Genomic DNA, 56,811 nt, shown 5'->3' on the forward strand with positions numbered 1-56,811 from the left:
CATCGTGATCCAGCGCTTTTCCTGGCGCTGGTATTTCGACACGGCACGACGCTGCAAGCTGTACGATTTCAAGCGTCGTTGGTGGACTGATTTTGACGGGAAACCGACCAGCGAGCCGGTACTTGTGGTGTGACCGATTGAACGCGCTGCCGGCAAACTGCAAAATGTCGGCATGCAGCGGGCATCAGTTCTGCTTACCGGAGAGACTCAAGTTGAGGCACCTAGAAATTGTTGTAGTTCCAAGGTCTTGGGATGCGCAAAAATTTCCTCCGGCGGGCCAATTTCCTGCACTTTTCCCTGGTGCATAAACACCACGCGATCACAGACTTCACGGGCGAACCGCATTTCATGGGTCACCATCAGCAGCGTCATGCCTTCTTCCGCCAGGCCGCGCACTACGCTCAGTACCTCGTTCACCAGTTCCGGGTCTAGTGCGGAGGTAATTTCATCGCACAACAGCGCGTGCGGCTGCATCGTCAGCGCGCGAGCAATCGCTACCCGCTGTTGCTGACCGCCGGATAACTGATCCGGGTAAGCGTCAAATTTTTCGGACAGACCGACGCGCGCCAGGTTTTCCTGTGCCGACTTGCGGGCTGCGCTCTCTGTTGCGCCCTTGACGATCATCGGCGACAGCATCACGTTGCGGCCGACGGTCAGATGCGGGAACAGGTTGAATTGCTGGAAGATCATGCCGACCTTCAAGCGGAGTGCACGCAATTCGGTCTCCGATTTGCCCAGATGGGTGCCGGCGATGCTGATGTTGCCTTCATCGATGCTTTCAAGGCCGTTGATACAGCGCAGCAAGGTGCTCTTGCCGGAGCCGCTCTTGCCGATGATGGCAATGACTTCACCCGGTTCGACATCCAGCCGGATACCGTTCAGGACCTGATTGTCGCCGAAGCTTTTTTTAACGTTATCAATGGCGATGAGTGGCATTCAATTTCCTTTCCAGAGACTGACTATATTTGGACAGCGGCCAGCACAACGCAAAATACATCAGCGCCACCAGCGCATACACGGTGAACGGCTGAAAAGTGGCGTTGGTGATCATGGTGCCGGCTTTCGACAGTTCTACGAAGCCGATGATCGAGGTGACGGCCGTGCCCTTGACGATTTGCACGCTAAAACCCACGGTAGGCGGAATCGCGATGCGCAAGGCTTGCGGCAGGATAACGTGGCGCATTTGCTGTATGTTGCTCATTGCCAGGCAGGATGATGCCTCCCACTGGCCGCGCGGAATGGCCTCGACGCAGCCACGCCAGATTTCAGCCAGGTAGGCGCTGCTCCAGCCAGTCAACGCCAAACCGGCGGCGAGCCAGGACGGCACTTCCAGGCCAAATAGCGCCAGACCGAAAAAGACCAGGAACAATTGCATCAGCAACGGCGTGCCTTGAAACAACTCGATGTAGATTTTGGTGGCGCGCCGCAGCCAGGCTTGCCTGGAATTTCGCAAAAACAAGACGATCAGCCCCAATACGCCACCAAGTGCGAACGAAGCCAGCGACAGCAATACGGTCCAGCGCAGCGCCAGCAACAGATTGCGGACGATGTCCCACAGCGAGAATGAGATCATGCTGCTCTCCTCGCGGCAGGCCGGCCAAAAAGCCAGTGGCCAATCAGCCGTAACAATTGGCGCAGGCCGATCGCCATCACCAGATAGATCGCGGTAGACAGCAAATACGATTCGAACGAACGGAAGTTGCGGCCCTGGATGAAGTTGGCCGCATAGGCCAGTTCTTCCACGGCAATTTGCGAACAGACGGCGGAACCCAGCATCACGATGACCATCTGGCTGGACAGTGCAGGCCAGATTTTTTGCAAGGCCGGAGGCAGAATCACGTGACGAAATATCTGCATTCTTGTCATCGCCAGACTCAATCCGGCCTCGATCTGGCCGCGCGCGACTGCAGCGATGCCGGCACGAATGATTTCGCTGCTATACGCGCCCAGATTGATCACCATCGCCAGCAGCGCCGCCTGCATCTCGCCGATTTGCAAGCCGATTCCCGGCAATCCGAAAAAGATGAAAAACAGCTGTATCAGAAACGGCGTGTTGCGGATCAGCTCAACATAAGCACTGACCAGAGGCCGCAACCAGCGCGGCCCCTGTGTACGTGCCCAGGCCGCGCAGATGCCGACGGCGACACCCAGCACGCCGCCAATCGCGATCAATTCGAGCGTGACCAGCACGCCCTTGATCAGCACGCCGGTGTAGTCAAACGGCGCCAGAAAATCGAAGTGGTAAGTCATGTGTTTGTTTTGGACTGCCGTTACAGACTGGCCGGCAACGGCAGGCCCAGCCACTTCACGCTCAGCGCGTTCAATTCACCGTCTTTCTTGGTTTCCGCCAGGATCGCATTGACTTTGTCGAGCAGCTTTTGCTCATCCTTGTTGAGGCCGATCGAGCATGGTGAATTCTTGATCAGGAATTTTGTTTCCGGCTTTTTCGGCGGATTCCTGGCGATGATCGCAGCGGCAACGACATTGCCAGTCGCCACCAGTTGCACCTGTCCCGACAGGAAAGCGCTGATGGTGCCGTTGTTGTCTTCGTAGCGCTTGATGGTGGCGCTGGCGGGCGCGATCCTGGTCAGTTCCAGATCTTCGACTGCACCACGGGTGACGCCCACGGTCTTGCCCGCCAGATCGGCGGCACTGCTGACTTTTTCCTCGGCACTGCCAAATACGCCGTTGTAGAACGGCGCGTAAGGCGCGCTGAAGGCGATGACTTTTTCACGTTCCGGATTTTTACCGAGGCTGGAAATAATCAGATCGACTTTCCTGGTTTGCAGGTAGGGCACCCGATTGGCGCTGGTGACCGGGACCAGCGCAATCCTGACCCCCATCTTCTTGGCAATCAACGTCGCGACATCGATGTCCAGGCCTTGTGGCTTGAGGTCGCTGGTGACCGAACCGAATGGTGGAAAGTCCTGCGGCACTGCGACTTTCAGCACGCCGCTTTTGACAATGTCATCGAGCGCATCGGCACGCACAGTGCTGCCAAGCAGTGTGCCGGCGGCGAACAGGGCGAGCAGAATTTTGGGAAATTTCATGTTAAGACTCCTTTAGCTGGGGGAATGTTGAAAATGGCGCCAGTGCCTGTTGTAGCGGCGACAGCCGATCGCTGCGCACAGATTGATTCAGACCTGCCTCGACATTGCATAAATGGGCATGCATCAGTTGTTCGGCCTGCACCAGATTGCCGCTTTCCAGTGCCGCGACGATGCCGACATGTTCGGCGCAGGACTGCCTGGCATGATGCGATGATTGATACAGCATCGCTGTCAGCGTCGTCCGCGTAGTGAGATCGCGCAGGGTGTCCGCCAACAAAGTATTGCCGAACGACTCACACAGACAGACATGGAAATCGCCAAGCAGAAAGCTTCGTGTCGCGGCATCGTCGCCGTCAACCGCGGCCTGTTCACGTTCGACATGCCGGCGCAACTGCCGAATTGCGTCTTTGCTGAGTGGCCGTGCATAACGCAGCAGTCCGGTCTCAAGTACCCGGCGCGCTTCGAACGCAGCGCGTGCATCGTCCGCTGTCGGCTCAATGACATACCATCCGCGACGTGCGCTGACGGTAACGAGGCCGCGTGTCACCAGTCGTGTGAGCCCTTCGCGAATCTGAGTCCGGCTGACGCCAAACAACTCAGCCAGTTGCTGCTCGCCCAGCCGTGTGCCCGGAGCGAGTTTCTGCGCCAGTATCGCTTCAGTAATCCGCTGGGCAATGTGGGTCGATGATTTGGTCGGCGTGTCGGCTGTCATGCAGCGGTATGAGCAAGTCGTGTGCCAGGTGTCGTCTGAGACTGGTGGATCAGTCTGATATGCAAGATTGATGTACAAAATTCACCAAATTGGCATGGCTGCCGGGAAAATTGTCACTAAAAGGGGGGGGGCGGACGCACTGTTTTGGTATGTGTGAAAACGTGTCGATTCGGCGGTATCGACTATAGCTTCAGCGCAAGCCGGAGGCAGGATTTTTCGAAGCGCAGCTCAGATTGATTCCCAGTTCTGAGAAGTCCTTGGCGCCAGGACTCAGTCCAGCACGAGCAGAATCGGTTGGTGGTCAGACGCGTCACTGGTCGGGTCCTGTCGCATTTCTTTGGCCCGGGGCGCCAGGTCCTCGCTTACGAAGATAAAGTCGTAGGTGAAGGGCGGACCTGGCCATTGTGTCTTGTCGTAAATGCCTACCGTCGGTGCATGCGGCTCGCCGGGATGGGTGATTTCCCATGCGTCCAGGTAAGGCGGAGTGGCAGCGTCCAGCGCGGCTAGCAACCGCTTGCGTTCGGACGACTCCGGCAGACAGTTGAAGTCACCGGTCAGGATCGATGCCGCAGCGCGGGGCACAAAGAAGAATGGCCCTTCGGATAAGTCGCCTGGCCGCTGGCTCACCGCGTGGGAGACGGCTTCCCGATGCAAGTCGCGCAACCGTTCTACCTGGGCCGCACGCTGTCGGCTGGAATAGTATTCGAGGTGAGTGGTGGTCACGCGCAGCAAGCCAAATGCCGTGTCCAGAGTCGCTTCCAAGGCGATTCGTTGCATGCTGGCAACGCCGGGGTCAGCCGGCCACGGCAACAAATGGCGGAACACCTGTAGCACCGGGAGGCGTGAAAAAATCATGTTGCCGAAGGTGCGGCGACCGCCGCCGGGATGCGGTGTGTCGGTGGCCACGCCGGCGATCGCGGTATAGCCCGGAAGACGGTCGGCGAGTCCCTGGAACTGATCACACCCGTCGCAACCTGGCAGCTCGGCGTAACCGGCGGAGACTTCCTGAAGGCACAACACATCGAAGTCCGCCAATCGGCTTGCGTGCGCCACAATCCGGTCGAGATCGACCCTGCCATCGGCCCCGCGCCCCCATTGGATATTCCAGGTAATGAGTTTCATATGTCGTCAGAAATGTCTGGCCCGGATTGCAACACGCGGCGTCGTCCTTTTAAGCGCATGCTCGACCGCGCCCAAGATAACTTAATGAAGACCGGCTTCGCTTTTTTTTTGATGCAAATATTGCCACAAAGTTTCGATGGATTTGGCGTTCACTCCACCGAAGGCGGCGCAATGCAATGGCAAGTTATAGCTGATGTGCGTTAGCCATGCGTGCTGATCGGCCGCACCCGGAAACCAATTTGCGTCAAATGAAGGCGTAAAAAAATGCCCTGTTCTGAGAAGAATCAGGGCATTTCTTATTATTCGACGCAGATAACAGGAACTGGGGGCGACTTAGTCATCACGGCCATGACGTCCATCGCGATCACCATGACGTCCGTCACGATCATCATGCCGCTCTTCGCGCCATTGACGTGCACGCATTCTGCGCTCATGCCATTCCTGTTCCCGATCCCGCTCTACGTAGACCGGACGCTGTTCAACGTAGACAGGAGCTGGTTGCACGTATACCGGCCGTGGCTGAACGTAGACGGGTGCTGGCGCTACAAAGACGCCTGGGACGCCTATATTGATACCGACATCAACGTGGGCCAGTGCCGGTGTTGCCGCCATCATCATGGTTGCGCTTGCGATCAATCCTGCTGCAATTGCGAAATATTTTTTCACGATTTTTCCTGTTGGGATGTTTGTACGAATGTTGGTATTAAACGCCGAATTCTTAGGCCGCATTACCTATATACGGTAACAGCAGTAACAGAATGTTTTAATCGCTGAAAAATTGACGTAAAAATCACTTTAGTCAGCTTTCAAAAAGTTGCCGGAGCAACTTGCGCTGGCAAAACATATTTGCTGTTTAGCTATTCTTGTACATCAAGCATGCTGACGTAGTCGGTATGAGGGTGTCGAAGAGTAGCGCCATAACGCATCAGGCGCAAGTTCGGTTGACAGGAGGCAGTCCGGGACACTGCGATTGGCACAAATTATCCTTGCCGCATCGAATAAATTAGTGCTTTGTCAAGCGATCGAAAATACTGCCAAGCCAAAGCCATGCGGCATCCAGGATCCGCGCGAAAAAGTTGGCTTGCTCGACATTTTCCAGTGCCACAATCGGCCTTGCAAGCACAACCGCATTGTCGACCATCACCTTTACTTGACCAAGCTTGTTTCCCACGACAATCGGTGCAAGAAGCGGGTTATTCATTTCAACCACCTGTTTTATTTTTTTAGATTGTCCTTTCGGCACTGTTACATAGAGGTCTTCGGTGAATCCGGCTTTTACCCGTTTTTGTTTGCCTTTCCAGACCGCCGGTGTTGCCAGGGTATCGCCGTGCCCATACAACTTGATGGTGTCATAGTTCTGATAACCCCAATGTAATAGCTTTTGACTTTCTTGCGTGCGTGCGTTCCCGGACGTGGCCCCCAGCACGACGGCGATAAGCCGTCGGCTGCCAGTTCCATTGGGCCTGTTAGCGGAAGCAATCAGGCTATACCCGGATGCGTTGGTGTGTCCGGTCTTTATGCCGTCAATGCTTGCATCCAGGGATAGCAATTGATTGCGATTGGGTTGCGTAATTTTGTTGTAGGTGAATGTTTTGGTGGCGTAGATCTTGTAGCACTCGGGATAATCTTCGACCACATGCGTGGCTAAAGTAGCCAGATCGCTCGCGGTAGAATAGTTGCCCGCATCCGGTAGTCCATGCGAGTTGGCAAAGTGCGTATTTTTCAAACCGAAGATGCCTGCCATGCCATTCATCTGGGTGACAAAGGATTCTTCTGAACCGGAAACTGCTTCAGCCATTGCGACCGCCGCATCGTTGCCGGATTGGACGATAAGGCCGTATAACAGGTCTTGAATGCTCACCGGTTTGCCCGGTTCTATGAACATCTTTGAACCATCGCGATCGACTTTCCAGGCCCGCGTCGACACATTCACCATTTGATTCAGGGTGATTTTCTTTTCCTGGATGGCGGCACACGCCAGGTAGCCGGTCATCAACTTAACCATCGATGCAGGTTCGACCCGAACGTCGGCGTCATGTGAAGCGAGCACGTGATTGCTGCTGGTATCGAGCAACAGCCAGGATTTCGCGGTCAAAACGGGCGCTGTCGGAGTTTGCGCGCAAGCCGTTGAGAATACAAAACAATTCAGGATATGGATCGCTGAAATTCTTTTCATGTGTTCCTCCGGGCCTGCTGCTTAGATAAAACCAGGTGCTGGGTTCGCGGCAAGAAACATTTTTTCGCTGAATACTGAAATAGTGCCCGAAAACGCCGGCAGCAGCCAGCGTGACGAGGCTTTTAGCGCCACTTCTTTTCGGCGGGCGTTGAACAACTTGCAGGCTGAGCTTGCAGAATGGCGAGCTTATAGCGGCGGCGAATCCGTGGATGGCCTGCTCGGCATAAGCCATCGCGGAAAGCTGGCGAGCGTCTTGACCAGGCAATGCCGATAACTCATCTCGCCGCTGATCAACCCGGCGAAATTATCGTTGATACGCTGATTGAGGACGAGATGAGAGAACGTCAACTTCGGAAACCGATAGGTGAGCCGGGCCATCCATCGCGCCGCACGAAGTTCGGGTAGCAATTCTCGGTGCAAGAGTTGGGCGTAGCGCTTCGAATCGGCGCGCAGTCCGTCTTTCTCGATGGCGCGGGCTGCCAGCGTCGCGCTCTTTAACGCGAAATAAATGCCTTCGCCGAAGAGTGCTTCGGCCAGGCCGGCGGCGTCGCCGAGCAGCCAGATCCGACCTCGCTGGAACAGATTGCGCTGGTTGTGGAGCGGAATGATGTAGCCCTGGTATGCGACGTTTGCAGGTCGCTGCAGGCAGGCATATTCCGCGATAAAACGGTCCAGATGATTGCGCAGCGAGGTACCGCCGAACGGCGAGTACACGCCGACGTTGAAGTGGTCATGCTTGGGAAATATCCATCCATAACCGCGCGGCATAGCGCCGAAATCGAATACCGCACGATGGCCGAAGCGTGCCAGCGCATCGTCGCCGGGGCGCACCAGGGCTTCGAGTGCGGGAACGTAACCGACCACGTCCTTGCCGAAAATCTTGCTGCGTACCGTGCTGGCAGCACCGTCGGCGGCGAGCAGCAGGCGGCAGCGCAGGACCCCGCCGCTGGTTCTGACGCTGAGCGAATCGGTGGTTTCGCTGGCATCGATAAACGCCGTTTCGGCCAGGAAACGGACCCCATATGCGCAGGCCCGGTCAAGCAACAACTGGTCGAATTCGCTGCGCACTACGGTGCAGGCCGCTGGCGCATCCATATCCTTAATCAGCGCGTCGCGATTCCCGTAGGTGAGGATGGCGCCGTCGATGGACTGGTGGAGCACTGATCCGAGGTCGAAACCGAGCAGCGCGATGGATTTTCCCGACAGCCCGCCGCCACACACTTTTTCGCGCGGGAACGATGCTTTGTCGATGATGGCCACCTGCAAGCCCTGTGCGGCCAGCAAATAAGCGAGATGCGAACCAGCCGGTCCGGCGCCGACAATCAGCGCATCGTAAATGCGGTCGGCTGGATTGACTAATGACTTCATAAGTAAGGTTAGGCACGCAGTTTGGCGTCGATCGCCACCATCAAACGGTCCATGCCGAAAGTCACGTCCTGCAATTCGGCATTCACAAAAAATGCCGGCATTGATCGAATATGATTTTTTAGCGCGCCGTCCCGATGTTCGCGTACCCGTTGCAGATAAACATGATCGCTGATGTCGTAGTCGTAACGGGCCAGGTCAAGTTCGAGCATGGCAGCGTATTGCCTCAGCGCGTTGATCTTCAGCTTGTGCTGGTGTTCAAACAGCAAATCGTGCATGAGCCAGAATTTATTCTGAGCACCCGCAGCTTCAGACGCCTCGGCGGCAAGTTCTGCATTCGGGTGCAAGGCCACCAGCGGAAAATGCCGGAACACAAACCTGATCCTATTCCTGTAAGTGTTCAGCATGATCTTCACGGCCCCTTGTGCCAGATGACAGTATGGGCATTCGAAATCGGCATACTCGATTACCGTTACCTTGGCGCTTGCCGGACCGAGAACATGATCGGTTGGATATACGGGCATCGATAGCATGAAATCCTCCTGTTGAACACTCCAATGTGATCAAGGCAAAGCGCTTCACACGTCATTTTTCGGGGCCGGTAATCGGCTTACTTTACATTAAACCAATAATGAGAATTAACAAGTAAAAACACACAACTACGCTGGTTTGATAAATGTTTTTTGTCTGCTGCCACTTAAAAAAAACACGACGTTAAAACATCCGGCAGCGTCTTATACCGGCAGGGGAGAGTGGGCCTGGATCGATGCAGCATGCCAAGGCGGCGGTGCGCCGCATGCGTCAGGGCAAGGCAAAAAAAAATCGATGCGGCAGAAGTTGCCGCATCGACCTAAAAACCCATCTGCAGGATGGTGGTCACATCATAAATCCACAGGTCAGAAACGGGTACGCATGCCTACCGCGAGCTCGGTCTGGTTCTTGAAACCGTTGGTCGAGGCCACACGATAGTCATCGGTGAGTTTCATGTAATCGGCAGCCACATAGACCTCAGTGCGCTTGGACAAGTGATAGAAGGCCGAGCCGAACAGGGTGGCTTTCTTGCCGCTTCCGGTGGCGGTTGAAAAGCTGGCATTCGAGTACGCGTTCAGGGTACTGGTGCCGGCCACGTTGAAAGCGGCATTCGTGGCCTTCATGACCTGATAGCCGATTTCGTAATCCATCGGACCTTGCGGCGTGAACTTGGCCGATACGGTATAGGCATTGTCCTTACGCTTGCCGAGTGCGCCCTGTTCTGCCGTGTAATGGAAATAGCCGGTGTTCAAGCGCACCAGGCTGTTCAGGAAATAGCTGCCGCCCAGCGAGTAGGACTTGTTCTTTTCGGTCGACTTGTCGAGCGAGTTGCCGACATCGGCTTCGTTATAGAAGCTGGCAACCGTGAAATTGCTGCCGTTGTAGCCGAGCGCGGCAGACTTGGTGGTGTTATTCGAGAACGCACCGGCGACTTCGCCAAACTGATAACCGAGGCCGGCCACGAGACCATTGTCGAATACTTTCTTCCAGACCACGCCATTGTCGTAACGCGTGCCGGTAGCGCTGCCGGCGTAGAAAATCATTTGCTTGAAGTTGTTATTGTTGGTGAAGCCGCCTTCTTCCAGGCCGAGTTTTTCGGTGCCATACGCATCGCCGTAGACTTGCGCAAAATCGCGCGCCAGCGTGTTTTGGCGACCCAGTGTCACTCTGCCCAGGCCGTCGCTTTGCATGCCGACCCAGGCATCGCGGTTAAACAAGACGCCCGGGGTGTCCATTTCACCGGTGCCGACTACGAATTCGGCTTCCAGTTTGAACATGGCCTTGAGTCCGCTGCCGAGATCTTCCTGCCCCTTGAATCCGATGCGGTTGCCGCTGAACCAGGCGACTGGAATGCTGGTCAGGCGGTCGCCGTTGCTGTCGGCATGGTTGACCGTGCTGATGGTGGCGTCGATCAAACCATAGATCGTTACATTCGACTGCGCAAACGCAGTGCCGGTGCATCCTAGTGCGGCCAGACTAGCTAGCGCGAGTACTGTTTTTTTCAAAATTGTCTCCTGGTGGCGAAAGTTATTTTGCTTATTGCGCCGACCGATGTGCCCGATCGACGGTGTGCCGAGTATAGAAGCGCGAAGCTTTCTTCCAGCTTTCATCACCGCAAGTTTTGTGTTGTTTTTGTGCAGTTACGCAACACTTTTAAAGTCGGAGCACTGGGACTGTGTGCGGGTGCGGCCGGGGTCGTGCGGCAAATAAAATTGACCGAAGGAGAGGAGGATATTGATATCGGGAGAGACGGCGCAGCTGATTCTTGGTCGCAACTAATTACACGGACGAGTGCCTGGCAAACCGGTGCTAGGCGGCATCGCAAGCCGGCAATTGCACCAGCACCGTCAGCCCGACATTCTGTGGGCCTGCGCCAAGCGTCACTGTGCCTTGGGCTGCCAGCACTATTTCCTTGACGATTGCCAGCCCCAATCCGGTACCGTGTTGTCCCGGTGCCGCGTTACGGTAAAAGCGCTCGAACACACGGTCGCGTACTTCAGCCGGAATGCCGGGACCATTATCCGTGACCACGATTTCAATTTGGGCAGGATTGACTGCGGCATTGATTGCAGGTTTGATGCTGACGCCGACGGTGACCTTGCCATTCCGCGCTGTATAGCGGATCGCGTTATCCACCAGATTCATGATCATGGCCGTGAACAGTCCTTCGTTGCCGATCACCCAGGCATGCGGAACCCGCCTGTCAATGCCGAGGTCGATATTCTTGCGTTGCGCCAGATCGACGATATCTTCCAGGACTGTTGCAATCACCTCCACCAGATCAACCGGATGACGTAGGAAGGCGCTGCTGTTGGCGGCCTCCGCTTGCGACAGCAACAGCAATTTATTGGTCAGATCGGCCATGCTGCGGCTGCTTTCCTGCATCGCTTCCAGCACCTCGCTGCAGCGGATTGGATCGGACATTTGGCGCGCGAACTGGATTTGCGAATCGATCAATGTCAATGGTGTGCGCAGCTGATGTGCCGCATCCGCAATAAAGCGCTTTTGCGCCGCGACCTGGGTATTGAGGCGCTGAATGTACTGGTTGATGGCGTCGGCAAAGGGTCGCAATTCTCGTTGCAGCCGACCCGCCCTGATTGGCGACAGCGACATTGGATCGCGCATCGCCAGCTCATCTTTCAGGCGCATGATAGGGCGCAGTTCCATCGTCAGGCCAACCACCACCAGGGCGATCGCCAGGACTAACATGGCGATCTGGCGATGCAACGACGGTCGCCACAGATCGGCCACCATCAGATCGTGGCCGCGCATGGTTTGGCCGACCTGTACTGCGACATGCAACTGGGAGCCGGCATTGTACAGGGTCCGCACCTGACTGGCGACACGGATGGTCTGCTGATCGTACTGAACGGTGGCAAATCGCGGCGTGCTCTCAGAAAAGCGCATGAGAGCGGGAAAATCCGGGCGTCCCGCCAGCAACCGGCCATCGCTGGTGATGACCTGATAGTAGACCTGATCCTGCTGCGGCGAGGCAAACAGCTCCAGCGCCGCCGGATCTACGCTGGCTTGCGGCATGCCCTCCAGCCAGCTGATGTCGCCGGCGATCACCTGGGCCGAGGTGAGCAAGGCGCGGTCTTGAATCAGGTCGGCGGTCTGCTGCGCGCTACGGTAGGAGAACGTTGTACTGACGCTGATATACAGCGTCAGCGGGATCAACAGCCATAACAGCAAGCGCAGGCGCAGACTAACTATCATCTCTTTTCTTGAGTAAATACCCGAGTCCGCGCAGGGTCATGATGGCAGCCTGGGAATGCTCCAGCTTTTTGCGCAAGCGATGCACATAGATTTCGATCGCATCGGCGCTGGGCTCATCGCCGAGGCCGAAAATGCCGTTGACCAAGGCGGTCTTGGACACGGTTTTGCCCTGTTTCAACATCAGTATTTCCAGTACGTCGTGTTCGCGCGCCGGCAGGGTCAGGATTTTTCCTTCAGTCGAAAACTGGCGCGTGTTGCTGTTGTATACCAGGTCGGCACAATGCATTTCTGTCGCCTTGTCCGGACTCTGACGCCGGATCAGCGCCTTGATGCGCGCCACCAGTTCTCGTACTTCAAACGGCTTGACCAGATAATCATCGGCACCGCTACCGAGGCAATCGACTTTTTCGTCGATAGAGCCGCTCGCGGTCAAAATCATCACCGGCACGTTGTTGTGGCGCTCGCGCAGTCGGCGCAATACATGTTTGCCATTCATCTTCGGCAGCATCAGATCGAGTAATACGGCATCATAGTTTTCGCTTTGCAGCACTTGATCCGCTGCGGCACCATCGACGGCAACATCAACGGTAAATTTCTCTTCCTTCAGTATCCTGGTCAGCCACAGCGCCAGCGGAGGATTGTCTTCGATCAAAAGCAGTTTCATGAAACCGGTGTCCTGTTTTAATTTTTATGTTGCACTGCAAACTAAAAAACGCAAAATTGGTAAGCTGGATGAAAGATACGCACGCCTAGAATACATCTGCGTTGATAAGTAATAAAGTAGGACTTAAGCGGTAAGTCCTATAAAGAAGGAAGATCGCAGCCATTATATGATTTGCTGCAGATCATAATCCCAAAACAATGGAGACATAAATAATGCGTAAGTTTATCCGCGGTTCAATGAACGCGACTGCACTATCGACCGTCATGCTGGCGGCACTGGCTGCCCCGACGCAGGCCATGGCTGCCGACTCCGCAAAAATCACCATCATGGTGGGCGGCATCACCAAGATGATCTATTTGCCGGCCAAACTGACTGAGCAGCTGGGTTATTTCAAGGACGAAGGACTGGACGTTGAGCTGCAATCGCAGCCGGCCGGGGTGGATGCCGAAAACGAACTGCTGGCGGGTGCGGTGCAGGCCGTGGTCGGGTTCTATGACCATTCGATCGATCTGCAAACCAAGGGCAAGGAAGTGACGGCGATCGTGGTGTTCGGCCAGGTCCCGGGCGAAGTCGAACTGGTGTCGACCAAGGCTGCCGGCACGCTCAAGAGCATGGCCGATGTCAAGGGCAAAACCCTGGGCGTGACCGGCCTCGGTTCGTCGACCAACTTCCTGACGCAGTATCTGGCGGCGAAGCATGGCATCACGTCCAGTCAATATTCGGTGCTGCCGGTCGGCGCCGACAATTCCTTCATCGCGGCGATCAAGCAGGGGCGGATCGACGCCGGCATGACCACCGAACCTACCGTTTCGCAGCTGCTGAAAACCGGTGAGGCGCAGGTGCTGGTCGACATGCGCACGGTCGATGGCACGGTGAAGGCGCTCGGCGGCCTGTATCCGGCCTCCAGCCTGTATGTGCAGCGGGCGTGGCTCGATACCCACAAGGCCGAGGCCGGCAAACTGGCACGCGCATTCGGCAAGACGCTGAAGTTCATCAAGACCCATAGCGCGACCGAGATCGCTGCCAAGATGCCGAAGGATTACCAGGGCAATGACAAGGCCTTGTATGTCCAGGCGCTGCAAAATTCCCTGCCGATGTTTTCACCCGATGGCAGGATGCCTGCCGGCGGTCCGGAAACCGTATTGCAAGTGCTGTCGGGATTTAATCCGAACGTCAAGGGCAAGCACATCGATTTGTCCAAAACCTATACCAATGAGTTCATCGCCCAGGGCAAGTAATGCACTGCTTCAAACGAAAGAAATTTTAATGACACACTCCTCAAACAGCGCCGTCATTTCTGCCACGGCGGCGCCGACTGCACCGATTGCCCGCGATACGCCGGCGATCGAAATGCGCAACGTCTCCCTCCGCTTCATTTCACCGGACGGCACGGCGACGGTGGCATTGCGCGATTTCACGATGAGCGTGGCGCGTGGCGAGTTTTGCGCCATCGTCGGGCCGACCGGCTGCGGCAAGTCGACCACGCTTGGCCTGATTACCGGACTGCTCAAGCCGACGGTCGGCGAAGTCCGGATCATGGGCGAGGTGGTCAACGGCATCGACCCGCGCATCGGTTTCGTATTCCAGAGCGATGCCGTGTTCCCGTGGCGCAGCGTGCTCGACAACGTCGCCGCCGGTCCGCTGTTCCGCGGCAAACCGAAAGACCAGTCCTATGCGCTGGCAGAGCAATGGATACGCCGGGTTGGCCTCAACAAGTTCAGCAATCATTATCCGCACCAACTCTCCGGCGGCATGCGCAAGCGTGTCGCACTCGCGCAAACCTTTATCAACAGCCCGGAAATTCTGTTGATGGACGAGCCCTTCAGCGCGCTGGACATGCAGACCCGGACCTTGATGCAGGACGAGTTGCTGCAGCTATGGTCTGCCCAGTCCGGTTCGGTCGTGTTCGTGACCCATGACCTGGAAGAGGCGATTGCGCTGGCCGACAAGGTCTATGTGCTGACGGCGCGCCCGGCGACAATGAAGAGCGTCTACCACATCGACTTGCCGCGCCCGCGCGTGATGTCCGAGGTGCGCTATGAACCCGGGTTCATCGATATTTCGCGCAAGATATGGGCGGATTTGCGGGAAGAAGTACAAATCAGCTGAAGGCAAGCGTTGAAAACCGGCTGCTCTCGCGCAACACTATTCACACGTGGAAGATACACACAAGGTAATGAAATGAATCAAGCACACTCCCTCGACCAGCTTAACGCCGCCAGCCTGGCCACGGTCGAACAGGCGGCCAAACGGAAAATCAAGCTGCGCTATTGGCTGGTGATGTTCTTGCGCGTCGCGATTCTGGTATTCGTCCTCGGCGGTTGGGAGCTGGGCGCGCGATTGCACTGGATCGATCCGTTTTTCTTTTCCCAGCCGTCCCTGATCGTGATCCAGATCTATGACTGGATCGTCGACGGGACCTCGCAAGGGCCGCTGTGGGTGCAGGTCATGGTCACGCTGGAAGAAACGGTGATCGGCTTTTTGATCGGCGCGGCAGGCGGTGTCATTTGCGGTATTTTGCTGGGCCGCAACAAGCTGTTGTCCGACGTGTTCAGTATTTACATCCAGATCGCCAACTCGATTCCCCGGGTGGTGCTGGGATCGATTTTTGTGATCTCGCTAGGTCTCGGCATGGCATCGAAAGTGGCGCTGGCAGTGGTGATGGTGTTCTTTGTGGTGTTTGCAAATGCCTTCCAGGGGGTACGCGAGGCGGATCGCTACATGATTGCGAATGCGCAAATCCTGGGCGCCTCACGGCGTCAGGTAACGATGTCGGTGGTGATTCCCTCCGCGCTGAGCTGGATTCTGGCCAGCCTGCATGTCAGCTTCGGCTTTGCGCTCGTGGGCGCGGTGGTGGGCGAGTTCCTCGGTTCCAAGCAGGGGATCGGCTTGCTGATCTCGACGGCGCAAGGCGCTTTCAACGCCAGCGGCGTGTTCGCCGCGATGATCGTGCTGGCAGTGGTTGCATTGGCGGCGGATTATCTGCTGCTGAGAGTCGAGAAGCGCTTGCTGAAATGGCGTCCGGCTGCATTCTGAGTTGTTCTGTGCTTTAAGGGTTGCGGCGCATTTCGGTGCGCCGTTTTTTTGTGCGCAGTCTTTGCTGCGGGCTCGCAAGCTAAAAGTACTGATCAGATTGGAAAATTTCAGTTACCTTATTGCCATTCACTGTTGTGGCTATCAATAAAAAACCAATCGCCTCGATGATCAAGCGATACCATTGAATTCTTTTCAATCGTAAACCCAATCAGAGAAAATTAATGGAAGAAGAATACGAAGTGCCCAGCCCGCATGAGCATGCAATTGAAGAGGCCGTTGAAAGAGAACGCGACGGATTGGCCCAAAGAGTCGCGCTGATGACTGCCATTTTGTCGACCATCGGCGCACTGATTAGCTATCAAAGCGGCACTGCTCAAAACGAAGCGATGTTTTTGAAAAATCAAAGCATCCTGAAACAGGCCGAGGCCAGCGACCAATGGGCTTTTTACCAGTCAAAGTCGACCAAAAGTCACCTTGACGAAGCCGTGGCTGCCCTGGCCGAAAAGCCTGAAATGAAAGCGCGTTTCCTTGCTGACCGGGATAAGCAGGAGCTACAGAAGGCGGAAATCAAAACTGAAGCGGAGAAGCTCCAGGCCGAGTCGCGCAAGCTTGGTGAAGATTCCGAGGCGAAACTGAAACCGCATGAGCGGATGGCGCTTGGATTGACTTTCATCCAAATTGCGGTTGCGTTGGCGGCGATTACGGTGTTGACCAGAAAGCGCTGGTTGATATGGGGCTCGCTGCTTTCTGCAGGCATAGGAATTGTCTGCTCGGGCAGCGCCTTTTTTTAGGCTAAAAATGCGCAAAAATATCTTTGATTGTATTTTTGTATTGATCAATACAAGCGCATTTTAATTGCCACGATCATTGGCGCCGTATTTCTGTGCAATGGTTAGCTTAGCCCGCGAACCTTTTGGTGCGGGCTATTTGTATTTGTTGGAAACTCTGTTGATACTTTAAGCAAATCGATTAGGCTCTTGCGGATCCTGAATGAGGAAATAGACGAGCGCGATCCATCCAAGGATAGGAATAAGCAGCAGAAGCTGCAGCCAGCCGCTCCGATCCGAGTCGTGCAGACGCCGACAAGCAGCGGCAAGCGACGGCAATAACGTTGCAAGCGAGAAGATGGCGCTGAGTGTCGGACTGATGTAAGACACGATAAGCGATGCGAGGATCAGAAAAAGGAAGAACCACCAGTATTCAGTTTTGGATGCACGGCCGTTAAAGTCAGCATATTTTGAAAAGCAGACTTTAATCGATTCGGAAAATGTCATGGTTACTCCAGTAAGTTATTGGCCGTTAAACAGAGTAAATATATTGTTGCAGAGACAATAATAGCAAACCTGATAAATTCCATGGCGGAAATGTTGTGTGCGTCATTTCATCAGGGTGGCACTGGCCGGAGCGAAGAAGTTTTGCGATTCGCCGCGTAGGACGACTGGGGAGTGTTTGGAAGGTATCTCAAGGAGGAGTGCCAGATATTTATGTCCGACTTGCTGCCGCAACAAGGTATCTCAGGCGTTAAAAGTGGCAGGATTGAATTGCATTTAATCGGGCAGACCGTACCCGGCTTACGGTGCGGTTTGGTCATATCGCCGTCATATAGCGTGTGTATTCTTCGCATTGTCGATTTGCACACACTCTTATTGTTAACCATACTCAAGTCGAGATATGGTATTTCACTGAGTGTCTTGGGCGTCACAGGTTGGCCGATAGCCTCGATCATCGGCACCATATTCCTTTGATAAATCGATAGGCCCGCAGCGCGGGTCTTGTCTGTTGCTGCCAGCCCGCAGCGAAAGACTTGCGGGCTTTTACTGCGGGTTAGATCCTGAAGATTTCTTCGTTTGTATGGACAATTTCAAACTTTGTGTCTGATAACGGATGCAGTGCGCGTCCGTCCGAAAGCTGGTAAGTTTTGGGGCCGAGCAGTTCATCAACTTCACCGCTAGCTTTTGGCACGGTGACCGGACTCTGGTACACGAGCACGTGATAGCTGCTACCGGATTTGCCTTTGGCGTCGAATTTATCTACCAAATCCATAGGAGTCTCCTGTTGGTTGAGGATGGAATATCCGCAGTAACAATAGCAGATTTGAATAATTTTCTGCGGGTCTTTTGTCCGCCGAGTCTTTTTTATTTTGCGCGGCGTCTGGGCAGAATGCCGCGATTGTTTGCATTATATTTCGCGTCGCGCTTGTGGCGTTACGCACATTTAGCCAGCCGAGAGCATGTGAGCAAACCCAGCATGCTGGCCTGGCCCGGCCAGGCCTATCCATATCACGCTTAGCGCCTGGTCAAAACCCGACTAAGCTTTTTTTGTGTAAGCGCTGCACCAGCCTTTTGCAGAAACCTGTTTCCCGGCAAAGATCGCGCATGGACCCCATGCATCGGAGACTTTCCCCTGGAAAAGCTGGCAATTATTGCATTGTTGCGCCACGGTATGCTTAGGGAACTTGGCCTTGTCGACTTTGGTTGAGTCGTGGGTGTAACCGAGGGCGGTCGCTTGCGGATCTTTCTCGTCGAGTTTTGGTAACTCGGCACGCGCCGTCATGGTGGCGCCCATTGCCGATGCTGCCGCGATCTGGGATAAACTTTTCAAAAACATTCTACGATTGCTCATGCGGGTTCCTTTTTTGGCAAGTTTTACGGTACCTCTACCGTGGACTGGAATCGTAGCACGGGCATATCCGAACGCGCATTTTTTTGAATTTGTTTATTCCTTCGTCGCGACTTATGGCTATCCAGGCGCTGGCATCTGTACTTCGATGGGCTGGCTGACGCCAATCTGAGTCGCCGGCTGTCTGCTTACCTGGATAAATGAGTGGGTACAACACAATAAACACCAAGCAAAAGTGCGTATGCGCTCATCATTTTGCTAAACTTCCGGCTTTATTGATGGAGCTAGCATGACCGACGCAAACACACCGGCCCCAATCCCGGATATGCCGACGGATAGTTTGAATCCGGAGTTCGTGGTGATCTGCCGCGATATTGGCTATGAAGTGGGCCTGTCACTCAAGCCGGAACGCAAGGCACAGCTTTTTACCGCTCTGGCCGACCTGAACGAACTCGCTCTGGAGTTGCGCAGCGGCACCGACAATCCGAGCTTAAATGGCTTTCTGGATGGTGTGATCACCGCGCTTGAGGAGTGAGCTGTTACGATTTTTGTTTTTTGCGGCGAGACATGATGGAAATGTCAGGCCGGCCATGCTCACAGTGTGGAAAATGTGGTCGAGATAACTAAATAATTGGGTGGGGATACAGAGGAATTATGGGTAATACAAGAGTTCATGGGGATGCGGCATCTGACGTCGCAGGATGCGTACATCAGGGAAGCAACGTCGGTAATGCCGCCTACTTGAAGATGCGCGGTGAAAATTCGATGTCAGCAGGCAAAACAACCCCCGCTGCTTTGGACGACAAAGGGTGCAACGCGTGCAGCGCCAAAGATCGCGAGGCGAATCGCCGCAAGTGGATGCTGCAAATGGGGACGATCGTATTGATGGGCGTGAGCGGGTTGTGCCTGCATCTCCTAATCAAGCCATTTGCTACAGCGACGGCAGCAGCATCGGTCAAGCAATATTGCCAGATTGAAGGAAAGCGGTATTCGATTGGTAGTACAGCCAGAATGGCGAATTCAGACACGGGTGTATGCATGGCGAAGAATGGCGTGGCGCGCTGGGATCTCACATCGCCTGCGAAATAACCGGACGTTGGATTGGTTAATCAAAGGAACTTAGAGCGACGTAATGTTTCATATCGGATTCCGGTATTCCGAATCCGTGAAATGAAATGAGAGAATGAAAAAAAATCGCTTGGCAGTTTCAGGAATACTGATAGTGGTGCTTGCCGCATGTAGCACGCCCAACGGCAGCGGCGCTGGCAGTGCAGGAACGCCGGCACCGCCCGGCTACTACTCTGTACAAAAAGGCGATACGCTGTACAGTATTGGGCGCAGGTTTAGACAAAATCATCGCAGTATTGCTGCCTGGAATAAGCTGGAAGATATAAACGGCATCGAGGTAGGCCAGGTGTTGCGCGTGGAGCCGCCGAATGCGTCTGCTGATGTCGGTGGGGTCAAGAGCGCCGAGCGTGTCGACAAGACTACGGCAGCGCTGTCGTCGCCAGGTGAGGAAAGCCGTGTCGACTGGATGTGGCCAACGGAAGGTGCGAAAACCAGCAGTTTTTCTTTAAGTAAAAAGGGTATCGAGATTGCCGGCAAGAGCGGTCAGCCGGTGCTGGCTGCGGCCAGTGGCAAGGTGATGTATGCCGGTGGCGGTGTACGCGGCTATGGTAATTTGGTGATTGTGAAACATACTGGCAGTCTGCTGTCCGTGTACGCGCATAATAAGGTGATTCTTGCAAAAGAAGGACAGATGGTCAGTAAAGGCCAGCAAATTGCCGAAATGGGAAAATCCGATAGTAGTACTGTCAAGCTATACTTTGAAATCCGCCGTGACGGCAAGCCTATTGACCCATCTGGAATATTCCCCGGTCATTAAACGACTATGGATGATGGTGATCGATAGCAGTACTGGACCTGTTGCCAGCCTTGATTTGCGATGAGAATCGCCGCATAACTGATTGAATAGCCATGAAAGTCTACAACTTGTGCTGCGATCAAAATCATGACTTCGAAGGATGGTTTTCTTCGGAGCAGGATTTTCTGTTGCAATCGGATCGACATCAGATCGCGTGTCCGATATGTGACAGCGCAAATATTCGAAGATTGCCATCGGCACCGCATCTGAATCTGTCCCAGACTGCGGCAGGATCAACTCCTGCCGTTGATGTACGCAACGATTTGGTGTCGGAACGCCAGTCGGCCTATCTTGAAATGGCGCGTTATGTTCTTCAAAACACCGAAGATGTCGGTGAGCGCTTTACCGAAGAGGCACGGCGGATTCATTACAACGAGGTCCCGAGTCATGGGATACGCGGCATCGCCACTCCCAGTCAGCGTGATGCGCTGCTAGAGGAGGGGATTGATGTGGTGGAGATGGCATTGCCGGCGCTGCTGAAGCAATCGATGCAATAGTGTTGGGGATGAACTAATCGGGTGGCTACTCGGCTCTGGTTAAACGGAAAGCGGATGGCGACCTATCCACATTAGATGCTTGAATTGGTTTTGCCCGGCAGCAGATCAATAGCCTAACTGCGATCTCGCAAGATTCGTGTAACACCGTGAACTCTGCGGACATTGCGAAGCAGACGTGCCAGATGGACGCGGTCTTCAATCTGAATGGTAAAGATCAATTGCGTCATCATCTGATCTTTGTCGTCATCCATGTTGACGTAGGTGATGTTGGCATCGGAGTCGCCAATTTCGGAGGCTACCCGAGCCAGGATGCCTTTATCGTTATTTACCAGCACCTTGATGCGACAGTCGAAGCGGCGGTTCAAGTCGGCGCCCCAACGCACTTCGATCCAGCGTTCCGGTTCTTTGCCGCGCTGGCGTTTGGCGATGTTGCAATCTTCGGTATGGACCAGCAGACCCTGATCGCGCTTGAGTTGGCCGATCAGCAGATCGCCTGGAATCGGCTGGCAACATGGTGACAGCTGGATCGAGGCGCCTTCGCTGCCATTGATCACTACCGGATCGGGTTTGGCTGGCAGCACTATACCTTCCATATCCAGTAATGGTACCGATATTGGCTGGTTTTCCAGTAGACCCATGATGTGCCGTGCGACCAACGCCGCCATGCGCTTGCCGACGCCGATGTCGGCGTAGATTTCCTCCAGCGATTTGGCGCTTGATTCGTTGAGCAGGCGCTCCACCACGATCGGTGCCAATGCAGGATTCAGATTCAGTGTCGCCAATGCCTGCGATAACAAGCGTTTGCCGAGATCGACCGACTCATTCAGATTGACGGTGCGCAGATGATGACGAATCGCCGAACGTGCTTTGCCGGTGCGCACGAAGCTGAGCCAGTTCGGGCTTGGCCGTGAGCTGCTGGAGGTGATGATCTCGACGATATCGCCATTGTGTAGTTCCGAGCGCAACGGCGCCGGTTCGTGATTGATCTTGGCGGCAACGGTTTGATCGCCGACATCGGTATGGATGGTGTAGGCAAAATCGAGCGCGGTGGCGCCGCGCGGCAGCGCAATGATCTTCGACTTAGGTGTGAAGACATATACCGAGTCGGGGAACAAGTCGACTTTGACGTGTTCCAGAAATTCGGCTGAGTCGCCGGTTTGTTTCTGGATGTCGAGCAGCGACTGGAGCCACGCATGAGTGCGCTGTTGCAGATCGCTTAAATCGCCATCCTCATCCTTGTACAGCCAGTGTGCCGCAACGCCGGACTCGGCCACGCGATGCATGTCCTGAGTCCTGATCTGGAACTCGACCGGCGTGCCGTAGGGGCCGATCAGCGTGGTGTGCAGCGACTGATAGCCATTTAGCTTAGGGATAGCGATGTAGTCCTTGAACTTGCCCGGCATCGGTTTGTACAGCGCATGCAGGGTGCCAAGCGCGACGTAGCAGTTGGCGAACGTATCGACCACAATCCGGAATCCGTACACATCCAATACTTGAGAGAACGACAGATGCTTGTTGCGCATCTTGCGATAAATGCCGTACAGGGTTTTTTCGCGGCCGTCAATTTGCGCCGGAATACCGGTTGCCGCCAGAGTGGTATTCACTGATTCGAGAATCTTGCTGACCACTTCGCGACGATTGCCGCGCGCCGCTCTGACGGCTTTTAGCAGTGTACGATGGCGCAGCGGGTGCAAATGCGAGAACGACAGTTCTTGTAACTCGCGATAAATATTGTTTAAGCCAAGTCGATGTGCAATCGGTACATACACTTCCATCGTTTCGCGGGCGATGCGGCGCTTCTTCTCCGGGATCATCACGCCCAGCGTGCGCATATTGTGCAGACGGTCGGCTAGCTTGACCAGAATCACGCGCACATCGCGGGCCATCGCCAGCAGCATTTTGCGGAAGTTTTCCGCTTGCGCTTCGATTTGACTCTGGAATTCGATTTTGTCGAGTTTGGAAAGGCCGTCAACCAAGGCTGCCACCGGCGCACCAAAGCGTTCGATCAGTTCCTCTTTTTTGACATCCTGATCTTCCATCACGTCGTGCAGCAACGCGGCCATGATTGCTTGCGCGTCGAGTTTCCAGTCGGCACAAATTTCGGCAACTGCAATTGGATGAGAGATGTAGGGCTCGCCTGATTTGCGCATCTGCCCCAGATGCATTTCATCTGAAAAGCGATACGCTTCCTTGACCTTCTTGAGCTCGGAAGGACTCAGGTATTCGGTGAGCTTGGTGGTCAGGTGGGTGATCGATGCAACGCTGTTTTGCGACGTTGGCTGATCAGAGGGTGGTGCGGGCTTGGCAGTTTTGGGAGGGCGCGACGCTGCGGCCCGTTTTACAGGAGCGGCTGATGGCAAGGTCGAATCTGGAGGTGTCAGGTTCATACTGTATAGACAACAGCCGCAGCAGGTGAAGGATTAGCCCGGTACCTTTTTCAGCATTTCAATGCCGACTTTGCCGGCAGCGATTTCACGCAGGGCAATAACGGTCGGTTTGTCTTTTGCATCTACCTTGGCGGTATGGCCTTGTAGCAGTTGGCGTGCGCGATAAGTCGCGGAAAGAGTCAATTGAAAGCGGTTAGGGATATGCTTCAGGCAATCTTCAATGGTAATGCGGGCCATATATTCTCCGAAAAACAGTGTCAACTTGGCAGCAACTCCGTTCGGACGTAGTTGTGGTCAAGGTTAACTAGGTGTTAGCTCAAGTTGGCATGAATACCAAGTTGGGCAAATAAGGATGCGTTACGTACTGCTTGTTGCGAAAAGCGGCAACGTGTCGCTTTGACAATCGCTGTCAGCTCCGACAGAGCAGATGCAAATTCTTGGTTGATAATAACATATTCGGACTCCGGGGCATGGGCGATTTCCCCACCGGCGGCCAGAATTCTTCGTGTAATCACCTGCGGCTCGTCCTGCCCACGCTTCTTCAGTCGATCTTCGAGTGCTGCAATGGATGGCGGCAGGATGAAAATTCCCACTGCATGCGGAAACTGTTTCTTGACCTGTTGTGCGCCTTGCCAGTCGATTTCCAGCAGTACATCGGTGCCGGCTTGCATTTGTTCGGCGATCGACAGGCGTGATGTGCCGTAATAGTTGCCGTGGACTTCGGCCCATTCGAGGAATTCACCTTGCTTATGGCGTGCGCGGAAATCCTCAACTGAGGTGAAATGGTATTCCCGGCCGTTTTGCTCTTTAGGTCGTGGTGGGCGGGTAGTGTATGAAATCGAGAGCTTGATCTCGGGCTCCTGCGCCAGCAGCGCGTTGACCAGCGTCGATTTCCCTGCGCCGGACGGTGCGACCACCATGAATAAGCTTCCGGACATCGGATGTTCGTCGGGCATCGCAGCTCCGATGATGAGTTCGTTTGGTGGTATTGATGGTAGCGGAGGAGTCATGGCGGTCGGATTATTCACAAACAAGGAAGGGCGCGCCAGCTAGCGCATTTCTTGTGAATTTGCGCTCAAATGCGTGGCTTGCTGATATGGCAGCATTGTAGCAGTGCAGGGGCTCCACTGTAGAGTGGTTTCGGTTCCAGAGTCTGAAGGCAGTCTAAAAATGGCAACACAGCCCGGCGGCAGCTATAATGCCGCTGGATCGTCATGCCGCCGCTGCGTGTCTTGACAAAGCGATTTCAAGCGGTTTCTATACCACCTCTGCGTTTGCAGACTTATAAAATTACATACAATTCTATGCAATACGTTTCCACGCGCGGCCACGCTACGGCACAATCCTTTTCTCACATTCTGCTGGGCGGTCTGGCACCGGATGGCGGTTTATATTTACCGGCGGCATATCCGCAAGTCAGCGCGGCCGAGTTGAATTGCTGGCGCACACTGTCGTACGCGGATCTGGCGTTCGAAGTATTGAAGAAATTTGCGACGGATATCCCAGAAGCGGACTTGAAAGCGCTAGCGCATAAAACTTACACCGCAGACGTCTATCGTAATGTGCGCGCCGGCGAGGATGCCGGCCAGATTACGCCGCTGCGTGTATTGGAAGAAGCTAACGGCACCAAACTTGTTTTGCAAGCGCTGTCGAATGGGCCGACGCTGGCATTCAAGGATATGGCGATGCAATTGCTGGGTAATTTGTTTGAGTACACCTTGGCGAAGGATGGCGCGGAGCTGAATATTTTCGGCGCCACGTCGGGCGATACCGGTAGCGCGGCAGAATATGCGATGCGCGGCAAGAAGGGCATACGTGTTTTCATGCTGTCGCCGCATAAAAAAATGAGCGCATTTCAAAGTGCGCAGATGTTCAGTCTGCAGGATGCGAACATTTTCAATATCGCGGTCGAAGGCGTGTTCGATGATTGTCAGGATATGGTCAAGGCGGTGTCCAACGATCTCGCGTACAAAGCGGCAAAGAAAATCGGTACCGTGAACTCGATCAACTGGGCCCGCGTCGTCGCGCAAGTGGTGTACTACTTCCGCGGCTATCTGAGCGCCACCACCAGCAACGACCAGAAAGTGTCGTTTACCGTGCCTTCGGGTAACTTCGGGAATATCTGCGCCGGCCATATCGCGCGCATGATGGGGCTGCCGATAGATAAGCTGGTGGCCGCCACCAACGAGAATGACGTCCTCGATGAGTTCTTCCGTACCGGCGTCTACCGGGTCCGCAAATCGGCTGAAACCTACCACACCAGCAGTCCGAGCATGGATATCAGCAAAGCCTCGAATTTCGAACGTTTTGTGTATGACTTGCTGGGGCGCGACAACCAGCGTCTGAGCGCGCTGTTCCATAAGGTCGAAACTGAAGGCGGCTTTGACTTGTCGGGCAAGCCTGGTAGCGATGGCGATGAATTCAGCAAGATTGTGGAATACGGATTCCAGTCCGGCAAGTCGACCCACGCAGACCGTCTGGACACCATTCGCGACGTTGAACAGCGTTATGGCATCACCATCGATACGCATACTGCCGACGGCGTCAAAGTCGCACGCGAATACCTGACGCCCGGTGTCACCATGATCGTGCTGGAAACCGCATTGCCGGCTAAATTCAACGAAACGATTCGTGAGGCACTGGGACGTGACGCCGAGCGTCCGGCCGGCTTTGAAAACATCGAAGCATTGCCGCAGCGATTCGAAGTGATGGCGGCCGACGTTGCACAGGTCAAGGCCTACATTGCCGCGCATACTGCCCTGTAATCTACGGAACAATTCTGAGCAAACCAAAGATGCAAAAATTACCAATGCTAAGTGTTACCGAGGCACTCGACGTGCTGCTGGCAGCTGCCCGACCGCTGACCGAAGTCGAGGTGGTCCCAACGCTGGCAGCAAATGGCCGGGTACTGGCACTCGCCCAAACTTCGCAATTGAATGTGCCGCCAGCCGACAATACGCAGATGGACGGCTATGCGGTACGTGCGGCAGATTGTGTGAGCGGTGCGGCCAGATTGCCGGTTTCGCAGCGTATTCCCGCGGGCCACGTCGGGCAGCCATTGCAGCCTGGCAGCGCCGCGCGTATCTTTACCGGCGCGATGATTCCGGCCGGTGCCGATGCGGTTGTCATGCAGGAAATGTGTACAGCGGAGGGGGATGCGGTCGTGATCCGCCATACGCCGGTTGCGGGTGAATGGATACGCCGTGCCGGCGAGGACATCCAGGCCGGCAACGTGATTCTGTCGGCCGGTACGCGCCTGCAGGCACAACATCTCGGCCTGGCCGCTTCAGTCGGATTGGCGTGCTTGCCGGCGCTGCGTAAATTACGCGTCGCAGTGTTCTTTACCGGTGACGAGTTGACGATGCCGGGCGAGGCGTTGAAGCCGGGTGCGATCTACAATTCGAACCGTTTCGTGTTGCGCGGATTGTTGGAAAATCTGGGCTGCGAACTGACGGATTACGGCATCGTTCCGGATTCGCTCCAGGCGACGCGCGACACCTTGCGTCTCGCTGCGCAACAGCATGACCTGATCATTACCTCGGGTGGTGTTTCGGTCGGCGAAGAAGATCACGTTAAGCCTGCAGTAGAAGCGGAAGGCCATATCAGCATGTGGCAAATCGCGATGAAGCCGGGCAAGCCGCTGGCCTTTGGTGAGGTTAACCGTGGTCCGGGTGAAAGTGCCGATACCGCATTCTTCATGGGTTTGCCGGGCAATCCGGTGTCCAGCTTTGTCACCTTCCTGCTGTTCGTGCGGCCGTTTATCTTGCGCCTGCAAGGGAGCAGCAACGTGGTGCCGCAGGCGTACACCATGCGTGCAGATTTTGACTGGAGCAAGGCTGACCGTCGGCAGGAATTCTTGCGCGCAAAAATCAACGCCAACGGTGGTCTCGACTTATTCCCGCATCAGGGTTCGGGTGTATTGACTTCTACCGTCTGGGGCGATGGCCTGGTAGATAACCCGGCCGGAAAAACCGTCGCCGTCGGTGATCTGGTGCGCTTCTATCCATTTTCAGCGCTACTGCAATAAACTTGCAATATTGATGCACAATTATTACTTGAGCCGGCACTTGGTGCCGGCTCCCGGAGCAGGAACCCAATGAAGATTCAATTGCGTTTTTTTGCCAGTATTCGTGAAGCGCTCAACCTGACGCAGGAGACTGTGGAAGTGCCGGAGACAGTCCAAACCGTGGGCGACGTGCGCGCATATTTGCGTGCGCGTGGCGGCGTCTGGGACGAGGTCCTGGGAGACGGGCGTGCGGTACGGATGGCCTGCAATCAAGTCATGACCAGCGCCGATGCGGCGCTGAGCGCCGATTGCGAAGTGGCATTCTTTCCGCCGGTGACCGGCGGTTAACAATACCGGCGACCGGTAATTTGTAAGGTCTTTGTGTGTTGGCTGGACCTCTGGCTCACTTCAATTCGAGGGTGCTTATGCAACTCCAAACCTGGCTTTTTTACCTTGCCGCTGTTGTCGCGCTGGTGGCGACACCTGGTCCGACAGTCTTGAACTGCGTCACCAATGCGGTCAATTTCGGGGTGCGTCGGGCACTGATAGGCGCATTCGGTAGTCTGACTGCCTTGTGTTTGGTGATGACCGTTTCGGCATTCGGTCTGGGCGCGGTTCTGGCGACGTCGGAAAAAGTATTTCTGACGATTAAATGGTGTGGGGCAATTTATTTGATTTACGTTGGCGTCAAAACTTTTCGCTCGCAACAAGCGAATTTTGTCGTCGATGGTGAAATCAATCCGGTGCCGATTCAGGCGTCCCGCTTACGGCTGTATCTGAATGGTTTCCTGGTCGGCGCCAGCAATCCCAAGGCGCTATTGTTTTTTACCGCGCTGTTCCCGCAATTTCTGAATCCGCTGGCGCCGCAGTTGCCGCAATTCCTGATTTTGGTGTTGACCTTTGTTTGCTGTGAATTGACCGGCTTGACGCTGTATTCCGGCTGCGCAGTACGCGCGGCGCCATGGTTACGCGCCCAAGGTCGCGCTCGGGTGTTCAATCGCATTTCAGGTAGTGTATTCATTGGCGCCGGCGCATTGTTGGCGACGGTCAAACATAGCCAAAACTAAATGTCGCCTCACTTTTCGGATCGCCTCATGTCCATACGCATTCAAACCGCCGATTTCGACCTTTCTACAGAATTGCTTGCATTGCGGCGCAGTAATCCCAAAATTGGGGCGATCGTCAGTTTTGTCGGCGCTGTACGAGATATCAACGACGGCAGCGCGGTTGCGCAAATGGAGCTGGAACATTATCCCGGCATGACTGAAAAGTCGCTGGCTGCGATAGTCGGGCAGGCCCAGGCGCGTTGGGATATTTTCGATGCGCTGGTGATTCATCGGGTCGGGCCGTTGCAGCCGCTGGACCAGATCGTACTGGTGGCAGTTGCCTCGGCGCACCGCGGCGAGGCCTTCGCGGCCTGTGAGTTCATCATCGATTATCTGAAGACCGAAGCGCCGTTCTGGAAAAAAGAACAGACGCCCGAAGGCGCGCGCTGGGTTGATGCGCGCGACAGCGACGACGCGGCGCTGACCAAGTGGCAGCGCTAACCGGCATCTATACCAATATTGCAACGCGGTGACTGCGACAGGCCACCGGCGCACGTGAAGCTGCGCCTGTCTGGCGCAATTACGCTCCGGACCACCGGTTTCGCTATTTATGGCGCACTTTCTGCTGGATTAAGCAAGCAACTGGCGCAAATTAGCCGCACATATATAAATCGCTAAAACCGGCCGTATGCGCTGTCGACATCTATACTGAAGCGTCGACAGGCCTCGTTCCGACTTTCCCAGGCGGGTTGCGCTAAACGCCATGGGTATTCTGAATACCTGGTCCAATCTACTCAAACATTCTTGAAATACACGCTCAAGTCCCAATTTTCCATGCAGTAGACATTTTGGAGGAAACCATGCGTTTCGACAAACTCACCACAAAACTGCAGGAAGCGATTGCCGATGCCCAGAGCCAGGCAGTCGGGAATGACAATCAATATATCGAGCCGGTCCATGCCCTGATTGCATTGCTGAATCAGGACGACGGTAGCGCCCGTTCGCTGTTGCAACGGGCCGGCGTCAACATTGCCGGGTTGTCGAGCGGACTCAAGGCGGCGCTGGAGCGCTTGCCTAAAGTCACCGGCAACAGCGGCGAGGTACAGATTGGCCGTGATTTGCAGGGATTGCTGAACCTGGCGGACAAGGAAGCGCAAAAGCATGGCGATCAATTCATTGCCAGTGAAATGCTGTTGCTTGGCTTACTCGAGGATAAATCCGACGCCGGCAAACTGGCGCGCCAGCACGGCCTGAGCCGTACGGCGCTGGAAGCTGCCATCAGCGCGGTGCGCGGTGGCGACAACGTGGCATCGCAGGATGGCGAGGGTCAGCGCGAGGCATTGAAGAAATACACGCTCGATCTGACTGAACGCGCACGGCAAGGCAAACTCGATCCGGTGATCGGTCGTGATGACGAAATTCGCCGGGCGATCCAGGTTTTGCAACGCCGCAGCAAAAACAATCCGGTATTGATCGGCGAACCCGGTGTCGGTAAAACCGCCATCGTTGAAGGCCTGGCGCAGCGTATTGTGAATGGCGAAGTTCCGGATAGTCTGAAATCAAAACGTGTGTTGTCGCTGGACATGGCTTCCCTGCTGGCGGGGGCCAAATTCCGCGGCGAATTTGAGGAACGCCTGAAAGCGGTGCTCAAGGAAATCGCTCTGGATGAAGGACAGACCATCGTCTTCATCGACGAATTGCACACCATGGTTGGCGCCGGGAAAGCCGAAGGCGCCATCGACGCAGGCAACATGCTCAAGCCTGCACTGGCGCGTGGCGAATTGCATTGCGTAGGCGCAACGACGCTGGATGAATATCGTAAATACATCGAAAAGGATGCCGCACTGGAACGTCGTTTCCAGAAAATTCTGGTGGATGAGCCAACGGTCGAAGCGACGATCGCAATTTTGCGCGGCTTGCAGGAAAAATACGAAGTCCATCATGGCGTGGAAATCACCGACCCGGCTATCGTCGCTGCCGCTGAATTGTCGCATCGCTACATTACCGATCGTTTTTTGCCAGACAAGGCGATTGATCTGATCGATGAAGCGGCTGCCAAGATCAAGATTGAAATCGACTCCAAACCGGAGGTAATGGATAAACTTGACCGTCGTTTGATTCAACTCAAGATCGAACGCGAGGCGGTCAAAAAGGAAAAGGATGAGGCTTCTCAAAAGCGCCTTAGCCTGATCGAGCAGGAAATCGAGAAACTGGAGCGCGAATACGCCGATCTGGAAGAAGCCTGGAAAGCCGAAAAGGCCAGCGCCCAGGGCAGTAAGCATCTGAAAGAAGAGATCGAAAAACTGCGCCTGCAAATCGATGAAGCGACCCGCAAAAGCGATTGGCAAAAAGTTTCCGAACTGAAATACGGCAAGATGAATGAACTTGAGCAGGCGCTCGAAGCGCAGCAGAAGCAGGACGCGCTGGCCGAGGCGCATCCCGATCCGAGCGCCAAGCCCAGGTTGGTGCGGACCCAGGTCGGCGCCGAGGAAATTGCAGAAATTGTTTCGCGTGCCACCGGTATTCCGGTCTCCAAGATGATGCAGGGCGAACGCGAAAAATTGTTGAAGATGGAGGATGAGTTGCATCGTCGCGTGGTTGGTCAGGATGAAGCGATCGTCGCTGTCTCCGATGCGATTCGTCGTTCACGCGCCGGCTTGAGCGACCCTGACCGCCCCTACGGTTCCTTTATGTTCCTGGGGCCGACCGGGGTCGGTAAAACCGAGTTGTGCAAAGCCCTGGCCGGCTTCCTGTTCGATACCCAGGACGCCATGATACGCATCGACATGAGCGAATTCATGGAGCGGCATTCGGTCGCGCGCCTGATCGGTGCGCCACCGGGCTACGTAGGCTACGAGGAGGGCGGCTATCTGACCGAAGCGATACGTCGCAAACCGTACAGCGTGATTCTGCTCGACGAAATTGAGAAGGCGCATCCGGATGTCTTCAATGTCCTGCTGCAGGTGCTCGACGATGGCCGCATGACAGATGGTCAGGGCCGTACCGTGGACTTCAAAAATACCGTGATCGTGATGACGTCGAATTTGGGATCGCACCGGATTTCTGCGATGGAAGGCAGCGATCCGGAGGAGGTGAAGCTGGAAGTCATGGCGGAGGTCAGAATTCACTTCCGTCCGGAGTTTATCAATCGCATCGATGAAATCGTGGTGTTTCATGCACTTGATGAAAAGAACATCGGCGCCATCGCCAAGATCCAGCTGAAGATATTGGAACAGCGTCTTGAGAAGTTAGACATGCGGCTGGAGATTTCGGAGGGGGGGCTGCAAAAGGTCGCAGAAGCTGGCTTCGATCCGGTATATGGCGCGCGGCCGTTGAAGCGGGCGATTCAGCAACAGATCGAAAATCCATTGTCCAAATTCATATTGGAAGGCAAATTCGGCCCTAAAGATGTCATCCATATAAGTGTTGGCAACGGAGAACTTGTTTTCAATAAGGCAAGCTAAGTCATTACTTTTATGAGGGAAAGAGTAGAATCAGCCTGATCTTGCCAGTGCTTTACAACGACAAAAAAAGCCACAAGGGATACCGAGTGGCTTTTTTTGTGTCTGCCGGTTAGGGCGCCTTAACTAGTTTTCTCTAGGAAGAATTTGAAGCAATACTCGTTACAACGCCTATTTATTCTGCCCTTTGTGATGCTGATGTTCTGCCTGGCGGCGACCATCGGCTGGTTCTTATATCGGGCCGGGCAGAATGCGACGGACGCCATATCGCAAAAGGCCCTGGCTGATTTGATGAGCAGCATCGATCAGGCTACCGAACGCCAGATACACGATGCGAAAGCGACGCTGCGCGTGATTACGGCCGCGCCCCTGACACAGCAAGCCGGGCCGGTAGCCAATGTGCGCGACTTGCAGGAACGACTCTGGATCGCCGGCAGCCTGTTTCCCGAGTCCAGTAGTTTTGTTTGCTTTGGCGGTGTCGATGGCCAGTTTGTCGGCCTCAGAAAAGTCGGCGATAAAGAGTTCCTGCTGCGCGTGCGTGGTCCGAAGTTGGGGCCGAGTTCGCTCTACCGCACAAACGGACCAAATGGCGAGTTGACGCTATTGAGAACCGATGAGTACGAGCCGCGCGAGCGAGCCTGGTATCTCAATGCGCTCAAGCAAGGCGAAGAAAGCTGGTCGCCGATATTTGCCGGGATCCGCAGCAACGAACCTGCCATGATGCTGGCACGCGTGGTTGCCACTGCAGAGGCGAAAATATATGGCGTGGTGGCGACAGAGATGCCGCTCGGGCCGTTGCGCGACTTTTTGCGCTCGTTGCCGATCGAAAAGAACGGGTTGGCTTTTATTGCGGAGCGCAATGGCGATCTGGTTGCCAGTTCGACCGCCGAGAATGTCTATGAAGGCCGGGCGAACGCCGTGACGGAAGAGTCTTACAGGTCGATTCCGCTTGGCCGGAAACAGCCGCTCAGGCGGAATGTAACTACCAGTACGTCGGCGTTAATGCGCTTGGCATGGCAAGCGGTGCAGCCACAGCTGACGCTGCAGCAAGGTGACGGTCGTCACGTCACGCCCGCAGGTGCGGCAGGCGCCAGACCACCACTGATCAGCGCCGTATTGAATAGTTCGCTGGGCCAGATCGAGGTGGCTGCGCGGGTTTATCGCGATGCTGTCGGACTGGATTGGGTCACGGTGATAGCAACCCCGCGTTCGAATTTCTGGAATTCGATTAACGGCGGTATGTATCACAGCTTGCTGCTCGGTCTTACCGCGATCCTGATTACGACGGTGCTTGGTTTTGTGATTCTGCGCTGGGCATTGCGGGATATCCGCAAGCTGACGCTGGCCGCACAAAACATCGGTAGCGGCGAGCCTTTCACTTCCCTGGATATTCATCGCAATGATGAGATCGGTCGACTGGCGCAAAGCTTTCAGGAAATGGAGCGCAGCTTGCGTACAGATCGGCTGACCAATTTACTCAACCGCGAATCATTCACTGCGCAGATTGAATTCATGCGCCGTAACGCCCACGATCCGAAGTCGTTCGGCTTTGCGATGCTGTTTATCGATTTGAATAAATTCAAGGGCGTCAATGACCAGTTCGGACATGAACAGGGAGATCGGGTTTTGATCGAGGTGGCGCAACGCCTGCAGAATGCCTTGCGCAAGGATGATGCCGTGGCACGCTTTGGCGGTGATGAATTCGTGGTTTACCTGCACGGTGTAACCGATCAGGATGTGGCGCTGGCAATTTGCCAAAAAATAATCGCAGTGCTTGAAACGCCGATCGAGATGTACGATGGCACCAGGTATTCGGTTGGTGCATCGATAGGCGGCGCTTTATACCCGGCGGATGGCGTGGATCTCGAAACCTTGTTGAGAGTTGCCGACAGCCGGATGTATAGTATGAAAAAATTTGGCGGCCAGACCGACTAGGCGCTGGTCCGGGCATAGATTCCAGACTGTGTATTTCAAGGAGAAGAGAGTGATTTTTGCCACCTGCGATATTTGCGATGCCAACGAAGACAAACTCGGCGATGGTCGTTTAAGCGTGTTGCCGCCGGTATTTTTGGCGTTCGGCAAACAAGTCAGCTTTTTTGGGCAGGCCCGTACACTGAAAGTCTTCGAGGATAATGTGCTGGTGCGCGCCGCACTCGAAACCCCCGGTCACGGCCAGGTGCTGGTGGTGGATGGCGGCGCAAGCTTGCGCTGCGCGTTAGTGGGTGGAAACCTCGGCCTGCTGGCAGAAAAGAATGGCTGGGCCGGCATCATCGTCAACGGTTGCGCACGCGATTCGGTTGAGTTGAATGGCTGCAATATCGGCATCCGCGCATTGGCCCTCCATCCGCAGCGCAGCGTGCGAAAAGGCATAGGCGAACAGGATATTCGGGTCTCGATAGCCGGTGTGGCGGTGATGCCAGGCGACTGGATTTATGCCGATGCCGACGGACTGCTGGTGGCCGCTGAAAAATTGCATTGAGATAAGTGCGGATGGCTGCTGCGTCTGCTGTGACTAACATCGAAGCTGCGCCTTGAGCAGGACCACCAGTGCGCCTGATCCGCCGTCGGCGTCATTGGCCTGGCAAAAAGCCACAACCTCCTCCATCTGTACCAGCCAGTCGCGGACTTTTCCTTTCAACACCGGCTCCTGATTGACCGAGCCGAATCCTTTGCCGTGAATGATGCGCACACAGCGCCAGCCGCGTTTGTTGGCCAGGCGCAGGAATTCGGCGAGTATGTCGCGCGCCTGATCGGTGCGCAGGCCATGCAGATCCAGCTGTTGTCGGATAGCCCAATGTCCGCGCTGCAGTTTCGGTAGCACATCGGGACCGACGCCACTGCGGGCGAAGCGCAAGTGATCGTCGCTGTCGAGCAGATTTTCTATACTGAATTCGTCGGAAAGCGATGCTTGCAGTATGGCCGGTGGATTGAATTGCTGATTTTTCAGGCGTGGATGTGGAATTGGTGCCGGCTTATGGGCCGTGATTCTGTCGGAGGATTTGAGTGGGAATACCGGGCCAACGCTATGGTGAAACTGATTGTTTTCACGCTGCGCCTGTTGCTCGCGACGCAGGCGTTCAGCGGCGGCGGCCTGACGGGCTTCGTGCTGCGCCTTTAGTTCTTTGCGCAGGGGTTTGAGGGCGCGGAAATCTTTGATCGGGCCGGACATGGGAGTGGTTCTGGAGTGTAAGTAATGTCGGGCTTGGCTGGCTTATTTTTTCTTTGCAGTCGGGTTGAGCGGTTGTATGTTGCCGATGCTTTTACGGAAAATTTCGGCGTCGCGGTTGGCTTGCTGTTCGTGCTGTTGCCGTTCTGCAGCTTCGGCCAGGCGGGTTTCTTCCTGCAATTTCAACTTTTGTTGCAGGGATTTCAGGTCGTTGAAGTCTTTGATGGGCGTGGTCATGAGGCTGCCTCCAATATTCTGTGTTCTGTTGCCGGCTTTTATGCGGGTGTCGCTCCGCTGGGATTTTTCGAGGGTATTTGGCACTCGGAATAGCACTTCAACATCAACGCAAACTATAACGCCGTCGCCTGCCATCGGCGGGCGACGGCGTTGAATTTACTCTTCCAGAAAGCGTTGTGCGTCGAGCGCGGCCATGCAGCCGGTACCGGCGCTGGTAATGGCTTGGCGGTAGATGTGGTCCTGGACGTCGCCGGCGGCAAATACGCCTGCTATGCTGGTGGCGGTAGCCATGCCTTCGAGGCCGGTTTTGGTTTTGATGTAGCCGTTGTGCATGCTGAGCTGACCTTCAAAAATACCGGTATTCGGCTTGTGGCCGATGGCAACGAAGACGCCGTGCACTTTGATTGGCGTGACCATGCCGTCTACGGTCGATTTTATGTTGATGCCGGTGACGCCGCTGGTGTCGCCTGTGACTTCTTCCAGCGTGTGGTTCCATTTGATTTCGATGTTGCCTGCGGCAACTTTGGCCATCAGGCGGTCGATCAGGATAGGTTCGGCGCGGAATTTTTCGCGGCGGTGAATCAGGGTGACTTTGGTGGCGATGTTGGACAGATACAGCGCTTCTTCCACCGCAGTATTCCCGCCGCCAACCACTGCGACTTCCTGGCCTTTGTAAAAGAAACCGTCGCAGGTGGCGCAAGCCGACACGCCTTTGCCCATAAAGGCTTCTTCCGAAGGCAGGCCCAGGTATTGCGCCGATGCGCCGGTGGCGATGATCAAGGCGTCACAAGTGTATTCGCCGGAATCACCGATCAGGCGGAATGGCTTTTCCGATAACTTGGCGGTGTGGATATGGTCGAAAATGATTTCGGTGTTGAATTCTTCAGCATGCTTCAGCAGGCGCTGCATCAGATCCGGACCTTGCACGCCGCCATGGTCGCCGGGCCAGTTTTCGACGTCGGTGGTGGTCATCAATTGACCGCCCTGTTCGATCCCGGTAATCAACACTGGCTTCAGATTGGCGCGCGCGGCATAGACTGCGGCCGCGTAACCGGCGGGGCCTGAGCCGAGAATTAATACGTGGGCGTGTTTGATTGGTTTTTCAGTGCTCATAAATGATCTCAGGTGAAGGTGTCGGGGCGTCTGACGACTGCTGCATATCTGCTAACTGAACATGTGACCGCTTGGTAAATGGTAAAAAGCGCGGCCAAAACATCGTTGAATACCGATATGGGATCTTAAATTAAGATATCAAGCAGGTCCTGGCGGTGCTGACCAGTGTGCGGCGCTAATTTATAAATCCGTAACAAAAGATGAATATTGTCGGGGCGATCAAAAATGCGGCTCAAAACTGGTTAAGATTATAGTCGAAGCGGCGATTTTGACGTACTCGGCAGTCTAAATGTGTTGATACCCGAGAACCATTTTGCTGTACTGCATCAAAGGAAGCGGGCACTGCATCATTCAAGTGCATAATTTCACCTTGTTGGCGGGAGTTGGCCGGATTCAAAATTCCAACATGTATTTTTAGTATCAACCAGTATTGCCAATCGGATTTATGACTAGAACAACGCAAGCTTATACCCGCAGTGCCAAGCCGAAGGCCGCGCCGCCGCCTCAGAATCGCCTGGTGCGGCTGCTGTCAGAGGCACGCTGGATCATCTTCGCGGTCCTGACCGCTTATCTGGTGATCATTTTCATGAGCTATTCCAAGACGGATCCGGGCTGGTCGCATGCGAGCGCGGTGACGCACCTGGACAACTGGGGCGGGCGCATAGGTGCCTGGCTGGCTGACCTGATGTTGTTTGTGTTCGGCGCATCGGCCTGGTGGTGGTGTGTATTACTGCTACGTTCGTTGTGGATTGGTTATCGGCGCATCTCACAACGCCTGGTGGTCGAGAGTGAGCCGGAGCTGGAGCCGGAGCATCCGCACGAAGGCCTGATTCGCGGCATCGGCTTTGTCCTGATACTGGCCGGTAGCATGGGCATCGAATACATGCGTATGTATTCGATGCATATGCAATTGCCACGGGCGCCCGGTGGCGTGCTGGGCCGGCTGATCGGCGGCAATGCGCAGAGCGCGCTGGGATTTACCGGTGCCACGCTGATATTGTTGTTGCTATTCGCACTCGGCGTCAGCCTGTTTTTTCATGTTTCCTGGCTGACGGTGGCTGAGCGGATTGGCCAGGGTGTCGAGGGCGCGATTCTGTGGATCAGGAATTTGATCGCCGCGCGCGCAGACCGCAAGGCCGGTTATGTCGCCGCTGTCAAGCGCGAGGAAGTTGTGGTTCAGGAACGTGCCAAGATTGTCGAAGCGCCGCCGATCCGTATCGAACCGCAAATTGTCACGGTACAAAAATCTGAACGGGTGGAAAAAGAAAGACAAACCACGCTGTTTCAGGATCTTCCGGACACCAACCTGCCACCCCTGGCCTTGCTGGATGCAGCACCGCCGGCGCAGGAAACCGTCAGCGTCGAGACACTGGAATTCACCAGTCGCCTGATTGAGAAAAAGCTGTCAGATTTCGGCGTTCAGGTGAAAGTGGTGGCGGCCTACCCGGGACCGGTCATTACGCGTTATGAAATCGAACCGGCAACCGGCGTCAAAGGTAGCCAGATTGTCGGCCTGGCGCGAGATCTGGCGCGCTCGTTATCGCTGACGTCGATCCGCGTGGTGGAGGTGATTCCCGGCAAAATGTTCATGGGCCTGGAATTGCCGAATCCAAAACGCCAGATCGTTCGCCTGACCGAAATTCTCAGTTCCAAAGTCTACAACGACGGCGTCTCCAGTCTGACGATCGCACTCGGCAAAGACATTGGCGGCCATCCGGTAGTGGCCGATCTGGCCAAGATGCCGCACTTGCTGGTGGCAGGTACTACCGGTTCAGGTAAATCGGTCGGGATCAATGCCACCATTCTGTCGCTGCTGTATAAATCCGATCCAAAGCAGGTGCGCTTGATTTTGATCGATCCGAAAATGCTGGAATTGTCGATTTATGAAGGCATTCCGCATTTGCTGGCACCGGTTGTGACCGATATGCGGCAGGCCGGCCACGCGCTGAACTGGGCCGTCAATGAGATGGAGCGGCGCTACAAGCTGATGTCGAAGATGGGCGTGCGCAATCTGGCGGGGTATAACCAGAAGATAATAGACGCTGACAAACGCGAAGAAAAAATCCCGAATCCGTTCAGCCTGACGCCGGACGCGCCGGAACCGCTGGAGAAACTCCCCACTATCGTTGTCATTATCGATGAGTTGGCGGACTTGATGATGGTCGTTGGGAAAAAGGTGGAAGAACTGATCGCCCGTATCGCGCAAAAAGCCCGTGCGGCCGGTATTCACTTGATTTTGGCCACGCAGCGCCCATCTGTAGACGTGATTACCGGCCTGATCAAGGCCAACGTCCCGACCCGGATTGCATTCCAGGTCAGCAGCAAGATCGATTCGCGCACGATTCTGGATCAGATGGGGGCGGAAGCACTGCTCGGTATGGGGGATATGTTGTACATGCCGCCAGGTACCGGTTTGCCGATTCGCGTCCACGGCGCGTTTGTGTCGGATGAAGAAGTGCATCGCGTGGTGGATTATTTGAAGGAACAAGGCGAGCCGAATTACGTTGAAGGTATTCTTGAAGGCGGCGTGGCCGAAGATGGCGACGGCGGCGTGAGCGGTGGCGCAACCGCTGGAACCGAAGGTGACGAACTGTACGATCAGGCGGTCGCCGTGGTCCTGAAGAATCGGCGTGCCTCGATTTCACTGGTGCAACGGCACTTGCGTATCGGTTATAACCGCGCCGCCCGTTTGCTGGAACAAATGGAGCAAAGCGGGCTGGTGTCGACCATGCAGTCGAATGGTAACCGTGAGATTTTGGTGCCGGCGGGAAATCCGGAATAACCGACGGCGTAAGGCCGCCAAGCAAGAAGATAGTCAAGCAGGACGGAACACGCTACGCTTTTCTTCCCTGCCTGGCGGCTATCCTAACTATAAAGAACATGCAATGAAAGCTATCGTGAATCCAACTACAAATGCAGTCCAGCGCAACAATGTCAGGTTGAATGAACAGTCGAGTGCCGGCGCTGTGCGCTGGTTCAGCACGCGCAAACTGGTGACGAGCCTGGCCTTGTCAGTCGTGCTGTTGCCAGGCATTGCCAGCGCAAGTGCACTGGAACAATTCAAATCCTTCGTCAGTAGCACGCAGTCGGCCAAAGGCGAGTTCACCCAGCGTTTGGTCAAAACCGATGGCGGCACCAAGACTGCCAAGTTATCGACGGAATCAACCGGCACTTTTATTTTTGCCCGTCCCGGTAAATTTATCTGGACCTATCTGAAGCCGTACGAGCAAGTGCTGCAAGCAGATGGCGACAAGCTGTACATGTACGATAAGGATTTGAATCAGGTAACGACCAAGAAGCTGGGTAACGCACTCGGTTCCTCGCCTGCGGCGATCCTGTTCGGCAGCAATGACCTGGAAAAGAATTTCACGCTGAAAGAAGGAACGCCGAAGGATGGTCTGGAGTGGCTGGAAGTGAAGCCAAAGGCCAAGGACACGACTTTTGATCAGATCGGAATCGGTTTGCGGAATGGTGTGCCTGTTGCGATGGAATTGCGTGATTCGTTCGGTCAGGTTTCACTGCTGTCGTTCAAAAACTTCGTCAAGAATCCACCGGCACCTAGCGGCGGTTTCAAGTTTGTGGTGCCTAAGGGCGCCGACGTTTTCAACAATTGAGATAGCCGCTTGGGTATTGCTTGGCGGCACCCGATTCCGGGTGATGCGGCCTTATCTGAACTAACCTGCCTCCAAAAAAGCCAATTTGTCATTTGCCGAACGCCACATCGCATGTTCCGGCAGCGGCGCTTGCGAGCGCGTGATGGGCTTCCAATCGGCGCGCGCCGCCAGTTCTGCATTCAGTCTGCTGAAATGGCGCTGATCGTCCGGCAGGTCAATCTCGTTATAAATTGCGCCGACCGGGCATTCTGGCACGCACATCGAGCAATCGATGCACTCGTCCGGCGCGATGGCCAGGAAATTAGGCCCTTCACGAAAGCAGTTCATCGGACAGACGTCGACGCAGCTGGTGTATTTGCAGAGGATGCAGGAATCGGTAACGACGAAGGGCATGGCGAGTTTCTGAAGTTGGCGGTGGCTTTGGGGCCGACAGGTTCCCGGGCAGCGCCGGATTTTCTCATATTCGGCGGTTTTGCGTCGCCGTCGCCAAAGAAATTCTTCATGCGCTAGACTGATGCGCTGTGATATTTTTGCCGGATCTATTTTTAACAAGTCTGTTTTTTTTGCTGAGCGCCTTTGCCATGTCTGATCTTTTCAAAGTAGAACCTACGCCACCGCTGGCCGAGGCTCTTCGTCCTGCCAAGCTCGATGAAGTTATCGGCCAAAGCCATCTGCTGGGAGCGGGTAAGCCGTTGCGTCTGGCTTTCGAGTCCGGCAAGCCGCATTCGATGATTCTTTGGGGGCCGCCCGGTGTCGGAAAAACCACGTTGGCGCGCCTGACTGCGCGTGCGTTTGCCTGTGAATTTATCGCGCTGTCTGCGGTGTTTTCCGGTGTCAAGGACATCCGCGCAGCGATGGAGCAGGCTGAGCAAAATCTGGCGCAGGGCAAACACACGCTGCTGTTTGTTGACGAGATTCATCGCTTCAACAAATCCCAGCAGGATGCATTGTTGCCGTATGCGGAATCAGGGCTGGTGACGTTCATTGGTGCGACGACCGAGAACCCTTCTTTCGAGGTCAATTCGGCGCTGCTTTCGCGGGCGCAAGTCTACGTTTTGCAGGCCTTGAGCGACGCCGAGTTGAAGCAGTTGCTGCTTCGTGCCCAGGAGTTGGTATTGTCCCATCTGCAGTTCGACGATGCGGCCGTCGATACGCTGATTGGCTATGCCGATGGGGATGCGCGGCGCCTTCTCAACTTGCTGGAGCAGTGCAGCGCCGGCATCAAAGCTTCCGGTACGACGCAAGTGACGTCCGAGTTTTTGCAGAATGCGTTGACGCTGAATGCGCGTCGTTTTGACAAGGGCGGCGACAATTTTTATGACCAGATTTCCGCGCTGCATAAGTCGGTGCGCGGTTCCAGTCCTGACGGTGCGTTGTACTGGTTGTGCCGCATGCTGGACGGCGGCGCGGACCCCAGATATCTGGCGCGCCGCGTCGTCAGAATGGCGTGGGAAGACATCGGTATTGCCGACCCGCGGGCGATGCAGATTGCCAACGATGCGGCAGAAACCTTCGAGCGTTTAGGTTCGCCGGAAGGTGAGCTGGCGCTAGGGCAGGCGGTGCTTTACCTGGCGATGGCACCCAAAAGCAATGCCGGCTACAACGCCTTCAACCAGGCCATGGCGTTTGTCCGCAAAGACAAATCGCGCGAGGTGCCGGTGCATCTGCGCAACGCGCCGACCAAGTTGATGAAGGAACTCGGTTACGGTCACGAATACCGCTATGCGCATAGCGAACCTGATGCGTATGCTGCGGGAGAGACCTATTTGCCGGATGACATGCCCGAACCCGGATGGTACGCGCCTGTGCCTAGGGGGCTGGAAATAAAAATCGGCGACAAGCTGACCTGGCTGCGCGAGCTGGATAGGAAAGCGCGCGGGAAGTAACTTCCGAAAGTCCACTGCATCATTTTTTATCTCGAGCGCGCAGGGCCGCCCGGTGCAACCATCCTATTTTCGCGCACCCTCATGAGCAAAAATTGTAGTGGGGCTAAAATTTCTGCTTGACTGGAATTTTAGTATGACTATAATTTCCCTCGGTTTACCGGCTAATTAATATAACCAACAAGCGATCCGCACGGATCAACTGGTAAACACGTGGGGACAGGAATGACAAAGCCACAAGTAGGAAAATCCATCCGGGCGCGGCGCCATGCGGTGAAGAAGACACTCGTGCAGATTGCGGCCGAGACCGGCTTGACTGCCGGCTTTATTTCGCAGGTAGAGCGCAACCTGACCAGTCCTTCGATTACTTCGTTGGTCGTCATCGCAAAAGCGCTTGGCGTGCCGATTGGCGACTTGATTAAACAACCACAACAAGTACAGCCGGATTCATATCATGATCAGCGGCAAGCCTATTCGGTTGCCAGCGGCCAAGTGAAATACGAGCGGTTGTCGACGGTTTTTCCCGGTAGCCAGGTGCATTCGGTCAAGTTCACGATGCCGTCCGGGTACAAGTCGGAATTGGTGTCGCACGAGGGCGATGAAATGGTTTTCGTGCTGAGTGGGCAAGTCGAATACAAGGTGGGCGCCAAGCATTACGTGCTGAGCGTCGGCGACAGCCTTCACTTCGACGGCACGATTCCGCACAGTGTTGAAGCGCTGCAGCACAAAAGCAAGCAGGCCGAGTTGCTTTGGGTCGGAACCGCACAACTATTCGATGGCGCCGATGCGCAGGAACAGGGCAGCGACAACGGCAGATTCCTGCGTGGCACCGAATTTTCTTGAGTCGGTACGGCTTTTGCTTCACTAAATGAATGGAATTGAGGATCTGATGTTCGAGAGCACACAGTACGCGGCGCGCCGTCACCGGCTGAGGCAACAATTTTCATCAGGATTGTTGCTGGTATTGGGGAATACCCATGCTGCGATGAACTACCCGCACAATCACTATTGGTTTCGTCAGGACGCTTCGTTCTCCTATTTCTTCGGATTGGATCATGCCGATCTGGCCGGCGTGATGGATATCGATGCCGGTGTCGATATCCTGTTCGGAGACGATCCGGATATCGAGGAAGTCGTGTGGACCGGGCAACAGCCATCGTTGGTCGAACGCGCCGCGATGGCTGGCGTCGGCACGGTCAAGCCATACAGTGCGTTAAGCGACGTCATCGCCGAAGCGCGCAGCAAGCAGCGCACGATCCATTATTTGCCACCTTATCGCGGCGAATCGATTCTGGAGCTGGCGCGCCTGTTTGCCGGTACGCCAGAGCAGGTGCAGGCCGGTGTCTCGCCAAGCCTGATTGCTGCGGTCATCAGTTTGCGTGAAATAAAAACGGAAGAAGAAGTCGCTGAAATGGAGCGCGCCTTAGCGATCACCAAAGAAATGCACCTCGCGGCGATGCGTCAGGCCAGGCCCGGCAAATTCGAGTATGAGGTGGTCGGGACTATCGAAGGCATCATGCGCGGTCACGATTTGCACGGGGCTTATCCCGTCATTTTTACCAGGCATGGCGAGATCCTGCATAGCCGCGATCACACCCAGCAACTGGCAGCCGGCGATCTGGTGGTGAATGATTCCGGCGTCTCTAGTGCCTTGGGCTACGCTACTGACATCACCCGGACGATTCCGGTCGGCGGAAAATTCAGCGCACGCCAGCGCGCTGTCTATGAGATTGTTTTGCGTGCACAGCAACGCGCCATAGCCGCCATCCATCCGGGGGTGCCGTATCTGGAATTGCACAAGCTGGCGGCGTTGACGATGGTCGAGGGCTTATCCGCGCTTGGTTTTTTCAAAGGCGATCCGCAGCAGGTGGTGGACTCGGGGGCGTATGCGATTTGTTTCCCGCACGGCCTCGGTCACCAGATCGGTCTGGACGTGCATGACATGGAAGGGCTGGGCGAAATCCAGGTTGGGTACGACGCCAGCGTCAACCGCAGCAACTTGTTCGGCTTGCGTAATCTGCGGCTGGCAAAGCCCTTGCTTACCGGCATGGTAATAACGGTCGAACCCGGGATTTACTTTATTCCGGAGCTGATCAAACGCTGGCAGGCAGAAGGCCGTCATGCCGACTTGATTGATTATGGGCGTTTTGCCGAGTACCTTGATTTCGGTGGAATCCGGATTGAAGATAACGTCCTGGTTACCGCAACCGGTGCGCGGGTGTTGGGACCGGCAATTCCCAAAACCTGTGAAGAAGTCGAAGCAGCGATGGCGATGTAATCAAAAGCAAGAAGGTGTTGTTAAATGGATTTACCGGGAAGCACCGCGTGAATACGATGTCACGACATTGCAATATCAACCAAGGGAGAGACGAATGATGATGAAAAATGGAAAATTTGTTGCCAAGCTGGGTTTAGTAGCTGTGTTAAGCGTTTGTGCCGGCCTGGCTTGTGCGCAAGCGAAAAAAACACTGGTGTACTGCTCGGAGGCCAGCCCGGAGGGTTTTAGCCCGCAGTTGTACACTGGCGGCACAACTTTTGACGCCTCTGCCAACCCGCTCTTTAACCGTCTGGTTGAGTTTGAACTGGGAACCACCACGATCAAGCCTGCCTTGGCGGAATCATGGGATATTTCGGCGGACGGCCTGGTTTACACCTTCAAGTTACGCAAAGGCGTGAAGTTCCACAGCAACGCAAAATTCAAGCCGACGCGCGACTTTAACGCCGACGACGTCGTGTTCACTTTCGACCGCATGGGCGACCCCAAGCATCCGTTCCACAAGCTGGCGACCGGACAGACTTTCGGCTACTACCTCGACATGGGGCTGGATAACATCCTCGACAAAGTCGAAAAAGTCGATGACAACACCGTACGTTTCAAACTCAAGCATCCTGAAGCGCCATTCCTCGCCGACCTGGTGATGTATTTTGCCTCGATCTATTCGGCCGAATATGGCGCCCAGTTGCAAAAAGCCGGCACCCTGGACATCATCGACCGCGAGCCGATTGGCACCGGGCCGTTTGAATTTGTGTCGTACCAAAAAGATTCGGTTATTCGTTACAAGGCATTTGATGCGTACTGGGGCGGACGTCCAAAAATCGATAACCTGGTGTATGCCATTACGCCTGATGCATCGGTCCGTTATGCCAAGTTGAAAGCCAATGAGTGCCAAGTGATGTCGTATCCGAAACCGGCCGATTTAGCGGCAATGAAAGCGGATAAAGACATTAATCTGATCGCAAAGCCAGGCATGAACATTGGTTACATTGCGTTCAACGTTGATAAAAAGCCATTCGATAACAAGCTGGTACGGCAAGCATTGAACATGGCGATCGATAAGGAAACCATACTCAAAACGGTGTTTCAAGGCGCAGGCCAGGCGGCAAAAAACCCGATTCCGCCGACACTCTGGTCATACAACGACAAGGTCAAGGATTATCCATATGATTTGAAAAAGGCCAAAGAACTGCTGACCAAGGCCGGTTATCCAAATGGTGTGGAAGTCGAGATGTGGTATCTGCCGGTGCAGCGTCCCTACAATCCTGACGGCAAGCGCATAGGCGAACTGGTGCAGGCAGACTGGGCCAAAATTGGCGTCAAAACCAAGCTCACTACCTACGAATGGGGCGAATATCTGAAGCGCAGCAAAACCGGCGACCAGCAATCGATGATGTTTGGCTGGTCCGGCGATAACGGTGACCCGGATAACTTCTTCGGCAACTTGCTGAGCTGCGAAGGTGTGAAGGGCGGCGGCAACGTTTCACGCTGGTGCGACAAGGAATTTGACGCCCTGATCGAAAAAGCCAAACGGACGTCGAAGCAGTCTGAACGCGCCGTTTTGTATGAAAAAGCACAGGTAATCGCACACGAAGAAGCGCCGTGGATCGACATCGCACACTCGGTGGGCTACGTACCGGTTCGCAAGAATGTGATTGGTTTCAAGATACCGGCAACGCCATATGGCTTCTATTTCGATAAGGTTGATTTAGTCAAGTAAGGTACTTGGCGGAGAGTAGTCGTCATGTCGAACATGGTTTGAAATCTGGTCGTATGATTAAAAACAATCGTCCAGGTTTTAGCTGTACGCGTGCAATGACAACTCTTCGCCATCGTTTCATTCCGACAGGCAGCCATCACGAATGGTCATTCACGCCAAGCTGAACCGATAGTCGGCCCAACAGGCCGCTATCTGGTTCTGAGAGCATTCATTTTTACTTGAACAGGTATTCCTATGTTTGGATTCCTCCTGCGACGCGCAGTTTTGGTCATTCCGACCTTTCTCGGCATCACACTGCTGGTGTTTTTATTGATTCATATGATCCCGGGCAACGTGGTCGAGGCGATATCCGGCGAGCGCGGCATGGACCCTGTGCGTTATGCGCAGATGATGAAAGAATTCGGTCTCGATCAGCCGCTGTACGTGCAATATTTTTCTTATCTGGGGCAGGTATTTCACGGCCATCTCGGGGTTTCCGTGACCACCCACGAATCTGTATTGACAGAATTCCGGACCTTGTTTCCTGCCACGCTGGAACTCGCTACTTGCGCCATGTTGCTGGCGCTGCTGATCGGCGTTCCCGCCGGTATCCTGGCTGCGATAAAGCGCAATACCTTCCTCGATTATTCAGTGATGGGAGCCTCGCTCACCGGCTATTCAATGCCGGTATTCTGGTGGGCGCTGCTGCTGATTCTGCTGTTTTCCGTGACCTTGGGCTGGACCCCGGTATCCGGGCGCATCGATCTGATGTTCGATATTCCGCCGGTCACCGGCTTCATGCTGATCGATAGTTTGTTGGCGGGTGATGCCGGTGCCTTCAAATCGGCGCTGTCGCATCTGATATTGCCGATGATCGCACTTGGCACCATTCCGCTGGCAGTGATTGCACGCATGACCCGCTCGGCGATGCTGGAAGTATTACGCGAAGACTATGTCCGCACCGCCCGCGCCAAAGGTTTGTCGCGCTGGCGCGTGATCGGTATCCACGCCTTGCGCAACGCATTGATTCCGGTGGTGACGGTGATCGGTTTGCAAGTCGGCACCTTGCTGGCCGGCGCCATTCTGACTGAAACCATTTTCTCGTGGCCGGGCATCGGCAAGTGGCTGGTCGGCGCGATTCAGCGTCGCGATTACCCGGTCGTGCAGGGCGGCATTTTGCTTTCCGCCACTATTATCATCATCGTCAACCTGGTCATTGACCTGTTGTACGGCGTGATCAATCCTCGCATACGGCACAACTCATGAACCATACGACCTCGCTTCAGGCTAACGCCTCTGCCACCACTGCGGTCAGTGCGCCGCCAAGTATGCTGCGCGAATTCTGGAGCTATTTCAGCCAGAATCGCGGCGCGGTGATCGGCTTGGCAATCATTGGCATCATCTTGCTCTGCGCCATATTCGCAGACGTCATTGCACCGCATTCCCCGATTGAGCAATTTCGCGATGCGACGCTGGCGCCGCCGGTATGGCAGACTGGTGGGACCGCCAAGTTCCTGCTGGGCACCGATCCGGTTGGCCGCGATATGCTGTCGCGTCTGATCCATGGCACCCGCCTGTCGTTGTTGATCGGACTGGTGTCGGTCTCGCTGTCAATGGTGCTTGGGGTCGTCCTCGGCTTGTTGGCAGGGTACTTCCGCGGCGTGGTTGAAGTGGCCATCATGCGCTTGATGGATATCATGCTGGCACTCCCGAGCCTGCTGCTGGCAGTGGCGGTGGTGGCCATTCTGGGAGCGGGCTTGATGAACGCAATGTATGCGATTGCGATCGTGATGTTGCCGCACTATGCACGGCTGACGCGTGCTGCCGTGATCGGCGAGCTCTCTAAAGACTATGTCAGTGCATCGCGCATTGCCGGTGCCGGCACGCTACGCATCATGTTCAATTGCGTGCTGCCGAATTGTGCAGCACCGCTGATCGTGCAGGCGACGCTGGGATTTTCTACCGCCATTCTCGATGCTGCGGCGCTTGGCTTCCTTGGCCTCGGTGCGCAACCACCGACGCCTGAATGGGGTTCGATGCTGGCCAGTGCACTGGAATTCATCCAGAGCGCCTGGTGGGTCGTGACCTTTCCCGGGCTGGCGATTCTGGTCTCGGTACTGGCGTTTAATTTGATGGGTGACGGGTTGCGTGATGCGCTCGATCCGAAATTGAAGCGCTAATTAAACCTGATAAAGCGAGTAGCCATGGCATTGCTAGAAATTAAAAACCTCGGGGTTGAGTTCGGCTCGACGGTTTCCCCGTTTACCGCCGTCGATGGCCTGGACCTGAACATTGAGGCAGGAGAAGTCGTCGGTATCGTAGGTGAATCCGGCTCCGGCAAGAGTGTCACTTCGCTGGCGCTGATGGGACTGATTGATTACCCGGGTCGGGTCAAAGCCGAACGCATGGCGTTTGACGGCCGTGATCTGCTGACGATGCCGGAAAAGCAGCGCCGTCAATTGTTGGGCAAGGACATTGCGATGATTTTTCAGGATCCGATGACCAGTCTGAACCCGTCCTTCACGGTAGCGTATCAACTGATCGAAACGTTGCGCGTGCATCAAGGCGGTTCCAATAGCGAGCTGCGCGCCCGCGCTCTGGCGCTGCTGAAGCAGGTCGATATTCCGGATCCGGAGCGTCGCCTGGATGCCTATCCGCATCAACTGTCCGGTGGCATGAGCCAGCGCGTCATGGTGGCGATTGCGATCGCCTGCAATCCGCGTCTGTTGATCGCCGATGAACCGACCACCGCACTGGACGTTACCGTACAGGCGCAAATGCTGGAGTTGCTGCTGCAATTGCAGCGCGATCGCGGCATGGCGTTGATGCTGATCACACATGACCTCAGCGTGGTCGCTCAGACGGCGCAGCGGGTGGTTGTGATGTATGCCGGACAAGTGGTGGAAACCGGGCTGGTGCCAACGATTTTCCAGGCGCCGCAACATCCTTATACGCAGGCGCTGCTTGCCGCGCTGCCAGAGCACAACATCGGTCGCGAGCGCTTGCAGACCATTCCCGGCGTTGTGCCCGGTCAGTACGATAGGCCCACCGGTTGTTTGCTCAGCCCGCGTTGCCGTTATGCGGTACAGCGTTGTCGCGAAGAGCGCCCGGCGCTGACCGGTAGCGCCGGAGCGCAGGTGCGTTGCCATTTTCCGCTCGATCGCGCCGGTCAGCCGACCAATGGCTGGACGTTGTTTCAGCCAAACGAGTTATTGAATAGCAGGGCAGCATAATGACGATCACCATTCTCAAGCCAAACGTTTTACTCGAAGCCAGGAATCTCAGTAAACATTACAACGTATCGCAAGGCTGGCTGAAGCCCAAAGCGACTGCGAAGGCGCTGGACGGCGTGACGTTCAGCCTGAGCCAGGGCCAGACCCTGGCCGTAGTCGGGGAATCCGGTTGCGGAAAATCCACGCTGGCGCGCCAGATTACGATGATCGAGCCACCCACCGGCGGCGAGCTGTGGATGGATGGCGCCAACATCGCCGATGCCGACAGGGCGACCCTCAAGCGGGTTCGTCCGTTAGTGCAAATGGTGTTTCAAAATCCATACGCCAGCCTGAATCCGCGCAAGAAGGTCGGTGCGATGCTGGAAGAGCCGCTGATTATCAACACCAGCTTGAGCAAGTCGCAGCGCGCCGAAAAAGCACGAGCCATGATGGCCAAAGTCGGTCTCCGCCCCGAGCACTACAACCGCTTTCCGCATATGTTCTCCGGCGGTCAGCGCCAGCGCGTGGCAATCGCCCGCGCCCTGATGCTGGGCCCGAAAGTGATCGTCGCTGACGAGCCGGTCTCGGCACTGGATGTCTCGATCCAGGCGCAGGTGCTGAATCTGTTGATGGATTTGCAGGATGCCAGCGGTGTCGCCTACCTGTTCATTTCGCATAACCTGGCCGTGGTGGAGCATATCGCCGACGACGTTCTGGTCATGTATCTGGGCAAGGCGGTCGAGCACGGCAGCAAGCAGGACATCTTCAGCCGGCCGCTGCACCCCTACACCAAAGCGCTGCTGGCCAGCACGCCACACATTGATCCGGCGCAGCGTCAGCAAAAGATGATGTTGCCGGGCGAATTACCGTCGCCGCTGGCGCCGCCGCCTGGTTGCAGTTTTAATAACCGTTGTCCGCATGCGGTCGAGCGTTGCCGCCAGCAGGTGCCTGTGCTGGAGGAGTTCGACGGGCGGCTGGTGGCCTGTCATCGGGTTGCGGAAATTAATTAGCGCGTAATTTCTTGCCATCAAAATGCCATGCGACATCGCGGCTTCCGGATTTGCAGCTCTCCCGGGAGCCGTGATGCATTTGCGCCCAGGTTTTGTCCGTCATTCAGCTTGTGCTTGCAACTGCCGTAATACCGTCCGAGCTTGGTACAATGGCGGCTTATTTCTTGGTGATTTAACTTTACGCCCGTACATTCCATGATCGACATCCAACTTCTCCGCAAAGACATCGCTACCGTCGCCAGCCGTTTGGCTGCGCGCAAATTCCAGCTTGACGTCAACGCTTTCAATGCGTTGGAAGCTGAACGCAAGCAAATTCAGAGCCGCACCGAAGAGCTGCAGAGCCAGCGCAATTCGCTGTCCAAGCAAATCGGCATGCTCAAAGGCAAAGGCGAAGATGCATCGGCGGTGATGGCAGAAGTGAGCGGTATCGGTGACGAACTGAAGGCTTCGGCAACCCGCCTTGATCAGGTGCAGGAGCAGTTCAGCAAATTTCTGGAAATCATCCCGAACCTGCCGCATGAATCGGTACCGGTCGGTAGCGACGAATCCGGCAACGTCGAAGTGCGCAAATTCGGTACGCTGCCCAGTTTCGATTTCGACGTACGCGACCATGTCGACGTCGGTGCCGGTGTCGGTCTGGATTTTGATGTCGCCGCCAAGCTGACCGGCTCGCGTTTCTCTGTGATGAAGGGCGGTATCGCCCGTCTGCACCGTGCGCTGGCGCAATTCATGCTCGACACGCATACCGCTGAGCACGGCTATACCGAATGCTATACGCCTTACATCGTCAACGCGGATTCATTGCGTGGGACCGGCCAGTTGCCGAAATTTGAAGAGGATTTGTTCGCCGTCAAAAAAGGCGGTCAGGAAGGCGAGCAGGGCGCCGACAGCGCTGCGCTGTATCTGATCCCGACGGCTGAAGTGCCATTGACGAATATCGTGCGCGATGACATCGTTGCCGGTGAGACGCTGCCGATCAAGATGACTGCGCACTCACCCTGTTTCCGCTCGGAAGCCGGCAGCTACGGTCGCGACACCCGCGGCATGATCCGCCAGCACCAATTCGACAAGGTCGAAATGGTGCAGATCGTGCATCCGGAGCAGTCATACGAAGCGCTTGAGGAAATGGTCGGTCACGCTGAAGTCATCCTGAAAAAGCTCGGCCTGCCATACCGCGTGGTCGCGCTGTGTACCGGTGACATGGGCTTTGGCGCTGCCAAAACCTATGACCTCGAAGTCTGGCTGCCGGCACAAAATACCTACCGCGAGATTTCATCCGTATCAAATATGGAAGCATTCCAGGCGCGCCGCATGCAAGCCCGCTTCCGGAATGCCCAAGGCAAGACCGAGCTGGTGCACACTCTCAACGGGTCCGGCCTGGCGGTAGGCCGGACCTTGGTGGCGGTGCTGGAAAATTACCAGCAAGCCGACGGCAGCGTCGAGATCCCGGCTGTATTGCATCCTTATATGGGCGGTATTACGCGCTTGACGCCCGCACCCTGAGTCTGCAAACCGGCGACAAAATAGCGTCGCAGGTATTGCCGGATCGAAGGTAATGCCATTTTGCAGGCACGGTTAAAAAGAGGTTTCAAGGACAAAAATATCCTGCTATAATCTCGTGCTTTGCTGCAGACCATGCAGCAAACGACCAATAAGGAGAAGTGGCAGAGTGGTCGAATGCGCCAGACTCGAAATCTGGTTTACAGTTTCGCTGTAACGTGGGTTCGAATCCCACCTTCTCCTCCAGATTCAAAGACTTACGTCACATACAACGCTCCTTAATCGGGGCGTTTATTGTTTGTGGTGGGGGAAGTATTGACCATCAAAGTGATTTCTTTCCAATTTTCCCCACGGCAGTAGTCAGGGTATCTATCGCCGGGTGCGAATATCGTTGCGTGGATCGAGAATCTTTGTGTCCCAATGTCCTCCCGACTGTATATAAATCAACGCCCGCATTGATCCGTTCGCTCGCCGCGCTGCGCCTCAGGTCGTGAACGTGAATATGGTCGAGGCCGCAGATTTTGCGTGTATTCATAAACGATCCTTGAATAGTAATTTTCGGCGTGTCTCGATTAGATTTTTTACACGCACCAGAATCTTGGGATGAGTCGGCATGATGCGCGGATCTCCATTTTTTGTGTCGGATATATAAAAGGTATTGCGCCTTGTCTTGATTTACTCAACCACGCCGCTACGTATTGATCGGTAGCGCCGTCTTGTATTTCACCTGCTTCAATGCGAAGCTGGAACGGATATTCTTGATGCCGGCGATCTTGGTCAGGTGATCCAGAATAAAGCGCTCCAGCGCCTGGATATCCGGCACCACGATGCGCAGCAGATAATCCTCGTCACCGGTCATCAGATAGACCTCCATCACCTCCTCGAAGTGACTAACCGCTTGTTCGAAGCGCGCCAGCGCGGCGGACTCCTGTTTCTCCAGACTGATCTGGATGAATACATTCATTTTCAGGCCGAGCGCCGGCGGATCGACCAGCGCGACGTAACCCGAGATCACTTTTTCGGCTTCCAGCTGCTTGACCCGTGCCAGCGTTGGCGAGGCTGATAAATTGATCTTTTTCGCCAGGTCGATATTGCTGATATTGGAATCGTCCTGCAGCGCCTTTAGAATACGCAAATCCGTTGAGTCCAGTTCCATATGCAGTGTAAATGTCTGATCTGTTAATAATTATGGAATTTTATGCTGCATTTCAAGATTGCGGCAGCTTATTTCGGTTACCTATGCTGCTTTGTTGCCGGTAAATTATAGGTATTCAACGAGCGAGGAATGAAGGCCATGGAAATGTCGTCTGCCAATAACTTAAACAATCAATTCGATAGCGATGTGCAGGAAACCGGCGAGTGGGTCGACGCGTTGCAAGGCGTGATACAGGCCGCCGGTCCGGAGCGCGCACGTTATCTGCTGTCGCGTCTGAGCGGAGCCGCACAGCAGTCGGGCATCAAATGGCGCGATGCGCGCAATACGCCCTATACCAACACCATCCGGGTCGAGGATGAGCCGTCGTTTCCGGGCGGCTCGGATGCGCTGGCGACCGAGCAGCATCTGGCCAGCCTGATCCGCTGGAATGCGCTGGCGATGGTGGTGCGGGCCAACCGTGCCTATGGCGAACTGGGCGGCCATATCGCCAGCTACGCTTCGGCAGCCGATCTGTTCGAAGTCGGCTTCAACCATTTCTTCCGCGCGCGCACCGATGCGTTCGGCGGCGACCTGGTCTACTTCCAGGCCCATTCGGCGCCCGGCATTTACGCGCGCGCTTTCCTGGAAGGCACGCTGACGGAACAAGAGCTGTCGTTCTACCGGCAGGAAATCGAAGGCAAGAAACAAGGCACGCAGGGCCTGTCCTCGTATCCGCATCCGTGGCTGATGGAAAATTTCTGGCAGTTCCCGACCGGTTCGATGGGACTCGGCCCGATCAGCGCGATCTACCATGCGCGCTTCATGCGCTACATGGAGCACCGCGGTTTGCTGGCGCCGCAGGACCGCAAGGTGTGGGGCGTCTTCGGCGACGGCGAGATGGATGAGCCGGAATCGCTGGCCGCGCTCAGCCTCGCTTCGCGAGAAACGCTGGACAACCTGGTGTTCGTGGTCAACTGCAATTTGCAGCGGCTCGACGGCCCGGTACGCGGCAACGGCCATATCGTTGATGAACTGGAAACCATCTTTGCCGGCGCCGGCTGGAATGTCATCAAGTTGTTGTGGGGCTCGGACTGGGATCCGCTATTTGCCCGCGACAAGTCGGGCGAACTGGTGAATGCGCTGAACCAGACGGTCGATGGCCAGTTGCAAACCTTCGCCGCCAACGACGGCGCCTTCAATCGCGCGCAGTTCTTTGGACAGACGCCGAGCTTGCAGGCGATTGGCGCGACACTGACCGACGACGAGATCGACCGGTTGCGCCGCGGCGGCCACGACATGAAAAAAATCCATGCGGCGTATCAGGCGGCGGCCAATCATCGGGGCCAGCCCACCGTGATCCTGGCTCAAACCAAAAAGGGTTTCGGCATGGGTGCGGCGGGCCAGGGCAAGATGACCACGCATCAGCAGAAAAAGCTCGACGCCGACACCCTGCTCGAATTCCGCGACCGTTTCCGTCTGCCGATTTCCGATGCGGATTGCGAGGTGCTGGCGTTCTACAAGCCCGCCGATGACAGTCCCGAAATGCGCCATCTGCTGCAGCGCCGCGCGGCGCTGGGTGGTTTCATGCCGCGCCGCAACACGGCACCGGCCAAGCTGGCAGTGCCTGCCATCGAGTCCTACGCCAGATTCGCGCTGGAAGCCGCCGACAAGGACATGTCGACCACGATGGCACTGGTGCGGATGATGGGCGGCTTGTTGAAGGACGCCGCGATCGGCAAGCACATCGTGCCGATTGTGGCCGACGAGGCACGCACGTTCGGCATGGCCAACCTGTTCCGGCAAGTCGGGATCTATTCGGCGCAGGGCCAGTTATATGAACCGGAAGATATCGGCTCGATCCTGTCTTACCGCGAAGCGAAGGACGGCCAGATTCTCGAAGAAGGCATTACCGAAGCGGGGGCGATCTCTTCCTGGACCGCGGCCGCGACCAGCTATTCGGTGCATGGTTTGCCGATGCTGCCGTTCTATATTTACTACTCGATGTTTGGCTTCCAGCGCATCGGCGACCTGATCTGGGCGGCGGCGGACCAGCGCGCACGCGGCTTCCTGATCGGTGCGACCTCCGGACGCACGACGCTGGCGGGCGAAGGCTTGCAGCATCAGGACGGATCCAGTCATGTGATGGCGGCGATGGTGCCGAATTGCGTGTCTTACGATCCGGCTTACGCCTATGAATTGGCGGTGATCGTGCAGGATGGCATGCAGCGCATGCTGGACAAGAATGACGATGTTTTTTACTACGTCACAGTGACCAACGAGAACGAAGCGCAGCCCAGCATGCCGCCGGGCGCCGAGGAAGGGATCAGGCGCGGCATGTACTGCCTGCAGCCGCAAGCAAACGCCGACGTGCGCCTGCTGGCCGCCGGGCCGATCCTGAAAGAAGCCATCGGCGCTGCCGCACTGCTCAAGGAAAAGTTTGGCGTCAGCGCCGAAGTCTGGAGCGTCACGAGCTACACCGAACTGGCGCGCGACGGCATCGCCGCGGAACGCATGCAACGCTTGTCCAACGCTGCCGCAGAAGCTTACGTCACGCAACAGTTAGGACACAGCGATGCACCGGTCATCGCCGCCAGCGACTATGTGCGCAGCATTCCCGAAAGCATCCGCGCCCATGTGCCGGCGCGTTACGTGACGCTGGGCACCGACGGCTTTGGACGCAGCGATACGCGGGCCAACCTGCGCGATTTTTTCGAGGTCGATGCGAAATGGATCGCCTTTACCGCATTGCGTGAACTGCCCGTCGGAAAAGATGCGGCGCAGCTCACGAAGTTTGCAGAAGCGCTCGGTTTGGATTTGACGAAACCGTTGTCGACAACGGTATAAAGAGCGGAAGTATTCGGCGGGGTGGACCGACTTGCAGCCGATACGCCCCGTTCATTAGTGAGCCGCTTTGACTATCATTCCCACTGCAACCAAGGCGGAAACGAGCCCAAATCCCTGTTGCAGTCTGGGGCCTGACAGGCGATCGGCGAGCATCCGTCCGCCTAGCATGCCGGCCAATGCGCCGCTGCAAAACGGCGCTGCCACAACCCAATTCAAATGTCCTGTCAGGGCGCTTGAAACTACGCCGGTCATCGACACCAGGGCAATCACGGCGAGCGAGGTGGCGACCACCGACTCCATCGCCAGATCGGTGCTGCGCTGCAGTGCCGGGACCATCACGAAACCGCCACCGACACCCAACAGGCCGGAGAGAAGGCCTGCAATGGCACCGGACAGCGCGAGCGCCCAGGCACAGGGGGAGGTCCAGACGATTTTTCCGGTGTCGGCGTTGCGAATGCACGGCGGCCGACGGGCCGATGCCAGCGCACGATCGGTCGATTGGCGCATGCTTTGCTTGAACATCCTGGCGGCGACATATAGCAAGACAATCGCAAACAGCAGCGTCAGCCATCGATTGTCCGTGTTGTGCGCCAGCCATAAACCGGGTGGCGCGAGCAGCATCCCGCTGCCGGCGGTCAACAGCGCAGCCTTGTAACGCACGATGCCGGCTTTCAGCCCGAATATCGCCCCCAGTGCCGCCGCCATGCCAACGGCCAGCAGACCGATCGGACCGGCTTCTGCCGCGCCGAGGCCCGCGCCGAAAATCAACAGTGGCACGGCCAGAATGCCGCCGCCGGCACCGGTTAATGCAAGAATGACGCCGACCGTCATGCCCAATCCAAGGTTCAGCAACATTCGTACAGTCTCCCATCTGGTAACCCTAGAAACGGTAGTTGACCGCTCCAAGTTACCTATAAGGTATTGATTAAATTAAAAATATCTTCAATGAATACAGTCACCTGTTGGGTGACCACACTCCTGCCGGTCCAACTACCGTTTCTAGGGTAACAACACATGCATCGTGCGCATCATTTCGTCGTTTCCGGTTGCGCCAGCCATTCCCGGCCTTTCAACATTCCCTGCCAGTAAAGCGGTGGCAAAATCCGTTCTTTAAGCAGCCATGCCAAACGCGATGGCCGGGTGCCATCGATCAGCCAGGATGGAAAAGTCGGCGCCACTTTGCCGCCATACAAAAATTCAGCCAGCACGATCTTGCCGCGTTCGACGGTCAGCGGGCACGATCCATAACCGTTGTAATGGCTATCGCCTTTGCCCTTGCCCAGCCCGGTCAAGACATTGTGCGCGACCACA

The 56,811-nt window shown here is 55.6% G+C and carries 57 protein-coding genes, 1 tRNA gene and 1 pseudogene (2 of these 59 cut by a window edge); 31 read left to right on the top strand and 28 right to left on the bottom strand.

The features are described 5' to 3' along the window. Positions 1–133, top strand: partial view of a fatty acid desaturase gene (locus AC3CHX_RS07510; RefSeq protein ID WP_488643428.1) — the 3' portion only. It extends 953 nt beyond the left edge of the window; only the last 133 of its 1,086 coding nucleotides appear in the window; its start codon lies beyond the left edge, outside the window; it ends in the stop codon at positions 131–133. Between the two features lie 74 nt (positions 134–207). Here AC3CHX_RS07510 and AC3CHX_RS07515 read toward each other — a convergent pair whose 3' ends face one another. From AC3CHX_RS07515 to AC3CHX_RS07540, 6 genes are all read right to left on the bottom strand, one after another. Beyond that, entirely contained in the window at positions 208–936 is a 729-nt protein-coding gene (locus tag AC3CHX_RS07515; RefSeq protein WP_488643429.1) for an amino acid ABC transporter ATP-binding protein, read from the bottom strand. Beyond that, complete coding sequence (locus AC3CHX_RS07520) at positions 917–1,573, bottom strand: amino acid ABC transporter permease (RefSeq protein WP_488643430.1); 657 nt, start codon at positions 1,571–1,573, stop codon at positions 917–919. Before AC3CHX_RS07520 ends, AC3CHX_RS07515 begins: the two co-directional genes overlap by 20 nt. Then, on the bottom strand, positions 1,570–2,250 hold the full coding sequence (locus AC3CHX_RS07525; protein ID WP_488643431.1) for an amino acid ABC transporter permease: 681 nt from the start codon (positions 2,248–2,250) through the stop codon (positions 1,570–1,572). The genes AC3CHX_RS07520 and AC3CHX_RS07525 overlap by 4 nt, the downstream gene beginning before the upstream one ends. A 20-nt stretch (positions 2,251–2,270) precedes the next feature. Beyond that, positions 2,271–3,050, bottom strand: a complete 780-nt coding sequence (locus tag AC3CHX_RS07530) for a transporter substrate-binding domain-containing protein (protein ID WP_488643432.1) — start codon at positions 3,048–3,050, stop codon at positions 2,271–2,273. 1 nt (position 3,051) lies between these two features. Further along, positions 3,052–3,762: a GntR family transcriptional regulator gene (locus AC3CHX_RS07535; RefSeq protein ID WP_488643433.1), complete on the bottom strand. Its 711-nt coding sequence runs from the start codon at positions 3,760–3,762 to the stop codon at positions 3,052–3,054. 270 nt (positions 3,763–4,032) lie between these two features. After that, positions 4,033–4,884, bottom strand: coding sequence for an endonuclease/exonuclease/phosphatase family protein (locus tag AC3CHX_RS07540; protein WP_488643434.1), 852 nt, complete (start codon positions 4,882–4,884; stop codon positions 4,033–4,035). Here AC3CHX_RS07540 and AC3CHX_RS07545 point away from each other — a divergent pair, their 5' ends adjacent. After that, complete coding sequence (locus tag AC3CHX_RS07545; protein ID WP_488643435.1) at positions 4,885–5,088, top strand: hypothetical protein; 204 nt, start codon at positions 4,885–4,887, stop codon at positions 5,086–5,088. It begins immediately after the preceding gene. Positions 5,089–5,217: 129 nt separating this feature from the next. Here the strand turns inward: AC3CHX_RS07545 and AC3CHX_RS07550 are convergent, their stop codons facing one another. The 8 genes from AC3CHX_RS07550 to AC3CHX_RS07585 form a co-directional block, all read right to left on the bottom strand. After that, positions 5,218–5,550: a PXPV repeat protein gene (locus AC3CHX_RS07550; RefSeq protein ID WP_488643436.1), complete on the bottom strand. Its 333-nt coding sequence runs from the start codon at positions 5,548–5,550 to the stop codon at positions 5,218–5,220. A gap of 337 nt (positions 5,551–5,887) precedes the next feature. Next, positions 5,888–7,036: a D-alanyl-D-alanine carboxypeptidase family protein gene (locus AC3CHX_RS07555; protein WP_488644758.1), complete on the bottom strand. Its 1,149-nt coding sequence runs from the start codon at positions 7,034–7,036 to the stop codon at positions 5,888–5,890. Further along, positions 6,918–7,292 carry a hypothetical protein gene (locus AC3CHX_RS07560; RefSeq protein WP_488644976.1) on the bottom strand — a complete coding sequence of 125 codons (375 nt, stop codon included), beginning with the start codon at positions 7,290–7,292 and terminating at the stop codon, positions 6,918–6,920. The genes AC3CHX_RS07555 and AC3CHX_RS07560 overlap by 119 nt, the downstream gene beginning before the upstream one ends. Beyond that, positions 7,247–8,428 (bottom strand): geranylgeranyl reductase family protein, encoded by a 1,182-nt coding sequence (locus AC3CHX_RS07565; RefSeq protein ID WP_488643437.1) that lies wholly within the window; start codon positions 8,426–8,428, stop codon positions 7,247–7,249. Before AC3CHX_RS07565 ends, AC3CHX_RS07560 begins: the two co-directional genes overlap by 46 nt. Before the next feature lie 8 nt (positions 8,429–8,436). Further along, positions 8,437–8,958, bottom strand: coding sequence for a DsbA family protein (locus AC3CHX_RS07570; protein WP_488643438.1), 522 nt, complete (start codon positions 8,956–8,958; stop codon positions 8,437–8,439). A gap of 363 nt (positions 8,959–9,321) precedes the next feature. Continuing rightward, positions 9,322–10,461 carry a porin gene (locus tag AC3CHX_RS07575; RefSeq protein WP_488630827.1) on the bottom strand — a complete coding sequence of 380 codons (1,140 nt, stop codon included), beginning with the start codon at positions 10,459–10,461 and terminating at the stop codon, positions 9,322–9,324. A 304-nt stretch (positions 10,462–10,765) separates the two neighbouring features. Continuing rightward, entirely contained in the window at positions 10,766–12,172 is a 1,407-nt protein-coding gene (locus AC3CHX_RS07580) for a sensor histidine kinase (protein WP_488643439.1), read from the bottom strand. Continuing rightward, the gene (locus AC3CHX_RS07585) at positions 12,162–12,836 is read right to left on the bottom strand and encodes a response regulator (protein WP_488643440.1); all 675 of its coding nucleotides are present in this window, start codon (positions 12,834–12,836) and stop codon (positions 12,162–12,164) included. The genes AC3CHX_RS07580 and AC3CHX_RS07585 overlap by 11 nt, the downstream gene beginning before the upstream one ends. Before the next feature lie 212 nt (positions 12,837–13,048). Here AC3CHX_RS07585 and AC3CHX_RS07590 point away from each other — a divergent pair, with 212 nt between their 5' ends. From AC3CHX_RS07590 to AC3CHX_RS07605, 4 genes are all read left to right on the top strand, one after another. Further along, positions 13,049–14,074, top strand: coding sequence for an ABC transporter substrate-binding protein (locus AC3CHX_RS07590; RefSeq protein WP_488643441.1), 1,026 nt, complete (start codon positions 13,049–13,051; stop codon positions 14,072–14,074). Positions 14,075–14,186: 112 nt separating this feature from the next. Next, a complete protein-coding gene (locus AC3CHX_RS07595; protein WP_488644759.1) occupies positions 14,187–14,945 on the top strand; it encodes an ABC transporter ATP-binding protein in 759 nt (252 codons plus the stop codon). A 72-nt stretch (positions 14,946–15,017) separates the two neighbouring features. Then, positions 15,018–15,872, top strand: a complete 855-nt coding sequence (locus AC3CHX_RS07600) for an ABC transporter permease (protein WP_488630829.1) — start codon at positions 15,018–15,020, stop codon at positions 15,870–15,872. Positions 15,873–16,093: 221 nt separating this feature from the next. Continuing rightward, positions 16,094–16,663 carry a DUF4337 domain-containing protein gene (locus AC3CHX_RS07605; protein WP_488643442.1) on the top strand — a complete coding sequence of 190 codons (570 nt, stop codon included), beginning with the start codon at positions 16,094–16,096 and terminating at the stop codon, positions 16,661–16,663. 165 nt (positions 16,664–16,828) lie between these two features. Here AC3CHX_RS07605 and AC3CHX_RS07610 read toward each other — a convergent pair whose 3' ends face one another. The 3 genes from AC3CHX_RS07610 to AC3CHX_RS07620 all read right to left on the bottom strand — a co-directional run bounded on the left by AC3CHX_RS07610 (position 16,829) and on the right by AC3CHX_RS07620 (position 18,494). Further along, positions 16,829–17,146, bottom strand: a complete 318-nt coding sequence (locus tag AC3CHX_RS07610; protein WP_488643443.1) for a DUF805 domain-containing protein — start codon at positions 17,144–17,146, stop codon at positions 16,829–16,831. Positions 17,147–17,696: 550 nt separating this feature from the next. Beyond that, entirely contained in the window at positions 17,697–17,915 is a 219-nt protein-coding gene (locus tag AC3CHX_RS07615) for a hypothetical protein (protein WP_488643444.1), read from the bottom strand. Positions 17,916–18,179: 264 nt separating this feature from the next. Then, positions 18,180–18,494: a high-potential iron-sulfur protein gene (locus AC3CHX_RS07620; RefSeq protein WP_488643445.1), complete on the bottom strand. Its 315-nt coding sequence runs from the start codon at positions 18,492–18,494 to the stop codon at positions 18,180–18,182. A gap of 286 nt (positions 18,495–18,780) precedes the next feature. Here AC3CHX_RS07620 and AC3CHX_RS07625 point away from each other — a divergent pair, with 286 nt between their 5' ends. The 4 genes from AC3CHX_RS07625 (at position 18,781) to AC3CHX_RS07640 (ending at position 20,912) form a co-directional block, all read left to right on the top strand. Next, positions 18,781–19,026: a hypothetical protein gene (locus AC3CHX_RS07625; RefSeq protein WP_488643446.1), complete on the top strand. Its 246-nt coding sequence runs from the start codon at positions 18,781–18,783 to the stop codon at positions 19,024–19,026. Between the two features lie 119 nt (positions 19,027–19,145). Next, positions 19,146–19,580, top strand: coding sequence for a hypothetical protein (locus tag AC3CHX_RS07630; RefSeq protein WP_488643447.1), 435 nt, complete (start codon positions 19,146–19,148; stop codon positions 19,578–19,580). A 94-nt stretch (positions 19,581–19,674) separates the two neighbouring features. Beyond that, positions 19,675–20,376, top strand: coding sequence for a peptidoglycan DD-metalloendopeptidase family protein (locus tag AC3CHX_RS07635; RefSeq protein ID WP_488643448.1), 702 nt, complete (start codon positions 19,675–19,677; stop codon positions 20,374–20,376). 92 nt (positions 20,377–20,468) lie between these two features. Continuing rightward, positions 20,469–20,912: a DUF1178 family protein gene (locus AC3CHX_RS07640; protein WP_488643449.1), complete on the top strand. Its 444-nt coding sequence runs from the start codon at positions 20,469–20,471 to the stop codon at positions 20,910–20,912. Between the two features lie 113 nt (positions 20,913–21,025). Here the strand turns inward: AC3CHX_RS07640 and AC3CHX_RS07645 are convergent, their stop codons facing one another. From AC3CHX_RS07645 to gmk, 3 genes are all read right to left on the bottom strand, one after another. Further along, the gene (locus AC3CHX_RS07645; RefSeq protein ID WP_488643450.1) at positions 21,026–23,299 is read right to left on the bottom strand and encodes a RelA/SpoT family protein; all 2,274 of its coding nucleotides are present in this window, start codon (positions 23,297–23,299) and stop codon (positions 21,026–21,028) included. Between the two features lie 33 nt (positions 23,300–23,332). Beyond that, entirely contained in the window at positions 23,333–23,536 is a 204-nt protein-coding gene (rpoZ, locus tag AC3CHX_RS07650; protein ID WP_488643451.1) for a DNA-directed RNA polymerase subunit omega, read from the bottom strand. A gap of 74 nt (positions 23,537–23,610) precedes the next feature. Continuing rightward, the gene (gmk, locus tag AC3CHX_RS07655; protein WP_488643452.1) at positions 23,611–24,255 is read right to left on the bottom strand and encodes a guanylate kinase; all 645 of its coding nucleotides are present in this window, start codon (positions 24,253–24,255) and stop codon (positions 23,611–23,613) included. 348 nt (positions 24,256–24,603) lie between these two features. Here gmk and thrC point away from each other — a divergent pair, with 348 nt between their 5' ends. The 8 genes from thrC (at position 24,604) to rraA (ending at position 34,291) form a co-directional block, all read left to right on the top strand. Continuing rightward, the gene (gene thrC / locus AC3CHX_RS07660; protein WP_488643453.1) at positions 24,604–26,064 is read left to right on the top strand and encodes a threonine synthase; all 1,461 of its coding nucleotides are present in this window, start codon (positions 24,604–24,606) and stop codon (positions 26,062–26,064) included. Between the two features lie 29 nt (positions 26,065–26,093). Beyond that, positions 26,094–27,326: a molybdopterin molybdotransferase MoeA gene (locus AC3CHX_RS07665; RefSeq protein ID WP_488643454.1), complete on the top strand. Its 1,233-nt coding sequence runs from the start codon at positions 26,094–26,096 to the stop codon at positions 27,324–27,326. Positions 27,327–27,395: 69 nt separating this feature from the next. Further along, positions 27,396–27,653 (top strand): molybdopterin converting factor subunit 1, encoded by a 258-nt coding sequence (moaD, locus tag AC3CHX_RS07670; RefSeq protein ID WP_488643455.1) that lies wholly within the window; start codon positions 27,396–27,398, stop codon positions 27,651–27,653. 77 nt (positions 27,654–27,730) lie between these two features. Then, on the top strand, positions 27,731–28,372 hold the full coding sequence (locus AC3CHX_RS07675) for a LysE family translocator (RefSeq protein ID WP_488643456.1): 642 nt from the start codon (positions 27,731–27,733) through the stop codon (positions 28,370–28,372). A 27-nt stretch (positions 28,373–28,399) separates the two neighbouring features. Further along, positions 28,400–28,852, top strand: coding sequence for a molybdopterin synthase catalytic subunit MoaE (gene moaE, locus AC3CHX_RS07680; protein ID WP_488643457.1), 453 nt, complete (start codon positions 28,400–28,402; stop codon positions 28,850–28,852). Between the two features lie 359 nt (positions 28,853–29,211). Further along, positions 29,212–31,815 (top strand): ATP-dependent chaperone ClpB, encoded by a 2,604-nt coding sequence (gene clpB, locus AC3CHX_RS07685; RefSeq protein ID WP_488643458.1) that lies wholly within the window; start codon positions 29,212–29,214, stop codon positions 31,813–31,815. A 144-nt stretch (positions 31,816–31,959) separates the two neighbouring features. Beyond that, entirely contained in the window at positions 31,960–33,747 is a 1,788-nt protein-coding gene (locus tag AC3CHX_RS07690) for a diguanylate cyclase domain-containing protein (RefSeq protein ID WP_488643459.1), read from the top strand. Positions 33,748–33,796: 49 nt separating this feature from the next. After that, positions 33,797–34,291 (top strand): ribonuclease E activity regulator RraA, encoded by a 495-nt coding sequence (gene rraA, locus AC3CHX_RS07695; RefSeq protein ID WP_488643460.1) that lies wholly within the window; start codon positions 33,797–33,799, stop codon positions 34,289–34,291. Between the two features lie 33 nt (positions 34,292–34,324). Here the strand turns inward: rraA and AC3CHX_RS07700 are convergent, their stop codons facing one another. The 3 genes from AC3CHX_RS07700 to trxB all read right to left on the bottom strand — a co-directional run bounded on the left by AC3CHX_RS07700 (position 34,325) and on the right by trxB (position 36,328). Beyond that, a complete protein-coding gene (locus AC3CHX_RS07700) occupies positions 34,325–34,981 on the bottom strand; it encodes a Smr/MutS family protein (protein ID WP_488643461.1) in 657 nt (218 codons plus the stop codon). 42 nt (positions 34,982–35,023) lie between these two features. Continuing rightward, positions 35,024–35,215: a hypothetical protein gene (locus tag AC3CHX_RS07705; RefSeq protein ID WP_488643462.1), complete on the bottom strand. Its 192-nt coding sequence runs from the start codon at positions 35,213–35,215 to the stop codon at positions 35,024–35,026. A gap of 156 nt (positions 35,216–35,371) precedes the next feature. Then, entirely contained in the window at positions 35,372–36,328 is a 957-nt protein-coding gene (gene trxB, locus AC3CHX_RS07710; protein ID WP_488643463.1) for a thioredoxin-disulfide reductase, read from the bottom strand. A 445-nt stretch (positions 36,329–36,773) separates the two neighbouring features. Between trxB and AC3CHX_RS07715 the strand changes: the two genes are divergently transcribed. Together AC3CHX_RS07715 and lolA are read left to right on the top strand one after the other, a co-directional pair. Continuing rightward, positions 36,774–39,110 (top strand): DNA translocase FtsK, encoded by a 2,337-nt coding sequence (locus tag AC3CHX_RS07715; protein WP_488643464.1) that lies wholly within the window; start codon positions 36,774–36,776, stop codon positions 39,108–39,110. Positions 39,111–39,267: 157 nt separating this feature from the next. Then, a complete protein-coding gene (lolA, locus tag AC3CHX_RS07720) occupies positions 39,268–39,942 on the top strand; it encodes an outer membrane lipoprotein chaperone LolA (protein ID WP_488644760.1) in 675 nt (224 codons plus the stop codon). Between the two features lie 60 nt (positions 39,943–40,002). Here the strand turns inward: lolA and fdxA are convergent, their stop codons facing one another. Beyond that, positions 40,003–40,335, bottom strand: coding sequence for a ferredoxin FdxA (fdxA, locus tag AC3CHX_RS07725; protein WP_488643465.1), 333 nt, complete (start codon positions 40,333–40,335; stop codon positions 40,003–40,005). A gap of 188 nt (positions 40,336–40,523) precedes the next feature. Here fdxA and AC3CHX_RS07730 point away from each other — a divergent pair, with 188 nt between their 5' ends. From AC3CHX_RS07730 to AC3CHX_RS07775, 10 genes are all read left to right on the top strand, one after another. Then, entirely contained in the window at positions 40,524–41,828 is a 1,305-nt protein-coding gene (locus tag AC3CHX_RS07730) for a replication-associated recombination protein A (RefSeq protein ID WP_488643466.1), read from the top strand. A 222-nt stretch (positions 41,829–42,050) separates the two neighbouring features. Next, entirely contained in the window at positions 42,051–42,668 is a 618-nt protein-coding gene (locus AC3CHX_RS07735) for a helix-turn-helix domain-containing protein (RefSeq protein WP_488643467.1), read from the top strand. 46 nt (positions 42,669–42,714) lie between these two features. After that, on the top strand, positions 42,715–44,103 hold the full coding sequence (locus AC3CHX_RS07740; protein ID WP_488643468.1) for an aminopeptidase P family protein: 1,389 nt from the start codon (positions 42,715–42,717) through the stop codon (positions 44,101–44,103). Between the two features lie 100 nt (positions 44,104–44,203). Next, entirely contained in the window at positions 44,204–45,820 is a 1,617-nt protein-coding gene (locus tag AC3CHX_RS07745) for an ABC transporter substrate-binding protein (protein WP_488644761.1), read from the top strand. Between the two features lie 234 nt (positions 45,821–46,054). Next, a complete protein-coding gene (locus AC3CHX_RS07750; RefSeq protein WP_488643469.1) occupies positions 46,055–47,065 on the top strand; it encodes an ABC transporter permease subunit in 1,011 nt (336 codons plus the stop codon). Next, entirely contained in the window at positions 47,062–47,979 is a 918-nt protein-coding gene (locus tag AC3CHX_RS07755) for an ABC transporter permease subunit (protein ID WP_488643470.1), read from the top strand. The genes AC3CHX_RS07750 and AC3CHX_RS07755 overlap by 4 nt, the downstream gene beginning before the upstream one ends. A 24-nt stretch (positions 47,980–48,003) precedes the next feature. Then, on the top strand, positions 48,004–49,032 hold the full coding sequence (locus AC3CHX_RS07760; RefSeq protein WP_488643471.1) for an oligopeptide/dipeptide ABC transporter ATP-binding protein: 1,029 nt from the start codon (positions 48,004–48,006) through the stop codon (positions 49,030–49,032). Next, positions 49,032–50,021 carry a peptide ABC transporter ATP-binding protein gene (locus AC3CHX_RS07765; protein WP_488643472.1) on the top strand — a complete coding sequence of 330 codons (990 nt, stop codon included), beginning with the start codon at positions 49,032–49,034 and terminating at the stop codon, positions 50,019–50,021. Before AC3CHX_RS07760 ends, AC3CHX_RS07765 begins: the two co-directional genes overlap by 1 nt. A gap of 195 nt (positions 50,022–50,216) precedes the next feature. Continuing rightward, positions 50,217–51,524 (top strand): serine--tRNA ligase, encoded by a 1,308-nt coding sequence (serS, locus tag AC3CHX_RS07770; RefSeq protein WP_488643473.1) that lies wholly within the window; start codon positions 50,217–50,219, stop codon positions 51,522–51,524. 152 nt (positions 51,525–51,676) lie between these two features. Next, positions 51,677–51,767: transfer RNA gene (locus AC3CHX_RS07775), tRNA-Ser, on the top strand. Positions 51,768–51,843: 76 nt separating this feature from the next. Here AC3CHX_RS07775 and AC3CHX_RS07780 read toward each other — a convergent pair. Both AC3CHX_RS07780 and AC3CHX_RS07785 read right to left on the bottom strand, forming a co-directional pair. Next, positions 51,844–52,167: a tyrosine-type recombinase/integrase gene (locus tag AC3CHX_RS07780; RefSeq protein WP_488644762.1), complete on the bottom strand. Its 324-nt coding sequence runs from the start codon at positions 52,165–52,167 to the stop codon at positions 51,844–51,846. 45 nt (positions 52,168–52,212) lie between these two features. After that, positions 52,213–52,677: an Lrp/AsnC family transcriptional regulator gene (locus AC3CHX_RS07785; RefSeq protein ID WP_488643474.1), complete on the bottom strand. Its 465-nt coding sequence runs from the start codon at positions 52,675–52,677 to the stop codon at positions 52,213–52,215. 138 nt (positions 52,678–52,815) lie between these two features. Between AC3CHX_RS07785 and mdeB the strand changes: the two genes are divergently transcribed. Continuing rightward, entirely contained in the window at positions 52,816–55,500 is a 2,685-nt protein-coding gene (gene mdeB / locus AC3CHX_RS07790) for an alpha-ketoglutarate dehydrogenase (protein ID WP_488643475.1), read from the top strand. Between the two features lie 54 nt (positions 55,501–55,554). Here mdeB and AC3CHX_RS07795 read toward each other — a convergent pair whose 3' ends face one another. Further along, on the bottom strand, positions 55,555–56,355 hold the full coding sequence (locus AC3CHX_RS07795; RefSeq protein ID WP_488643476.1) for a sulfite exporter TauE/SafE family protein: 801 nt from the start codon (positions 56,353–56,355) through the stop codon (positions 55,555–55,557). Between the two features lie 173 nt (positions 56,356–56,528). Further along, positions 56,529–56,811, bottom strand: a pseudogene (locus AC3CHX_RS07800) (NAD(P)/FAD-dependent oxidoreductase) (its annotated part continues 938 nt past the right edge of the window); the annotation flags it as partial.

It is taken from the genome of Glaciimonas sp. OK215 (assembly GCF_057787885.1).

Coding starts and splice junctions, on each gene's coding strand:
- AC3CHX_RS07515 (WP_488643429.1), bottom strand. CDS start 936: ATGCCACTCATCGCCATTGATAACGTTAAAAAAAGCTTCGGCGACAAT.
- AC3CHX_RS07520 (WP_488643430.1), bottom strand. CDS start 1,573: ATGATCTCATTCTCGCTGTGGGACATCGTCCGCAATCTGTTGCTGGCG.
- AC3CHX_RS07525 (WP_488643431.1), bottom strand. CDS start 2,250: ATGACTTACCACTTCGATTTTCTGGCGCCGTTTGACTACACCGGCGTG.
- AC3CHX_RS07530 (WP_488643432.1), bottom strand. CDS start 3,050: ATGAAATTTCCCAAAATTCTGCTCGCCCTGTTCGCCGCCGGCACACTG.
- AC3CHX_RS07535 (WP_488643433.1), bottom strand. CDS start 3,762: ATGACAGCCGACACGCCGACCAAATCATCGACCCACATTGCCCAGCGG.
- AC3CHX_RS07540 (WP_488643434.1), bottom strand. CDS start 4,884: ATGAAACTCATTACCTGGAATATCCAATGGGGGCGCGGGGCCGATGGC.
- AC3CHX_RS07545 (WP_488643435.1), top strand. CDS start 4,885: ATGTCGTCAGAAATGTCTGGCCCGGATTGCAACACGCGGCGTCGTCCT.
- AC3CHX_RS07560 (WP_488644976.1), bottom strand. CDS start 7,292: ATGGCTTATGCCGAGCAGGCCATCCACGGATTCGCCGCCGCTATAAGC.
- AC3CHX_RS07565 (WP_488643437.1), bottom strand. CDS start 8,428: ATGAAGTCATTAGTCAATCCAGCCGACCGCATTTACGATGCGCTGATT.
- AC3CHX_RS07570 (WP_488643438.1), bottom strand. CDS start 8,958: ATGCTATCGATGCCCGTATATCCAACCGATCATGTTCTCGGTCCGGCA.
- AC3CHX_RS07580 (WP_488643439.1), bottom strand. CDS start 12,172: ATGATAGTTAGTCTGCGCCTGCGCTTGCTGTTATGGCTGTTGATCCCG.
- AC3CHX_RS07585 (WP_488643440.1), bottom strand. CDS start 12,836: ATGAAACTGCTTTTGATCGAAGACAATCCTCCGCTGGCGCTGTGGCTG.
- AC3CHX_RS07590 (WP_488643441.1), top strand. CDS start 13,049: ATGCGTAAGTTTATCCGCGGTTCAATGAACGCGACTGCACTATCGACC.
- AC3CHX_RS07595 (WP_488644759.1), top strand. CDS start 14,187: ATGCGCAACGTCTCCCTCCGCTTCATTTCACCGGACGGCACGGCGACG.
- AC3CHX_RS07600 (WP_488630829.1), top strand. CDS start 15,018: ATGAATCAAGCACACTCCCTCGACCAGCTTAACGCCGCCAGCCTGGCC.
- AC3CHX_RS07605 (WP_488643442.1), top strand. CDS start 16,094: ATGGAAGAAGAATACGAAGTGCCCAGCCCGCATGAGCATGCAATTGAA.
- AC3CHX_RS07610 (WP_488643443.1), bottom strand. CDS start 17,146: ATGACATTTTCCGAATCGATTAAAGTCTGCTTTTCAAAATATGCTGAC.
- AC3CHX_RS07615 (WP_488643444.1), bottom strand. CDS start 17,915: ATGGATTTGGTAGATAAATTCGACGCCAAAGGCAAATCCGGTAGCAGC.
- AC3CHX_RS07620 (WP_488643445.1), bottom strand. CDS start 18,494: ATGAGCAATCGTAGAATGTTTTTGAAAAGTTTATCCCAGATCGCGGCA.
- AC3CHX_RS07625 (WP_488643446.1), top strand. CDS start 18,781: ATGACCGACGCAAACACACCGGCCCCAATCCCGGATATGCCGACGGAT.
- AC3CHX_RS07630 (WP_488643447.1), top strand. CDS start 19,146: ATGGGTAATACAAGAGTTCATGGGGATGCGGCATCTGACGTCGCAGGA.
- AC3CHX_RS07635 (WP_488643448.1), top strand. CDS start 19,675: ATGAAAAAAAATCGCTTGGCAGTTTCAGGAATACTGATAGTGGTGCTT.
- AC3CHX_RS07640 (WP_488643449.1), top strand. CDS start 20,469: ATGAAAGTCTACAACTTGTGCTGCGATCAAAATCATGACTTCGAAGGA.
- AC3CHX_RS07645 (WP_488643450.1), bottom strand. CDS start 23,299: ATGAACCTGACACCTCCAGATTCGACCTTGCCATCAGCCGCTCCTGTA.
- rpoZ (WP_488643451.1), bottom strand. CDS start 23,536: ATGGCCCGCATTACCATTGAAGATTGCCTGAAGCATATCCCTAACCGC.
- gmk (WP_488643452.1), bottom strand. CDS start 24,255: ATGCCCGACGAACATCCGATGTCCGGAAGCTTATTCATGGTGGTCGCA.
- thrC (WP_488643453.1), top strand. CDS start 24,604: ATGCAATACGTTTCCACGCGCGGCCACGCTACGGCACAATCCTTTTCT.
- AC3CHX_RS07665 (WP_488643454.1), top strand. CDS start 26,094: ATGCAAAAATTACCAATGCTAAGTGTTACCGAGGCACTCGACGTGCTG.
- moaD (WP_488643455.1), top strand. CDS start 27,396: ATGAAGATTCAATTGCGTTTTTTTGCCAGTATTCGTGAAGCGCTCAAC.
- AC3CHX_RS07675 (WP_488643456.1), top strand. CDS start 27,731: ATGCAACTCCAAACCTGGCTTTTTTACCTTGCCGCTGTTGTCGCGCTG.
- moaE (WP_488643457.1), top strand. CDS start 28,400: ATGTCCATACGCATTCAAACCGCCGATTTCGACCTTTCTACAGAATTG.
- clpB (WP_488643458.1), top strand. CDS start 29,212: ATGCGTTTCGACAAACTCACCACAAAACTGCAGGAAGCGATTGCCGAT.
- AC3CHX_RS07700 (WP_488643461.1), bottom strand. CDS start 34,981: ATGTCCGGCCCGATCAAAGATTTCCGCGCCCTCAAACCCCTGCGCAAA.
- AC3CHX_RS07705 (WP_488643462.1), bottom strand. CDS start 35,215: ATGACCACGCCCATCAAAGACTTCAACGACCTGAAATCCCTGCAACAA.
- trxB (WP_488643463.1), bottom strand. CDS start 36,328: ATGAGCACTGAAAAACCAATCAAACACGCCCACGTATTAATTCTCGGC.
- AC3CHX_RS07715 (WP_488643464.1), top strand. CDS start 36,774: ATGACTAGAACAACGCAAGCTTATACCCGCAGTGCCAAGCCGAAGGCC.
- fdxA (WP_488643465.1), bottom strand. CDS start 40,335: ATGCCCTTCGTCGTTACCGATTCCTGCATCCTCTGCAAATACACCAGC.
- AC3CHX_RS07730 (WP_488643466.1), top strand. CDS start 40,524: ATGTCTGATCTTTTCAAAGTAGAACCTACGCCACCGCTGGCCGAGGCT.
- AC3CHX_RS07735 (WP_488643467.1), top strand. CDS start 42,051: ATGACAAAGCCACAAGTAGGAAAATCCATCCGGGCGCGGCGCCATGCG.
- AC3CHX_RS07740 (WP_488643468.1), top strand. CDS start 42,715: ATGTTCGAGAGCACACAGTACGCGGCGCGCCGTCACCGGCTGAGGCAA.
- AC3CHX_RS07745 (WP_488644761.1), top strand. CDS start 44,204: ATGAAAAATGGAAAATTTGTTGCCAAGCTGGGTTTAGTAGCTGTGTTA.
- AC3CHX_RS07750 (WP_488643469.1), top strand. CDS start 46,055: ATGTTTGGATTCCTCCTGCGACGCGCAGTTTTGGTCATTCCGACCTTT.
- AC3CHX_RS07755 (WP_488643470.1), top strand. CDS start 47,062: ATGAACCATACGACCTCGCTTCAGGCTAACGCCTCTGCCACCACTGCG.
- AC3CHX_RS07760 (WP_488643471.1), top strand. CDS start 48,004: ATGGCATTGCTAGAAATTAAAAACCTCGGGGTTGAGTTCGGCTCGACG.
- AC3CHX_RS07765 (WP_488643472.1), top strand. CDS start 49,032: ATGACGATCACCATTCTCAAGCCAAACGTTTTACTCGAAGCCAGGAAT.
- serS (WP_488643473.1), top strand. CDS start 50,217: ATGATCGACATCCAACTTCTCCGCAAAGACATCGCTACCGTCGCCAGC.
- AC3CHX_RS07785 (WP_488643474.1), bottom strand. CDS start 52,677: ATGGAACTGGACTCAACGGATTTGCGTATTCTAAAGGCGCTGCAGGAC.
- mdeB (WP_488643475.1), top strand. CDS start 52,816: ATGGAAATGTCGTCTGCCAATAACTTAAACAATCAATTCGATAGCGAT.
- AC3CHX_RS07795 (WP_488643476.1), bottom strand. CDS start 56,355: ATGTTGCTGAACCTTGGATTGGGCATGACGGTCGGCGTCATTCTTGCA.